The sequence below is a fragment of the Curtobacterium sp. 320 genome (assembly GCF_031455235.1).
Lineage (GTDB): Bacteria > Actinomycetota > Actinomycetes > Actinomycetales > Microbacteriaceae > Curtobacterium.
Map to the genome: position 1 here is coordinate 225477 of NZ_JAVDSI010000003.1, position 55536 is coordinate 281012.

Annotated in this window: 56 protein-coding genes, 3 tRNA genes and 1 pseudogene (2 of these 60 running past the window's edge); 31 read left to right on the forward strand and 29 right to left on the reverse strand. The window is 72.0% G+C overall.

Features of this window, described 5'->3' with window-relative positions; all coding sequences use genetic code 11:
- The 9 genes and pseudogenes from J2X60_RS06490 to J2X60_RS06525 all read left to right on the forward strand — a co-directional run.
- On the forward strand, positions 1–1485 hold the 3' portion of the coding sequence (locus tag J2X60_RS06490; RefSeq protein WP_309886852.1) for an ABC transporter substrate-binding protein. The gene continues 132 nt to the left of window position 1, outside the view; only the last 1485 of its 1617 coding nucleotides appear in the window; its start codon lies off the left edge, out of view; the stop codon is at positions 1483–1485.
- 243 nt (positions 1486–1728) lie between these two features.
- Positions 1729–1827 (forward strand): annotated as a pseudogene (locus J2X60_RS19035) (hypothetical protein); the annotation flags it as partial.
- 183 nt (positions 1828–2010) lie between these two features.
- Positions 2011–2676, forward strand: a complete 666-nt coding sequence (locus J2X60_RS19040) for an ABC transporter permease (RefSeq protein WP_374115159.1) — start codon at positions 2011–2013, stop codon at positions 2674–2676.
- Positions 2677–2678: 2 nt separating this feature from the next.
- Positions 2679–3674: an ABC transporter permease gene (locus J2X60_RS06500; RefSeq protein ID WP_070418711.1), complete on the forward strand. Its 996-nt coding sequence runs from the start codon at positions 2679–2681 to the stop codon at positions 3672–3674.
- Positions 3671–5389 carry an ABC transporter ATP-binding protein gene (locus tag J2X60_RS06505; RefSeq protein ID WP_229085309.1) on the forward strand — a complete coding sequence of 573 codons (1719 nt, stop codon included), beginning with the start codon at positions 3671–3673 and terminating at the stop codon, positions 5387–5389. The genes J2X60_RS06500 and J2X60_RS06505 overlap by 4 nt, the downstream gene beginning before the upstream one ends.
- Positions 5390–5537: 148 nt before the next feature.
- A complete protein-coding gene (locus tag J2X60_RS06510; protein WP_070418712.1) occupies positions 5538–6470 on the forward strand; it encodes an ATP-binding cassette domain-containing protein in 933 nt (310 codons plus the stop codon).
- Positions 6467–7486 (forward strand): D-isomer specific 2-hydroxyacid dehydrogenase family protein, encoded by a 1020-nt coding sequence (locus J2X60_RS06515; RefSeq protein WP_309886853.1) that lies wholly within the window; start codon positions 6467–6469, stop codon positions 7484–7486. The genes J2X60_RS06510 and J2X60_RS06515 overlap by 4 nt, the downstream gene beginning before the upstream one ends.
- A 100-nt stretch (positions 7487–7586) precedes the next feature.
- A tRNA-Asn gene (locus J2X60_RS06520) sits at positions 7587–7659 on the forward strand.
- Between the two features lie 89 nt (positions 7660–7748).
- Entirely contained in the window at positions 7749–8237 is a 489-nt protein-coding gene (locus tag J2X60_RS06525) for a hypothetical protein (RefSeq protein ID WP_309886854.1), read from the forward strand.
- Between the two features lie 124 nt (positions 8238–8361).
- On the opposite strand, the gene def is transcribed toward J2X60_RS06525, so the two are convergent.
- Positions 8362–8937, reverse strand: coding sequence for a peptide deformylase (def, locus tag J2X60_RS06530; protein ID WP_071294837.1), 576 nt, complete (start codon positions 8935–8937; stop codon positions 8362–8364).
- 39 nt (positions 8938–8976) lie between these two features.
- On the opposite strand from def, the gene J2X60_RS06535 reads away from it, so the two are divergent.
- The 6 genes from J2X60_RS06535 to J2X60_RS06560 all read left to right on the forward strand — a co-directional run bounded on the left by J2X60_RS06535 (position 8977) and on the right by J2X60_RS06560 (position 13938).
- On the forward strand, positions 8977–9888 hold the full coding sequence (locus tag J2X60_RS06535; protein ID WP_175473624.1) for a DMT family transporter: 912 nt from the start codon (positions 8977–8979) through the stop codon (positions 9886–9888).
- A 113-nt stretch (positions 9889–10001) separates the two neighbouring features.
- Positions 10002–11213 carry a glycosyltransferase gene (locus tag J2X60_RS06540; RefSeq protein WP_071294838.1) on the forward strand — a complete coding sequence of 404 codons (1212 nt, stop codon included), beginning with the start codon at positions 10002–10004 and terminating at the stop codon, positions 11211–11213.
- Between the two features lie 13 nt (positions 11214–11226).
- Positions 11227–11301: transfer RNA gene (locus J2X60_RS06545), tRNA-Ile, on the forward strand.
- Positions 11302–11356: 55 nt separating this feature from the next.
- Complete coding sequence (locus tag J2X60_RS06550) at positions 11357–12493, forward strand: AI-2E family transporter (protein ID WP_229085312.1); 1137 nt, start codon at positions 11357–11359, stop codon at positions 12491–12493.
- Positions 12490–13290: a DUF1684 domain-containing protein gene (locus J2X60_RS06555; RefSeq protein WP_309886855.1), complete on the forward strand. Its 801-nt coding sequence runs from the start codon at positions 12490–12492 to the stop codon at positions 13288–13290. The genes J2X60_RS06550 and J2X60_RS06555 overlap by 4 nt, the downstream gene beginning before the upstream one ends.
- Positions 13291–13437: 147 nt before the next feature.
- Positions 13438–13938, forward strand: coding sequence for a DUF3145 domain-containing protein (locus tag J2X60_RS06560; protein ID WP_071294840.1), 501 nt, complete (start codon positions 13438–13440; stop codon positions 13936–13938).
- Positions 13939–14219: 281 nt separating this feature from the next.
- Here J2X60_RS06560 and J2X60_RS06565 read toward each other — a convergent pair whose 3' ends face one another.
- The 6 genes from J2X60_RS06565 to aceE form a co-directional block, all read right to left on the reverse strand.
- On the reverse strand, positions 14220–15464 hold the full coding sequence (locus J2X60_RS06565) for a beta-ketoacyl synthase (protein WP_070418717.1): 1245 nt from the start codon (positions 15462–15464) through the stop codon (positions 14220–14222).
- Positions 15465–15691: 227 nt separating this feature from the next.
- Positions 15692–15940: an acyl carrier protein gene (locus J2X60_RS06570; RefSeq protein ID WP_022903951.1), complete on the reverse strand. Its 249-nt coding sequence runs from the start codon at positions 15938–15940 to the stop codon at positions 15692–15694.
- 114 nt (positions 15941–16054) lie between these two features.
- On the reverse strand, positions 16055–17110 hold the full coding sequence (locus tag J2X60_RS06575; RefSeq protein ID WP_309886856.1) for a beta-ketoacyl-ACP synthase III: 1056 nt from the start codon (positions 17108–17110) through the stop codon (positions 16055–16057).
- Positions 17107–18048, reverse strand: coding sequence for an ACP S-malonyltransferase (locus tag J2X60_RS06580; RefSeq protein ID WP_309886857.1), 942 nt, complete (start codon positions 18046–18048; stop codon positions 17107–17109). The genes J2X60_RS06575 and J2X60_RS06580 overlap by 4 nt, the downstream gene beginning before the upstream one ends.
- A gap of 106 nt (positions 18049–18154) precedes the next feature.
- A complete protein-coding gene (locus tag J2X60_RS06585) occupies positions 18155–19381 on the reverse strand; it encodes a CdaR family transcriptional regulator (protein ID WP_070418720.1) in 1227 nt (408 codons plus the stop codon).
- A 7-nt stretch (positions 19382–19388) separates the two neighbouring features.
- Complete coding sequence (gene aceE, locus J2X60_RS06590) at positions 19389–22133, reverse strand: pyruvate dehydrogenase (acetyl-transferring), homodimeric type (RefSeq protein WP_309886858.1); 2745 nt, start codon at positions 22131–22133, stop codon at positions 19389–19391.
- Positions 22134–22377: 244 nt separating this feature from the next.
- On the opposite strand from aceE, the gene J2X60_RS06595 reads away from it, so the two are divergent.
- Genes J2X60_RS06595 through pip form a run of 3 tightly spaced genes read left to right on the forward strand, consistent with a single transcriptional unit; the run spans position 22378 to position 24845 of the window.
- On the forward strand, positions 22378–22866 hold the full coding sequence (locus tag J2X60_RS06595) for a peroxiredoxin (RefSeq protein WP_070418722.1): 489 nt from the start codon (positions 22378–22380) through the stop codon (positions 22864–22866).
- A gap of 53 nt (positions 22867–22919) precedes the next feature.
- Positions 22920–23864, forward strand: a complete 945-nt coding sequence (locus J2X60_RS06600) for an alpha/beta hydrolase (protein ID WP_309886859.1) — start codon at positions 22920–22922, stop codon at positions 23862–23864.
- Between the two features lie 9 nt (positions 23865–23873).
- The gene (gene pip / locus J2X60_RS06605; protein ID WP_309886860.1) at positions 23874–24845 is read left to right on the forward strand and encodes a prolyl aminopeptidase; all 972 of its coding nucleotides are present in this window, start codon (positions 23874–23876) and stop codon (positions 24843–24845) included.
- Here pip and J2X60_RS06610 read toward each other — a convergent pair.
- The 5 genes from J2X60_RS06610 to J2X60_RS06630 form a co-directional block, all read right to left on the reverse strand.
- Positions 24810–26396, reverse strand: a complete 1587-nt coding sequence (locus tag J2X60_RS06610) for an alpha/beta fold hydrolase (protein ID WP_309886861.1) — start codon at positions 26394–26396, stop codon at positions 24810–24812. The two genes, pip and J2X60_RS06610, sit on opposite strands and share 36 nt — an antisense overlap.
- Positions 26393–27352 (reverse strand): amino acid--[acyl-carrier-protein] ligase, encoded by a 960-nt coding sequence (locus J2X60_RS06615; RefSeq protein WP_309886862.1) that lies wholly within the window; start codon positions 27350–27352, stop codon positions 26393–26395. The genes J2X60_RS06610 and J2X60_RS06615 overlap by 4 nt, the downstream gene beginning before the upstream one ends.
- Complete coding sequence (locus J2X60_RS06620; protein ID WP_309886863.1) at positions 27349–28542, reverse strand: acyl-CoA dehydrogenase family protein; 1194 nt, start codon at positions 28540–28542, stop codon at positions 27349–27351. The genes J2X60_RS06615 and J2X60_RS06620 overlap by 4 nt, the downstream gene beginning before the upstream one ends.
- A complete protein-coding gene (locus tag J2X60_RS06625; RefSeq protein WP_071294843.1) occupies positions 28539–28826 on the reverse strand; it encodes an acyl carrier protein in 288 nt (95 codons plus the stop codon). Before J2X60_RS06625 ends, J2X60_RS06620 begins: the two co-directional genes overlap by 4 nt.
- 113 nt (positions 28827–28939) lie before the next feature.
- Positions 28940–29317 carry a holo-ACP synthase gene (locus J2X60_RS06630; RefSeq protein WP_309886864.1) on the reverse strand — a complete coding sequence of 126 codons (378 nt, stop codon included), beginning with the start codon at positions 29315–29317 and terminating at the stop codon, positions 28940–28942.
- A gap of 103 nt (positions 29318–29420) precedes the next feature.
- Here J2X60_RS06630 and J2X60_RS06635 point away from each other — a divergent pair, with 103 nt between their 5' ends.
- Genes J2X60_RS06635 through J2X60_RS06645 form a run of 3 tightly spaced genes read left to right on the forward strand, consistent with a single transcriptional unit; the run spans position 29421 to position 32699 of the window.
- Positions 29421–30473, forward strand: a complete 1053-nt coding sequence (locus J2X60_RS06635) for a hypothetical protein (RefSeq protein WP_309886865.1) — start codon at positions 29421–29423, stop codon at positions 30471–30473.
- Positions 30470–32044 carry a CoF synthetase gene (locus J2X60_RS06640; protein WP_309886866.1) on the forward strand — a complete coding sequence of 525 codons (1575 nt, stop codon included), beginning with the start codon at positions 30470–30472 and terminating at the stop codon, positions 32042–32044. Before J2X60_RS06635 ends, J2X60_RS06640 begins: the two co-directional genes overlap by 4 nt.
- Before the next feature lies 1 nt (position 32045).
- The gene (locus tag J2X60_RS06645) at positions 32046–32699 is read left to right on the forward strand and encodes a hypothetical protein (protein WP_309886867.1); all 654 of its coding nucleotides are present in this window, start codon (positions 32046–32048) and stop codon (positions 32697–32699) included.
- 49 nt (positions 32700–32748) lie between these two features.
- Here J2X60_RS06645 and J2X60_RS06650 read toward each other — a convergent pair whose 3' ends face one another.
- The 5 genes from J2X60_RS06650 to J2X60_RS06670 all read right to left on the reverse strand — a co-directional run bounded on the left by J2X60_RS06650 (position 32749) and on the right by J2X60_RS06670 (position 36529).
- The gene (locus J2X60_RS06650) at positions 32749–33309 is read right to left on the reverse strand and encodes a hypothetical protein (protein WP_309886868.1); all 561 of its coding nucleotides are present in this window, start codon (positions 33307–33309) and stop codon (positions 32749–32751) included.
- The gene (locus J2X60_RS06655) at positions 33306–34286 is read right to left on the reverse strand and encodes an aldo/keto reductase (RefSeq protein ID WP_309886869.1); all 981 of its coding nucleotides are present in this window, start codon (positions 34284–34286) and stop codon (positions 33306–33308) included. Before J2X60_RS06655 ends, J2X60_RS06650 begins: the two co-directional genes overlap by 4 nt.
- 35 nt (positions 34287–34321) lie before the next feature.
- Positions 34322–34849 (reverse strand): hypothetical protein, encoded by a 528-nt coding sequence (locus J2X60_RS06660; protein ID WP_309886870.1) that lies wholly within the window; start codon positions 34847–34849, stop codon positions 34322–34324.
- A gap of 178 nt (positions 34850–35027) precedes the next feature.
- The gene (locus tag J2X60_RS06665) at positions 35028–35885 is read right to left on the reverse strand and encodes a hypothetical protein (protein WP_309886871.1); all 858 of its coding nucleotides are present in this window, start codon (positions 35883–35885) and stop codon (positions 35028–35030) included.
- A complete protein-coding gene (locus J2X60_RS06670) occupies positions 35885–36529 on the reverse strand; it encodes a SatD family protein (protein WP_309886872.1) in 645 nt (214 codons plus the stop codon). The genes J2X60_RS06665 and J2X60_RS06670 overlap by 1 nt, the downstream gene beginning before the upstream one ends.
- 86 nt (positions 36530–36615) lie before the next feature.
- Between J2X60_RS06670 and J2X60_RS06675 the strand changes: the two genes are divergently transcribed.
- Positions 36616–36688, forward strand: a tRNA-Val gene (locus tag J2X60_RS06675).
- Between the two features lie 90 nt (positions 36689–36778).
- On the opposite strand, the gene mgrA is transcribed toward J2X60_RS06675, so the two are convergent.
- Positions 36779–37822 carry an L-glyceraldehyde 3-phosphate reductase gene (gene mgrA / locus J2X60_RS06680; protein WP_071301990.1) on the reverse strand — a complete coding sequence of 348 codons (1044 nt, stop codon included), beginning with the start codon at positions 37820–37822 and terminating at the stop codon, positions 36779–36781.
- A 35-nt stretch (positions 37823–37857) separates the two neighbouring features.
- A complete protein-coding gene (locus J2X60_RS06685) occupies positions 37858–39165 on the reverse strand; it encodes a glutathionylspermidine synthase family protein (RefSeq protein ID WP_309886899.1) in 1308 nt (435 codons plus the stop codon).
- Between the two features lie 484 nt (positions 39166–39649).
- On the opposite strand from J2X60_RS06685, the gene J2X60_RS06690 reads away from it, so the two are divergent.
- Positions 39650–40066 carry a YkvA family protein gene (locus tag J2X60_RS06690; protein ID WP_396127782.1) on the forward strand — a complete coding sequence of 139 codons (417 nt, stop codon included), beginning with the start codon at positions 39650–39652 and terminating at the stop codon, positions 40064–40066.
- 136 nt (positions 40067–40202) lie between these two features.
- On the opposite strand, the gene J2X60_RS06695 is transcribed toward J2X60_RS06690, so the two are convergent.
- The gene (locus J2X60_RS06695) at positions 40203–40880 is read right to left on the reverse strand and encodes a TetR/AcrR family transcriptional regulator (RefSeq protein ID WP_309886873.1); all 678 of its coding nucleotides are present in this window, start codon (positions 40878–40880) and stop codon (positions 40203–40205) included.
- A gap of 104 nt (positions 40881–40984) precedes the next feature.
- Between J2X60_RS06695 and J2X60_RS06700 the strand changes: the two genes are divergently transcribed.
- Complete coding sequence (locus J2X60_RS06700; protein ID WP_309886874.1) at positions 40985–42133, forward strand: epoxide hydrolase; 1149 nt, start codon at positions 40985–40987, stop codon at positions 42131–42133.
- Between the two features lie 255 nt (positions 42134–42388).
- Here the strand turns inward: J2X60_RS06700 and J2X60_RS06705 are convergent, their stop codons facing one another.
- A complete protein-coding gene (locus tag J2X60_RS06705) occupies positions 42389–44785 on the reverse strand; it encodes an excinuclease ABC subunit UvrA (RefSeq protein WP_309886875.1) in 2397 nt (798 codons plus the stop codon).
- Between the two features lie 129 nt (positions 44786–44914).
- On the reverse strand, positions 44915–45592 hold the full coding sequence (locus J2X60_RS06710; protein ID WP_309886876.1) for a hypothetical protein: 678 nt from the start codon (positions 45590–45592) through the stop codon (positions 44915–44917).
- Between the two features lie 109 nt (positions 45593–45701).
- Between J2X60_RS06710 and J2X60_RS06715 the strand changes: the two genes are divergently transcribed.
- Positions 45702–46121 (forward strand): VOC family protein, encoded by a 420-nt coding sequence (locus tag J2X60_RS06715; RefSeq protein WP_092387519.1) that lies wholly within the window; start codon positions 45702–45704, stop codon positions 46119–46121.
- Here the strand turns inward: J2X60_RS06715 and J2X60_RS06720 are convergent.
- On the reverse strand, positions 46102–47049 hold the full coding sequence (locus J2X60_RS06720; protein ID WP_309886877.1) for a methyltransferase: 948 nt from the start codon (positions 47047–47049) through the stop codon (positions 46102–46104). The genes J2X60_RS06715 and J2X60_RS06720 overlap by 20 nt on opposite strands.
- Before the next feature lie 152 nt (positions 47050–47201).
- On the opposite strand from J2X60_RS06720, the gene J2X60_RS06725 reads away from it, so the two are divergent.
- Positions 47202–47837: a DapH/DapD/GlmU-related protein gene (locus tag J2X60_RS06725; protein ID WP_309886878.1), complete on the forward strand. Its 636-nt coding sequence runs from the start codon at positions 47202–47204 to the stop codon at positions 47835–47837.
- Here J2X60_RS06725 and J2X60_RS06730 read toward each other — a convergent pair.
- A complete protein-coding gene (locus tag J2X60_RS06730; RefSeq protein ID WP_156794898.1) occupies positions 47821–47958 on the reverse strand; it encodes a hypothetical protein in 138 nt (45 codons plus the stop codon). The two genes, J2X60_RS06725 and J2X60_RS06730, sit on opposite strands and share 17 nt — an antisense overlap.
- Before the next feature lie 88 nt (positions 47959–48046).
- The gene (locus J2X60_RS06735) at positions 48047–48946 is read right to left on the reverse strand and encodes an SDR family oxidoreductase (RefSeq protein ID WP_309886879.1); all 900 of its coding nucleotides are present in this window, start codon (positions 48944–48946) and stop codon (positions 48047–48049) included.
- An 85-nt stretch (positions 48947–49031) separates the two neighbouring features.
- Between J2X60_RS06735 and J2X60_RS06740 the strand changes: the two genes are divergently transcribed.
- Genes J2X60_RS06740 through J2X60_RS06750 form a run of 3 tightly spaced genes read left to right on the forward strand, consistent with a single transcriptional unit; the run spans position 49032 to position 49887 of the window.
- Positions 49032–49367 carry a DUF3140 domain-containing protein gene (locus J2X60_RS06740; RefSeq protein WP_309779375.1) on the forward strand — a complete coding sequence of 112 codons (336 nt, stop codon included), beginning with the start codon at positions 49032–49034 and terminating at the stop codon, positions 49365–49367.
- Positions 49368–49391: 24 nt separating this feature from the next.
- The gene (locus tag J2X60_RS06745; protein ID WP_071294860.1) at positions 49392–49646 is read left to right on the forward strand and encodes a Rho termination factor N-terminal domain-containing protein; all 255 of its coding nucleotides are present in this window, start codon (positions 49392–49394) and stop codon (positions 49644–49646) included.
- Between the two features lie 22 nt (positions 49647–49668).
- Positions 49669–49887, forward strand: a complete 219-nt coding sequence (locus J2X60_RS06750; protein WP_071294861.1) for a hypothetical protein — start codon at positions 49669–49671, stop codon at positions 49885–49887.
- A 3-nt stretch (positions 49888–49890) separates the two neighbouring features.
- On the opposite strand, the gene J2X60_RS06755 is transcribed toward J2X60_RS06750, so the two are convergent.
- From J2X60_RS06755 to J2X60_RS06770, 4 genes are read right to left on the reverse strand one after another with little or no spacing between them, the layout of a single operon-like run.
- Positions 49891–50724 carry a family 16 glycosylhydrolase gene (locus J2X60_RS06755; protein ID WP_217637343.1) on the reverse strand — a complete coding sequence of 278 codons (834 nt, stop codon included), beginning with the start codon at positions 50722–50724 and terminating at the stop codon, positions 49891–49893.
- Positions 50725–50750: 26 nt separating this feature from the next.
- On the reverse strand, positions 50751–52061 hold the full coding sequence (locus tag J2X60_RS06760) for a PP2C family protein-serine/threonine phosphatase (RefSeq protein ID WP_309886880.1): 1311 nt from the start codon (positions 52059–52061) through the stop codon (positions 50751–50753).
- Positions 52062–52110: 49 nt separating this feature from the next.
- Positions 52111–52371, reverse strand: a complete 261-nt coding sequence (locus J2X60_RS06765; protein WP_071301920.1) for a hypothetical protein — start codon at positions 52369–52371, stop codon at positions 52111–52113.
- A 26-nt stretch (positions 52372–52397) separates the two neighbouring features.
- Complete coding sequence (locus J2X60_RS06770; RefSeq protein WP_309779381.1) at positions 52398–53378, reverse strand: HD domain-containing protein; 981 nt, start codon at positions 53376–53378, stop codon at positions 52398–52400.
- Between the two features lie 96 nt (positions 53379–53474).
- Here J2X60_RS06770 and J2X60_RS06775 point away from each other — a divergent pair, with 96 nt between their 5' ends.
- Positions 53475–54437 (forward strand): SDR family NAD(P)-dependent oxidoreductase, encoded by a 963-nt coding sequence (locus tag J2X60_RS06775; protein ID WP_309886881.1) that lies wholly within the window; start codon positions 53475–53477, stop codon positions 54435–54437.
- 72 nt (positions 54438–54509) lie between these two features.
- Positions 54510–55536: the 5' portion of a hypothetical protein gene (locus J2X60_RS06780; protein ID WP_309886882.1), read on the forward strand. Its footprint extends 221 nt past the window's final position; the window shows 1027 of its 1248 coding nt (coding positions 1–1027); the start codon lies at positions 54510–54512; its stop codon lies off the right edge, out of view.

A 55536-nucleotide genomic window follows, 5' to 3' on the forward strand; every position in this document is an offset into this window, starting at 1 on the left:
ACGACCGACAAGATCACGTCGCTCGACCCGGCGGGCTCGTACGACAACGGCTCGTTCGCCGTGCAGAACCAGGTCTTCCCGTTCCTGATGAACACGCCGGTGGGCAGCCCCGACGTCAAGCCCGACATCGCGACCAAGGGCGAGTTCACGAACGACACCACGTACACGGTGACGCTCAAGAAGGGCCTGAAGTTCGCGAACGGGAACGACCTCACGTCGAGCGACGTGAAGTTCTCGTTCGAGCGCGAGCTGAAGATCAACAACGAGAACGGGCCGCAGTCCCTGCTCGCCAACCTCAAGAGCATCGACACGCCGGACGACACGACGGTCGTGTTCCACCTCGACCACGCCGACCAGACCTGGCCGCAGGTGCTCTCCAGCCCAGCCGGCCCGATCGTCGACGAGCAGGTCTTCTCGGCCGACAAGCTCACGCCGGCTGCGGACATCGTCAAGGGCAAGGCGTTCGCCGGGCAGTACTCGATCAGCTCCTACAAGGAGAACGACACGATCCAGTACAAGGCGAACAAGAACTACGACGGCCTCCTGGGCAAGCCGAAGACCGACGAGGTCACGGCGAGCTACTACACCAAGGAGACCGACCTCAAGCTCGCCGTGCAGCAGGGCGACGTCGACGTCGCCTACCGCTCGCTGACGCCGACCGACATCGCCGACCTCCGCAAGGACGACAAGGTGAAGGTCACCGACGGCCCCGGCGGTGAGATCCGCTACCTGGTCTTCAACTTCAACACGCAGCCGTTCGGCGCGAAGCAGTCGGACGCCGACGAGACGAAGGCCCTGGCCGTGCGCCAGGCCGTGGCGGACGTCGTCGACCGCGAGAAGCTCGCCAAGGACGTCTACAACGACACCTACTCGCCGCTCTACTCGATGGTGCCGGACGGCCTCACGGGTGCCGCGAAGCCCTTCGAGGAGCTCTACGGCGACGGCGACGGCGGCGCGGACGTCGACAAGGCGAAGGAGACCCTGTCGAAGGCGGGCGTCACCGGCAAGGTGCAGCTCGACATCCAGTACGCACCGGACCACTACGGTTCGACGTCGGACGACGAGTACGCCGAGCTCAAGACCCAGCTCGAGAACTCCGGTCTGTTCACCGTGAACATCCAGTCGACGGTCTACACGACCTACGCCCAGGAGCGCACGAAGGACGCCTACCCGGTGTACCAGCTCGGCTGGTTCCCGGACTTCTCGGACGCCGACAACTACCTGTCGCCGTTCTTCACGAAGGACAACTTCGTGCAGAACCACTACGACGACCAGACGATCCAGCAGCTCATCTCCGAGGAGCAGCAGGAGTCCGACAAGGACAAGCGCGCCGACCTCATCGAGCAGGCGCAGGAGCGTGAGGCGACGCAGATCTCGACGCTGCCGCTGCTGCAGGGCAAGTCGGTCGCCGTCGCGGCCAAGGACGTCAAGGGCCTGACCCTCGACTCCTCGTACAAGTTCCGGTACGCGACCCTCTCCAAGTAAGCCCGGTTCCGGTCCACGGGGGCGTTCCCAGGAGGAGCGCCCCCGTGACCGCGTCCCCAACGGCACCGAAAGGCACCCGTCCCCGTGACCCTCAGCACCCCAGAGGCGAGCTCGGAACTGGCCACCGACCCCACCAAGCCCGAGGCACAGCGCAGTGCCAAGAGCAGCGGCGGCGGACTCGGCCGGTACGTCCTCGTCCGGTTCCTCCTCATCTTCCCGACCGTCTTCATCCTGGTGACGCTCGTGTTCTTCCTGATGCGCGTCATCGGGAACCCGATCACCGCATCGGTCGGCGGCCGACTCACGCCGTCCCAGCTGCAGGAACGCCTGCACGCCGCGGGCTACGACCGCCCGGTCTTCGTCCAGTACATCGAGTACCTCGGCAACATCGTCCGCGGCGACTTCGGCACGACGGCCACCGACAACCGGCCGATCACCGAGATCATCGTCACGTACGGCGGCGCGACCGCCGAGCTCGTCTTCTACGCGCTCATCGTCGCGCTGCTGCTCGGCATCCCGCTCGGCATGCTCGCCGCGTACATGCGCGACAAGTGGCCGGACGTCCTGTTCCGCGCGCTCGCGATCCTCACCTACGCGACGCCGGTGTTCTTCGGCGGCCTGCTGCTCAAGCTCGTCTTCTCGGTGTGGCTCGGCTGGCTCCCGCTCGGCGACCGCGCGTCCACGCGGGTGTCGCTCGTCCTCGACAACATCCAGGGCGCGACGGGCATCTACCTCATCGACGCCCTGCGCACCGGCAACGCCCAGATCATCGGGGACGTGCTGGCGCACGCCGTCCTCCCGGCACTGACCCTGGGGCTCCTCACCGCCGGCATCTTCCTGCGCCTGGTGCGCGCGAACATGATCGGGACGCTCGGTTCCGAGTACGTCGACGCGGCCCGCTCGCGCGGCGTTCGGGAGGCGCGGCTCGTCCGAACGCACGCGTTCCGTCCCGCCCTCGTGCCGATCATCACGGTGATGGGACTCCAGATCGCCATGCTCCTGGGCGGTTCCGTCCTCACCGAGACCACCTTCGGGTGGCGCGGGCTCGGCTTCGAGCTCAACCAGTACCTGTCGGCCCGCGACTTCGTCGCGGTCCAGGGCATCGTCGCGATGCTCGCGGTGATCGTCGCGGTGACGAACTTCATCGTGGACGTCGTCGCGGCCCTCATCGACCCGAGAGTGAGGTTCTAGAGATGGCTGACACCTCCCTCGTCGACCGCCACGAGCCGCTCTGGAAGCGGCTGCCCGTCGTGCTCCAGCTCCGTCGGAGCACGGGCTGGCAGCGCGCCATGCTCATCACCGGCGTGGTCATCTGCGCGCTGTACCTCCTCGTCGCGATCGCCGCGCCGCTCATCGCCCCGTACGGCTTCGGCCAGCTGCAGGGCGCCGACGGGCAGAGCTTCCCGCGCACCGGTGCGCCGAGCGCCACGCACATCTGGGGCACGACCGTCGGCGGCTTCGACGTCTTCAGCCGCGTCGTCTACGGCGCCCGGACCGCGGTGCTCGTGGTCATCGTGGCCGTCGTCGTGTCGATCATCATCGGCGTCCTGCTCGGCATGGTCTCCGGCTACATCGGCGGCTGGCTCGACCGGATCCTCGTCGTCGTGGCGGACGCGATCTACGCGTTCCCCTCGCTGCTCCTCGCCATCGTGGTGTCGATCGTCATCTCCGGCGGCAACTCGAGCTACTCGGGCGGCATCATCGCCGCGGCGATCTCGATCACGGTCGTGTACGTCCCGCAGTACTTCCGGGTCGTCCGCGCCGAGGCTGTGCGGCTCAAGAACGAGGCGTTCGTCGAGTCCGCGCGGGTGATGGGCACGAACCCGTGGCGCATCATGACCCGGCACGTCCTCCGGAACTCGACGCGATCCCTCCCGCTGATCCTCACGCTGAACGCGAGCGACGCGATCCTGACACTCGCGGGCCTCGGCTTCCTGGGCTTCGGCATCGGCCCGACCAGCGGCGCGGAGTGGGGCTACGACCTCAGCCGCGCGCTGTCCGACGTCGCGAGCGGCGTCTGGTGGACCGGCGTCTTCCCGGGTGTCGCGATCGTGGTGCTCGTCCTCGGCGTGACGTTCATCGGCGAGAGCCTCAACGACATCTCCGACCCGCGTCTGCGTGCGCGACGCCGGCTCAAGCAGCTGGTGTCCCGCAAGCAGACGGCCAGCACGGAAGGGGCGACCGCATGACGGACGCGACCAACCAGTCCCGCGCCTCCACGCGCCTCCAGGCCGGCGACACCACGACGGAACCGGTCGTCGTCGTCGATGACCTGACCGTCACCTTCGCGACCGACGGCGGTGCCGTCGACGCGGTCAAGGGCGTCAGCATCGACGTCCGCCCCGGCGAGGTCCTCGCCCTCGTCGGCGAGTCCGGCTCGGGCAAGTCCGTCACGGCGCGGAGCATCCTGCGCCTCATGCCGGAGACGGCGACGCTCGGCGGTGCGGTGTTCCTCGACGGCACGGACGTCGTGACGGTCGGTGCGCAGAAGCTCCGGAGCCTGCGCGGCACCGCCGGCGCGATGGTGTTCCAGGAGCCCTCCACGGCGCTGAACCCGGTCTTCACGGTCGGGTGGCAGATCGCCGAGGGGCTCCGGGCCCACGGCGGCGTCTCCGCGAAGGAGGCCCGCGCGAAGGCGATCGACTACCTCCGGCGCGTCGGCATCCCCGATCCCGAGACCCGGGTCGACCACTACCCGCACCAGTTCTCCGGCGGTCAGAAGCAGCGCGTCGTGATCGCGAGCGCGCTCGCCCTCGAACCGTCGGTGATCATCGCCGACGAGCCGACCACCGCCCTCGACGTGACGGTCCAGGCCGAGATCCTCGACCTGCTCCGCCGGTGCCGCGACGAGTTCGGCGCGGCGATCGTCATCATCACGCACAACATGGGTGTCGTCGCCGACCTGGCCGACCGCGTCGCCGTGATGTACCAGGGCGAGGTCGTCGAAGAGGCCCCGGTCGCCGAGCTGTTCGCGGCACCGCAGGCCGACTACACGAAGCGCCTGCTCGCCGCCGTGCCCCGGCTCGAGGCCTCCACCGGCGTTGCCCGCCGTGCGGCGATCAGTGACGACGTCGAGCCGCTCGTCCGCGCACGCGGGCTCGAGATCGAGTACCCGGGCCGGCTCGGGTCGCACGCGTTCAAGGCGGTCAAGGGCGTCGACCTCGACATCCGTCCCGGCGAGGTCCTCGGCCTCGTGGGGGAGTCCGGCTCCGGCAAGACGACCATCGGCCGCGCGATCGCCGGCCTGACGAAGATCACCGGCGGCTCGCTCGAGGTGCTCGGCACCGAGATGCTCGGGTACCGCGAACGCGACTTCAAGCGGCACCGCAAGGACATCGGGTTCGTCTTCCAGGACCCGGCGACCTCGTTCAACCCGCTGCTCACGATCTCGGAGTGCGTCGCCGAGCCGCTCGTCGTGCACGGCGAGGTGTCGAGCCCGCGTGCCGCCCGGAAGCGTGTCGGCGAGCTGCTCGAGGCCGTGCAGCTCCCGGCGGCCTACGGCGACCGGTACCCGCACGAGCTGTCCGGCGGCCAGCGGCAGCGCGCGTCGCTCGCACGGTCGCTCGCACTCCGGCCGAAGCTCCTCATCGCCGACGAGCCGACGAGTGCGCTCGACGTGTCCGTCCAGGCGCGCGTGCTCGAGCTGTTCCTCGAGCTGCAGCAGGACCTCGGGTTCGCATCGCTGTTCATCAGCCACGACCTCGCCGTGGTCGGCGCGCTCTCCGACCGGATCGCCGTGCTCTACCGCGGCGACCTGGTCGAGACGGGCACCACGGCCGAGGTCCTCGGCTCGCCGCAGCACCCGTACACGCAGCGTCTCCTGGCGTCACTCCCGGTGCCGGATCCGGCGGAACAGGCGGAGCGACGGCGTACGCTTGTGGAACTGGAGAACGCCGGGTCCTGACCCGACGCGACCATCCCCGGAGGCGCGGCTGACGTCGACGACGCACGCCGCGCCTCCGGGGCGGTCACCTCCACCGCAACACGCACGACGGTCGGTGCAGCCCGGTCCGTCGCGAACCGCCGCCAGGGGGCGGCGTGGAAGGGGACCCATGATCGCGGTCAACGGACCGGCGGTCGTCGCGGACGACGTGTCGATCGAGTACCGGAGCGGACGGGGGACGGATGCGATCCGGGCCGTCGACGGCGTGAGCCTCACGGTCCGTCAGGGGGAGATCCTGGCCGTGCTCGGCGAGTCCGGGTCCGGCAAGTCGACGTTCGCCGCGGCGATCGCCGGCCAGCTCGGCACCACCGGCGAGGGCGACGGCGCCCACCGTCGGCACATCGTCGGGGGCGAACTCACGGTGCTCGGGCAGAAGACGCGCGGGCTCCGACCGACGTCCCGCAAGCTCGAGCGGCTCAGCGGCCGCATCGGCTACCTGCCGCAGGACGGCGCGGACCGGCTCAGCCCGGACCTCACCGTCGGCGAGGCCATCGCGGAACCGATCTACGCCCGTGACCGCCGGTTCGACCGCAAGGAGGCCGGCCTCATCGTCGCCCGCCTGGTCGACGCCGTGCACCTGCCGCTCGGGGTGATGCGGCTCAACACGTGGGAGCTCTCGAGCGGGCAGCGGCAGCGCGTCGCGCTCGCGAAGGCGCTCGTGCTCGAGCCCCAGCTGCTCGTCGCCGACGAACCCGCCCGCGGCGTCGACGTGCTCGTGCGGCAGTCGGTGCTCGAGGCGCTGGCGACCCTGCAGCGGAACCGGCAGTTCTCGGCGGTCGTGGTGTCGAGCGACCTGCGCGAGGCCCGAGCACTGGCCGACCGGGTGGCGATCATGGCCGAGAGCCGGCTCGTCGGCCTCGGCACCTTCGACGAGGTCCTCGACAACCCCGTCGACCCCTACGTCAAGACGCTCGCGTCGACGGCGGCCCGTCCGGTGAAGCGTCGGCAGCCGGCGTCGGCCGCACCCCGTCGGTCCTCGGCGCCGCGTCGGCCGGTCGCCGCCGGCACCGGCCCGCGCGCGGAGCGGCAGGAGAACGCATGAGCGCGGATGCGTCGTCGGGGGTGCGCGGGCACCGGGCCGTGGTGACCGACGCGGGTGCCGAGCTGCCGGTCGCCCCGCCGACCGCCGGCCCGATCGCGATCCTGCCCGCCGGGGACGGCACCGCTCTCCACGAGGACGCCGTCGCCGCAGCCGGTGGGACCGTCGCTCCGCTCGGGGCGGACACCGCCGGACTCGTGTGGCTCGACCCTCGCGATCCCGCGGGACTCGCCGACGCGCTCGACGGCGCACCGTCCATCGGCTGGGTCCAGTTGCCGTTCGCCGGCGTCGACGCATTCGCCTCGTTGATCGCGTCGCACGGCGACCGCGTGCTGTTCACCTCGGCCAAGGGCGCGTACGCCGAGCCCGTCGCGGAGCACGCCCTCGCGCTGACGCTCGGGACGCTGCGGGTGCTGCAGAAGCGTGCTCGTGCGCGGTCCTGGGCGACCGAGCCCGAGGGTGTCTCGCTCTACGGCCGGAACGTGGTCGTCATCGGCGCCGGTGGCATCGCGCTGGAGTACATCCGCCTGCTCGCGCCGTTCGAGGTCTCGGTCACCGTGGTGCGCCGGTCGTCCTCGCCGGTCCCCGGGGCGGACCGGACCGTCACGACCGACCAGCTCGACGACGTCCTGCCCGATGCCGACGTGGTCATGATCGCCGCGGCGATGACCTCGGGGACCGCGAAGCTGTTCGGTCCCGCGCAGTTCGCGATCATGAAGCCGTCGGCACGGCTCGTGAACATCGCCCGCGGGGGACTGGTCGACACCTCCGCGCTCGTGGACGCCCTGCGCAGCGGTGCGATCGCGGCGGCCGGACTCGACGTCACCGACCCGGAGCCGTTGCCGGACGGACACCCGCTCTGGGACGAGCCGGGCGCGATCATCACGCCGCACCAGGCCGACACGCCGGAGATGGTGGCGCCGCTGCTGGCCGAGCGCGTGCGGGTGAACACCGTGGCGTTCCTCGGCGGGGCAGGCGAGGGCTTCGTCGGCGTGGTGGATCCGGTCGCGGGGTACTGAGCGCGGCACGCCCGGGATGCGTGGCGGATGCGCGGGGTCGCTCCCGGGTGCTGCTATGCTGTTACCCGTTGTTCGCACGACGTTCGCCAGCGGACAGTGATCCTCGATAGCTCAATTGGCAGAGCAGCCGGCTGTTAACCGGCAGGTTGTTGGTTCGAGTCCAACTCGGGGAGCAGCACGGCCCTCACCTTCGGGTGGGGGCCTTTTGCGTGGCGTCGGAGCTCGCAGCGGACGCATGGCCGGAAGCTGTTAGCGTTCACAGGTGATCACCGTGCGCCGAGCCCTCGCCGCGGGCGTCGTCGCGGCCGCGGCGATCGGCCTCGTGGGGTGCACGACCGGCGCGGAGTCCGACCCGGGCGACTCGCTCGACACCACCGCCACCTCGGGCGTCCCGGTGTCCGGCACGGCGCCGATCGTCTTCGCGTTCGTCTGCGACGTGGGGACATCGGACCGCTCCGAGACGTACACGACCTACTCCGCCGTGTGGGACGACGAGCGCACCGACTGCCGGGCGCAGCGGATCACCGGCACCGAGATGTCGACGCAGCAGCGCTCCGCGGTCGACGCCGCCGAGGGGGACGCCACGCTCGAGGAACTCGCGACCACCTGCGCGGTGCGGGGGACCGGGCCGTGGGCGGCCTCCGTCGACTCGTCGGCCGAGGCGCACGTCGCGGCCGGTCTGCTCGAGTACTGCCCGGGGCATCCGGAGACCGAGCACCTGCGGGACGCGATCGCTGCCTGGCGGGGGTGAGCCGCGCCTCCTGGGCCCTCGCCGTGCGTCCCCGCTGACCGGGCCCTCGCCTCCCGTCCCCGCTGACCGGGCCCTCGCCATGCGTCCCCGCTCACCGGGCCCGAGCCGACGCGGTCCGCCGCCGTCAGCCCTCGGGGTGGTCGCGCCCGGGCAGCCAGGACTTGCCCGGCCCGCCCCAGCTGTTCTTCCTGATGGCCTTCGCGACCTGCTTGCCGTACGGGTGCACGAGCCGGTCCGCGTAGAGGTACCCGTCGAGGTGGTCGTACTCGTGCTGGAAGATGCGGGCGAGCCAGCCGTGGGCCTCGACCTCGAACGGCGTGCCGTGCTCGTCGACGGCACGGAGCAGCGCGCCCTCGGAGCGGCGGAGCGGGAACCGTTCGCCCGGGACCGAGAGGCAGCCCTCGGACTCCTCGTCCTCGTCGAGTTCCTCCACAGCCTCGGGAACGGCGGGGGTCGTCCACAGGACGGGGTTCACCGCGACGCCGCGGTGCAGGACCTCGTCATCATCGGTCCATGAGTACACGAAGAGCCGCTTGCCGACGCCGACCTGCGGGCCGGCAAGTCCGACCCCGGGTGCGAGGTCCATCGTCTCGAACATGTCGGCGACCAGCGATCGCAGGTCGTCGTCGAAGTCGGTGACCTCGGCTGCACGCTCGTGCAGGACGGGTTCGCCGGTGATGCGGATCGGGAGAACGGCCATTCACCCAGGTTATCCGGCGGGGAACGGTAGCCTCGACGCGTGACGACGGACCTCCAGCTGCCCGACGCGGTGAACCTCACGCCGTTCCAGGCGCTCATGATCCCCGTCGCGCTCATCGGGGCGGTCTTCCTCTCACTGGGCGCGCAGTTCCAGAGCCGCGGGGTGCAGCGGGTGGAAGCGCGGCTCGGCCGGCAGTCGAAGGGCCTCAGCGTCCGGCACGTCGTCGGGCTGGTCTCGAGCGGCTACTGGGTGCTCGGCACGCTCATGCTCGGCATCGCCGTGGTCCTGCAGCTGGTGAGCATCACGTACGCGCCGCTCATCGTCGTGCAGCCGCTCGGCGCCGTGGCCCTCGTGATCACGACCTGGTTCTCGTCGCGGTCCTCCGGGGTGCCGCTCGGCCGTCGGGCACGGCGAGCCGTCTGGACGTGCATCGTCGGCGTCGGCATCTTCGTCGGCATCGCGGCCTTCGTCGGGCACGAGAGCGCGATCACGAGCCGACAGCTCGTCACCGTGCTCGTGATCCTGGCCGTGGTGCTGGTGCTCGTGCTGGTGTCGTTCCGCCTCGTCGCGAAGCACAAGAACGCGCTGTACTACATCGTCGGCGCCGGCGTCCTCTACGGGTTCGTCGCGACGCTGGCCAAGGTCGTGCTCAACCGGTTCGTGAACGGCACGTTCGACTGGCTGACCGTGCTCGCGATCGTCGGGGTGGTCGTCGCCGCCTCGCTGGGCGGGTACTTCGTGCAGAACGCGTACTCGAGCGGGTCGGCCGACCTCGTGATCGCCGGGCTGACGGTCATCGACCCGATCGTCGCCGTCGGCATCGGGGTGATCGTCCTCGGCGAGGCCGCCGGCGCCCCGGTCTTCGCCGTCTTCGGCTTCGTCGTCGCCGCCGCGATCGCGATCACCGGGGTGTTCCTCCTCGCCAAGCACCACCCGCAGACCCGCTCCTGAGCCGTCGTCCCGCGGGGTGACGGAGTCCACCGCGAGGCGGACGCGCTGCCCGAGCGGCGTGCGGTAGCGTCGTCGAACGACCAGCAATCGCCCACGAGAGGACGACGCCAGCCGTGTCAGACGACGCCACCACCGCCACCGCCGGACCGACGGGTGCGACGGGCGGTCGACGACCGCTGCGCGTCCTCATCGCAGCGGACACCTTCGCACCCGACGTCAACGGAGCCGCGACCTTCGCCGAGCAGCTCGCCGTCGGCCTCGCCGAACGCGGGCACGAGGTCCAGATCGTCGCCCCGGCGGCGAGCCGCCACTACGGCACCTTCGACGAGGAGCTCCACGGCGTGACCCTCGTCGTGCACCGCCTGAAGTCCTACAAGTGGCCGCTGCACGCGTGGCTGCGCTTCGTGTGGCCGTGGAGCGTGAAGAAGTGGACCGCCCCGATCCTCGACGCGTTCCAGCCCGACGTCCTGCACATCCAGTCGCACGTCGTCGTCGGCCGGGGCATGGTGCCCGAGGCGCACGCGCGCGGCATCCGGGTGATCGCCACGAACCACTTCATGCCCGAGAACCTCCTCGAGTACACGCCGTTCGGCAAGCGCACCGTGCCGATCGCGGTGAAGATCGCCTGGAACGACGCCGCCAAGACCTACCGGCTCGCCGACGCGATCACGACCCCGACGAACCTCGCCGCCGACTACCTGCGCCGGGCCATCGCCGGGCAGCGGGTCCTGGCGATCTCGTGCGGGATCGACGCCACCCGGTACGTCGCACGCGAGGGGCGGCCTGCGGGCAACGACATCGTATTCGTCGGTCGGGTCGCACCCGAGAAGAACCTCGACGTCCTCGTGAAGGCCCTCGCGCTGCTGCCGTCCGAGCTCGGAGCCACGCTGACGATCGTCGGCGACGGCGAGATGATCCCCAAGCTCCGGCAGCAGGCGAAGGAGCTCGGGCTCGAGGACCGCGTCCGGTTCCTCGGCTTCGTCTCGGACGAGGTCAAGCAGCAGGCGCTCACCAACTCGACCGTGTTCGCGATGCCCTCCACCGCCGAGCTGCAGAGCATCGCCTCGCTCGAGGGCATGGCCTCCGGCCTCCCCGTCGTCGCGGCGGACTCGATGGCGCTCCCGCACCTCATCGACGGCAACGGCTACCTCTTCACCCCCGGTGACGAGCACGACCTCGCGGCGAAGCTCACGGCGGTGCTGACCGCGTCGGACGAGGACTACGTCACGATGCGCGACCGCAGCCTGGCGATGATCGAGGCACACGACATCAACCGCACGCTCTCGACGTTCGAGTCGCTGTATCGTGGGGAACCGGTGGCCTGACGGTCCCCGGCACGGGGCGGTAGCCAAGCTGGTCAAGGCAGTCGGCTCATAACCGAACGATTCGCGGGTTCAAGTCCCGCCCGCCCTACATGTCAAAAGCCGACGCGGGTTCGAGCAACAGCAAGCGACCGCACCCGCCCCGCGTGCACCTCCCGAGGAAGCGCGACACGCAGCAGCAACAGGACGACCACAGCCCGACGCCCAACGTGACGTTCGAGGTGACCCGTGGTGGCACCGGCGTGCGCGTGAACGCCTTCCGGATCGGCTTCATGGGTGCGCTCGGCGTGCTCGTCGCCGTCGTCGCGGGGGCGATCGTCAACGAGCTCTCCACCGTGCTCGTCTACGTCGGCGTCGCGCTGTTCCTGGCGCTCGGCATCGACCCGCTGGTGTCCTTCCTCGAACGGTTCGTTCCGCGCTGGGTGGCCATCACCGTCGTGGTCGTCGGGGTCCTCGCCGCGTTCGCCGGGGTGGTGTTCGCGGTCGTGCCGATCCTCGTGCAGCAGGCGACGAACCTCATCCAGAACTTCCCCGACATCGTGCAGGACATCTCGAGGCAGGAGTGGGTGCAGAATCTCTCCGACCAGCTGTCCGGGTCGTTCGACATCGACCACGCGCTGCAGTCCGTGCAGTCCTTCGTCGAGAACCCCGGCAACCTGCTGAGCCTCGGCGGCGGGATCCTCGCGGTCGGCAGCGGAATCCTCACCGGTCTCACGGGCGCCGTCATCGTCATCATCCTGATGCTCTACTTCCTCGCGTCGATGCGCGGCATGAAGTCGATGACCTACCGCTTCGTCCCGGCGTCGCGTCGCGAGAACTTCATCGACGTCAGCGAGCAGATCACCCAGGCGGTCGGTCGCTACGTCGTCGGGCAGATCTCCCAGGCGCTCATCAACGGCATCCTCAGCCTGGTGTTCCTGCTCATCATCGGTGCTCCGCTGCCCGTGCTGCTGGCCTCGTTCGCGTTCCTCGGGTCGCTCATCCCGCTCGTGGGCACGCTCGCGTCGGCCATCGTCATCTCGCTGCTGTGCCTGTTCGCATCGCCCGCGACGGCCCTCGCCGCCGCGATCTACTACCTCGTGTACATGCAGGTCGAGGCGTACGTGATCTCGCCGCGGATCATGTCGCGTGCCGTGCAGGTCCCCGGCGCCCTCGTCGTCATCGCAGCGGTCGCGGGTGGGACCATCGGAGGGGTGCTCGGCGCACTCGTGGCCCTGCCAGTCGCCGCGTCGGTGATCATCATCGTCCAGAAGGTCATCTACCCCCGCCAAGAGCAGTCGTGACCGCCTTCGACGAGCAGGTCGCCGACCGCGACCGCTGGGCGACCAGCCCTCGGGGTCCGCTCGCGCTGGTGAACGCCCAGCGTGTCGACCACGCCCAGCCCGTGTGGCCGGTCCCGGGGCAGTGGGCACCGGCACCCGGCGGCCTGACGGTCACCGCCGACGCGGCTGACGGGGTGGTCGTCGACGGCGACCCGGTGGACGGCACCGTGCTCGTCGCCGGCGACGAGGCGGTCGTCCCGTCGGTCGTCGCCTTCCCGGACGGCCTCGCCGGCACCGTCTCCCGCGGCACGCTGCGCGTGTGGGACCCGGCGTCCGACGCGATCGCCCGCTTCGCACGCATCGCCCGGTTCGGCCACTCCGCCGCGTGGGTCACGTCCGGCAGGTACACGCCGGGTGTCCCGGGAGGCGCGGCGAGCGTCGTCGACGCAGCCGGCGATCCGCTCGAGGTCGCCGGACACGTCGAGACCACCCTGGGCGGATCGGTCGTCCGGTTGGTGGCGGTCCGCTCCGCGGCCTTCCGAGGCGCCGCACGGCTGCAGCTCATCGTGCAGGACGCCACGAGCGCCCTGCCCGAGGACGATCCCGGCAGCACCTACTCGATGGGCCGGTTCCTGTACCTCGACGACCCCGGTGTCGCTGCCGACGTCGAGCTGGACTGGAACCTCCTCGTCCTGCCGCCGTGCGCGTTCTCGTACCAGTTCGCCTGCCCGATCCCGCCCGCCGAGAACCGGATCCCGGTGCCGGTCACCGCGGGGGAGCGGCACCCGCTCGACGCGTCGGGGCACGTCTTCCACTGACTCTGTCGCGGTGCCTGGTGTTCCCAGCGCGCAGCCTGCATAATGGGCGTGTCCGCAAGGACATCACAATCGGATATCGATGGTTCCGAAACGAGAACCTCCAGTTCAGGTCGATGGGGAAGTCGCACCTGACGAATCGGAGGAATCGTGAACGGAACGACCACCGGGGTGCTCTACGTGCACTCCTCACCACGCGCGCTCTGCCCGCACGTCGAATGGGCGGCAGGTCGCGCCATGAGTCGCGCCGTGAACTTCTCGTGGCTCGACCAGCCCGCACAGGACGGCGCCCGTCGGACCGAGTTCACCTGGACCGGTTCCGTCGGTACGGGTGCGGCGATCGCCTCGGCCCTGCGCGGCTGGGAGCACCTCCGGTACGAGGTCACCGAGGAACCCACCTCCGAGTCGGACGGCGGCCGCTGGATGCACACGCCCGACCTCGGGGTGTTCTACGCGCAGACCGACGTCACCGGCAACATGGTCGTCCCCGAGGACCGCGTCCGCTACGCGATGGAGGTGGCGGGGAGCAACGCCCTCGAACTCCACCGCGAGCTCCGACTCGCCCTGGGTCAGGCGTGGGACGACGAACTCGAACCGTTCCGCCACGCCGCCGAGGGCAACCCGGTCGTCTGGCTGCACCGCGTCGGCTGACCTGCCGAGCCGTTCCCTCCGTCACGGACGCCGCCCCTCGGGGCGGCGTTCGTGCGTCCGCGGCCGCCCGCCCGCGCCGAGTCTCGCCTCGGCGGACAGTTTCGCGCTTCCGGAGCCGCGAAACCGTCCGCGGGGTCGAGTCTCGGCGAACGGACGCGGCCACACGCCACGGGCCGCAGCCACGTGGAGCGCGCCGCGCCCAGACCGACCAGGGACGGACGGAGGCCCGTCCCGACGACGCGGGACGGGCCTCCAGGGCCGACGGGCCCGACGGACCGGACTCAGACGCTACGGAACGCGACCACGGCGTTGTGCCCACCGAACCCGAACGAGTTGCTCACCGCGAGCAGGTCGCCCTGCGGGAGCTCGCGCGGCGCCGTGGCGACGTCCATCACGATCTCCGGGTCCTGCTGGGTGAGGTTGATCGTCGGCGGCGCGACGCGGTTGTGCAGCGCGAGGGCCGTGAACGCGGCCTCGATCGCACCGGCACCACCGAGGAGGTGCCCCGTCGACGCCTTCGTGGCGGACACCACGACGTTGTCGAGGTGGTCGCCGAACACGCGGCGCATTGCGTGGTACTCGGCGACGTCGCCCACCGGGGTCGAGGTGGCGTGCGCGTTGACGTGCACGACGTCCTCGCGCGCGGCACCGGCGTGCTCGAGCGCCTGCAGGACTGCCCGGGCAGCGGCACTGCCCTCGGGGTCCGGCGCGGTGATGTGGAACGCGTCCGAGGTGATGCCGGCGCCGGCGACCTCGGCGTAGATCGTCGCACCGCGGGCCTCGGCGTGCTCCTTGGTCTCGAGGATGAGCGCCGCGGCGCCGTCCGCGAGCACGAAGCCGTCGCGCGTGACGTCGTACGGACGCGATGCGGTCTGGGGGGAGTCGTTGCGGCGGGAGAGTGCCTGCATCGACGCGAACGCCGCGAGGGGCAGCGGGTGCAGGGCGGCCTCGGCGCCGCCGGTGATGACGATGTCGGCCTCGCCGGTGGCGACGTGGCGGTAGGCCTCGGCGAGGGACTCGGTCGAGGACGCGCACGCCGAGAGGTAGGTGCGGGCGCCGCCGCGGGCGCCGAACTCCATCTCGATGGCGGCGGCCGGGCCGTTCGCCATGAGCATCGGGACCGTCATCGGCAGGACGCGACGGGGGCCCTTCTCGCGCAGGGTGTCCCACGCGTCGAGCAGGGTGTTGACGCCGCCGATGCCGGTGGCCCAGTCGACGATGAGGCGCTCGGGGACGACGGTCTCGGCGTCGATGCCGGCGTCGGCCCAGGCCTCGCGCGCGGCGACGAGCGACAGCTGCGACGAGGGGTCGAGGCGCTTCGACTCGGGGCGGGTCAGCTGGTCGGTGAGGAACCGGCGCGCCTGGCCGGCGAACTCGACGGGGAGCTCGAGCTCGGCGTAGCGCGGGTCCTCGATGCGGGTGATGCCGGACGTGCCGGCGAGCAGCGCGTCCCACGTGTCCGGGGCGGTCGCGGCGAGGGGCGTGATCGCACCGATCCCGGTGACGACGACGGTCTTGTTGGTCATGGAACGACGTGTTCTTTCGTGAGGACGTCCGACCGCTCGTGGCGGTGCCGGACGGAGCCGGGGCGGCCCGACGAACGCCGGACCGGGGCGGCCCGACGAACGCCGGGACCGGGGCGGCCCGACGAACGCCGGACCTGTGTGGACCGACGAGTGTCGGTCCGGTGGACGAGATGAGCGCCGCGGCCCGCGGTCGGTCCGCCGGGGCCGCGGCGCTCAGGAAGCTCGCGTCAGGCCTGGGCCTTGACGATGTAGTCGACGGCGTCGCCGACGGTCTTGAGGTTCTTGACCTCTTCGTCGGGGATCTTGACGTCGAACTTCTCTTCGGCGTTGACGACGATGGTCATCATCGAGATCGAGTCGATGTCGAGGTCGTCGGTGAACGACTTGTCGGCCGCGACGGTGTCGGTCGCGATGCCGGTCTCGTCGTTGATCAGCTCGGCCAGGCCGGCGAGGACTTCTTCGTTGGACAGGGCCATGGGGATTCTCCTTGAGGGGGTGTCGTTTGACCGTGGACCAGCCTAGGGCACGCAGCGGTCGCGCGCCCGGAGGCTCGTCGGAAGGTGGCCGCGCGGGTGCGTGGCCGGGATGGGCTAGGGGAGGACGACGACCTGGGCGCCGAAGACGAGGCCGGCACCGAAGCCGATCTGCAGGGCGAGGCCGCCGGAGAGCTCGGGGTTCTCCTCGAGCAGGCGGTGCGTGGCGAGCGGGATGCTCGCCGCGGAGGTGTTGCCGGTGGTGGTGATGTCGCGCGCGATCACGACGGAGTCGGGCAGGCCGAGCTGCTTCGCGAACTCGTCGATGATGCGGATGTTCGCCTGGTGCGGCACGAACGCGGCGAGGTCGGACGGCTGGATGCCGGCGGACTCGAGCGCCTCACGGGCGACCTTGACCATCTCCCAGACGGCCCAGCGGAACACGGTCTGACCGGCCTGCCGTATCGTCGGCCGCGCGGCCCCCGCTTCCCACTCGTTGTAGGTCGAGGTCATGCCGATCGCGTCCCACTTCGACCCGTCGGAGCCCCAGATCGTCGGGGCGATCCCGGGGAAGTCGCTCGGGCCGACGATCGCCGCTCCGGCACCGTCGCCGAGCAGGAACGAGATCGAGCGGTCGGTCGGGTCGACGATGTCGCTGAGCTTCTCGGCACCGACGACCAGCACGTGGTCGGCGATGCCGGACTTCACGAACGAGTCAGCCTGGGCGATGCCGTACGCGTACCCGGCGCACGCGGCGCTGATGTCGTAGGCCGCGGCGGGGGCGGCACCGATGCGCTCGGCGAGCAGCGACGCCATCGACGGCGTGGCGACGGTGTGGGTCACGGTGCTCACGAGCACGACGCCGATCTGGTCCGGCGTCAGGCCGGCCTTGGCGATCGCGTCGAGCGCGGCGGCCTCGGCGAGGTCGACCGCCTCGACGTCCTTGCCGGCGCGCATGCGGGTGATGATCCCGGTGCGCTGGCGGATCCACTCGTCGGAGGAGTCGATCGGCCCGACGAGGTCGTCGTTCGGCACGGCGTTCTCACCGCGGGCGGCGCCGAAGGCCAGGATGCGGGTGAACTCGTGGCCGCGACGCTGCTGCAGCAGCGGACGGGAGGCGCGGGTCGGCTCCGTCCCCTCGGTCGCGGTGGTCGGGATGGGGGCGTCGGTCATGCGGTTGCGTCTGCTTCCTGGCCCGCGCTCTGCAGCAGGTCGATCGCTGCGGGCAGGTCGTCGGGGGTCTTGATCGCGACGGTCGGCGTCCCGCGCAGACCGCGCTTCGCCAGGCCGACGAGGGCACCGGCGGGTGCGAGTTCGATGATGCCCGTGACACCGGCGGCCGCGAAGGACTCCATCACGGCGTCCCAGTGCACGGGGCTCTGGATCTGCTGGACCATGAGGTCGACGAAGCGACGACCGTCGTCGACACGGGAACCGTCGGCGTTCGTCCAGATCGGCAGCGACGGGTCCTGCACGGTCGCGGCGGCGGCGACCGGGGCGACACGCTCGACGGCGGACGCCATGTACCGGGTGTGGAACGCACCGGCCACGGCGAGGGGGATCACGCGGGCCTTCGCGGGCGGGTCGGCGGCGAGGGCGGCGATCGCGTCAGCAGGTCCGGCGACGACGGTCTGACCGCCGCCGTTGTGGTTCGCGGGGACGAGGCCGTTCGCCTCGAGCGCGGCGGCGACGGCGTCGGCGTCCCCACCGAGGACGGCGGCCATCGACGTGGGCTCGAGCGCGGCGGCGTCCGCCATCGCCCGGCCGCGTTCGGCGACGAGGGCGACGGCGTCGGTCGGCTCGAGGATCCCGGCGACCCCGGCGGCGGTGAACTCGCCGACCGAGTGGCCGGCGACCCCGCCCACGAGGGCACGGCGGCCGTCGGCGAGCAGGGCGTCGGCCGTGACGAGACCGGCGGCGACGATGAGCGGCTGCGCGAGCGCCGTGTCCTTGATGGTCTCGGCGTCGGACTCGGTGCCGTGGGCGGCGAGGTCGACGCCGATGGCCTCGGACCACGCCCCCACGCGGTCACGGAAGGTGGCGTCCTCGAGCCAGGGGGCGAGGAAGCCGGGGGTCTGGGAGCCCTGTCCGGGCGCGACGACGACGATCACCGGACAATCCTGCCCGTCGGCCCGCGCCGCACCCGTGTGGGCTTCCCACAGCGATGACCGCTCGACATTGTGCATTTCCTAGCGACGATGCGGCACACGACGTCGTTCACCGGCGGTGCGGGATGCGACGTCGCCCGGCGGTCGACTCGGACATGGCGCCGAGGATGAGCGCCGACTGCACGATGAGGGCGTCCCGCGCGTGCGTGGCGTCCCAGCCGATGATGTCCGCCACGCGGCGGAGCCGGTAGCGCACCGTGTTCGGGTGCACGAACAGCTCGCGCGCCGTGGCTTCGAGCGACCGGCCGGTGTCGAGGTAGCACCAGAGTGTCTGCAGGAGCTCCGTCGACTGGTCCTTGAGCGGCACGTAGATGCGCTGCACGAGGGCGGACCGGGCGAGCGGGTCGCCGGCGAGGGCGCGTTCCGGGAGCAGGTCGTCGGCCAGGGCCGGACGAGGAGCACCGCGCCAGGCCCGCGCGACCGCGAAGCCGGCGAGGGCGCCCTTCGCGCTGGTGGACGCGTCGACGACGCCGGGCACCTCGTTGCCGAGGACGAGGTGTCCCTCGCCGAACGAGGGTTCGAGCGCCTGGGCGATGGCGGTGAAGGACACCGGCTCCTCGCCCTCGGGGACGTCGTCGCGCGGCGTGGCACGGCCGATCACCACGACGAGGCGGGAGCCCTGCACGCCGATGAGCACGTCGGCGTCCATGTGCCGCGCGGTTCGACGGATCTGGTCGACCTCGAGCTGCTTCGGCGCGTTGCCGACCAGGACCGCGACCTCGCCGTGACCGTGCCAGCCGAGGGCCGCGATGCGCGACGGGAGTTCGTCGTCGTACTCGCCCGACAGGATGGAGTCGACCACGAGGGCCTCGAGCCGGGCGTCCCACAGCCCACGGGCCTCGGCCGCGCGGGCGTAGACGTCGGCGGCCGCGAAGGCGATGTCCCGCGAGTACTTGAGGATCGCCTCCTGCAGCATCTCGTCGTCCTTGGCGCGTTCCTCGACCACGGTGACGACCACGCGGATGAGCTGGAGCGTCTGCTGCAGGCTCACCGAGCGCAGGAGTTCCCGCGGCGCGGAGCCGAAGACGTCCGCCGCGGCGATCCACGGGGTCGACGCGGTGCCCTCGAGCCAGCTGATGAACGAGGTGATGCCCGCCTGGGCCACGAGCCCCACGGCGGAGCGTCGGCCCGGAGGCATCTCGCTGTACCAGGGGAGGGTGTCCTCGAGCCGCTTGATGGTGGCGGTGGAGAGTTCCCCGGACACCTGACGGAGCCAGGAGAGCGCCCGCTCGCGCGCGCTCTCCTGGCTCTCGGAGTCCGGTCGGACCGACGTCACTCGCTGATCAGCTCTCGCCGCCCGCGCTGCCCGCGGTGCCGGCGGTCACGTCGTGGAGGCGGTACTTGTCGATCGCCTGCTGGACGAGCGCGCCGTCGACCTTGCCCTGCTTCGCGAGCTGCTGCAGCGTCCGCACGACGACCGAGGGGCCGTCGATGTGGAAGAAGCGGCGCGCTGCCGGACGGGTGTCCGAGAAGCCGAAGCCGTCGGCGCCGAGGGTGGCGTAGTCGGTCGGGACGAACGGGCGGATCTGCTCCTGCACGGCGTGCATGAAGTCGCTCACCGCGACGACCGGGCCCTCGGTGCCGAGCAGTCGCTCGGTCACGTACGGGGTCCGCGGCGCCTCGTTCGGGTTGAGGAAGGCGTGCTGCTCCGCGTCGAGACCGTCGCGGTACAGCTCGCCCCAGCTCGTGACGCTCCAGACGTCGGCCGACACGCCCCAGTCCTCGGCGAGGAGTTGCTGCGCCTCGAGGATCCACGGGACGGCGACACCCGATGCGAGCAGCTGGGCCTTCGGGCCGTCGTGCTCGCTGCGGTTGAGCAGGTACATGCCCTTGACGATGCCGTCGACGTCGATGCCCTCGGGTTCGGCCGGCTGGACGATCGGCTCGTTGTAGACCGTCAGGTAGTACATGACGTTCGGGTCGGCGTGCTTGGCGCTGCCGTCCTCGTTCGTGCCGTACATCCGGTCGAGGCCGGCCTGGACGATGTGCCCGATCTCGTACCCGTACGCGGGGTCGTAGGACACCACGGCCGGGTTCGTCGTCGCGAGGAGCAGGGAGTGGCCGTCGGCGTGCTGCAGGCCCTCGCCCGTGAGCGTCGTGCGACCGGCGGTGGCGCCGATCATGAAGCCACGGGTCATCTGGTCGCCGGCGGCCCAGATGGCGTCGCCGGTGCGCTGGAACCCGAACATCGAGTAGAAGACGTAGACCGGGATGAGCGGCTCGCCCTGCGTCGAGTACGAGGTGCCGACCGCGGTGAACGCCGCGAGGGCGCCCGCCTCGTTGATGCCGACGTGGATGATCTGTCCCTGCGGGCTCTCCTTGTAGGCGAGGAGGAGCTCACGGTCGACCGACGTGTAGTGCTGGCCGTTCGGGTTGTAGATCTTCGCCGTCGGGAAGTACGCGTCCATGCCGAACGTGCGTGCCTCGTCGGGGATGATCGGCACCACGCGGTCGCCGAAGTCGGGGGAGCGGAGCAGGTCCTTCAGCAGTCGGGCGAACGCCATGGTGGTGGCGATCTCCTGCTTGCCGGAGCCCTTCTTGACGACCTGGTACTTCGAGTCCTCGGGGAGGGTGATCGACGTGTACTTGGTGCGACGCTCCGGCACGTACCCGCCGAGCTCACGCCGGCGCTCGTGCATGTACTGGATCGCCTCGTCGTCGTTCCCGGGGTGGTAGTACGGCGGCGTGTAGGGGTTCTCCTCGAGCTGTGCGTCCGTGATCGGGATGCGCATCTCGTCGCGGAACTGCTTGAGGTTGTCGAGCGTGAGCTTCTTCATCTGGTGCGTCGCGTTGCGCCCCTCGAAGCTCGGGCCGAGGCCGTAGCCCTTGACCGTCTTCGCGAGGATGACGGTCGGCTGGCCCTTGTGCTCGGTCGCGGCCTTGAACGCGGCGTAGACCTTGCGGTAGTCGTGCCCACCGCGCTTGAGGTTCCAGATCTGGTCGTCCGTGTAGTCCTTGACCAGCTCGAGCGCCTTCGGGTCGCGCCCGAAGAAGTTCTCGCGGACGTACGCGCCGTTCTCGGCCTTGTACGTCTGGTAGTCGCCGTCCGGCGTCTGGTTCATCAGGTTGAGGAGCGCGCCCTCGGTGTCGCGGGCGAGCAGGTCGTCCCACTCGCGGCCCCAGACGACCTTGATGACGTTCCAGCCCGCACCGCGGAAGAACGCCTCGAGCTCCTGGATGATCTTGCCGTTGCCGCGGACCGGACCGTCGAGACGCTGCAGGTTGCAGTTGATCACGAAGTTCAGGTTGTCGAGGCCGTCGTTCGCGGCGACCTGGAGCTGTCCGCGCGACTCGACCTCGTCCATCTCGCCGTCGCCGAGGAACGCCCAGACCTGCTGGTCGGAGGCGTCCTTGATGCCGCGGTTGGAGAGGTACTTCGCCTGCTGCGCCTGGTAGATCGCGTTGATCGGGCCGATGCCCATCGACACGGTCGGGAACTGCCAGAAGTGCGGCATGAGGCGCGGGTGCGGGTAGGACGAGAGTCCGCCGCCGGCGTGGGACTTCTCCTGCCGGAAGCCGTCGAGCTGGTCCTCGCCGAGGCGCCCTTCCATGTAGGCGCGGGCGTACATGCCGGGGGACGCGTGCCCCTGGAAGAACACCTGGTCGCCGCCGGACGGGTGGTCCTGCGCGCGGAAGAAGTGGTTGTAGCCGACCTCGTACATGGCGGCGCTCGACGCGTAGGTCGAGATGTGGCCGCCGACCGCGATCCCGGGGCGCTGCGCGCGGTGCACGGTGATCGCGGCGTTCCACCGGATCCACCGGCGGTAGCGGCGCTCGAGCTCCTCGTCGCCCGGGAACTCGGGCTCGTTCTCCGGCGCGATGGTGTTCACGTAGTCCGTGGTCGGGACCATCGGCACACCGAGGTGCAGTTCCTTGGACCGCTTGAGCAGGCTCAGCATGATCTCGCGGCCACGCTGGTGGCCGTGGGTCTGCACCAGCCCGTCGAGGGACTCACGCCATTCGGCGGTCTCCTCCGGGTCCTGGTCGCTGCTGCCGTGGCTGTACGGGTCCTGGTCGTTCACCGTCACCCTTGACCTCGTTCGTTCTCGTGGTGGTGGACATGGCGGGCCACCGGTTGGTCGGGTCACGACCGGATGGGGCCCCGACCACTCTAGGCCCCCGCACCGACCCAGAGGCTGATGGTGACGTGTGGGTGGACAGGTGCTTGCATTCGGGTGACGTCGGCGTACGATTGCCGATCGTGCACACGCGACCCGTGCGTGCGCGAGGACACCGGGCACACCCCACGCCCGAGGAAGAAGCAACGCACTGATGGCACTGGAGATCGGCTCGCTCGCGCCGGACTTCGAACTCCCGAACCAGTTCGGGGAGCACGTCCGCCTCAGCGACTTCCGTGGCGTCCGCCCGGTCGCGCTGGTCTTCTTCCCGCTCGCGTTCTCGTCGACCTGCACCAACGAGCTCTGCGCCCTCCAGGACAACATCGCGATGTTCCAGGACCAGCGCGTCGAACTCGTCGGCATCTCGGTCGACTCGAAGGCGACGCTCCGGTCGTTCGCCGAGTCGAACGGCTACGACTTCGAGCTCCTCGCGGACTTCTGGCCGCACGGCGCCGTCTCGAAGGAGTACGGCGTCTTCCTCGAGCACAAGGGCTTCGCCACCCGCGCGACCTTCGTCATCGACGTGCAGGGTCGCATCAAGGCCTCGATCATCTCCGAGCCGGGCGTCGCCCGTGACGTGACGGAGTACAAGGCCGCCCTCGACCGTCTGGCGGCCTGCGCCGCACCAGTCCCCGTCGGCTAGCGTTCCGAACACCTCCTGAGGCGACGCGCGACGCGTCGCGGACTGGAGGCACGGTGCACGCCGTCGACGACCGCCCACCCCCGCGGGTGGTCACCGCCGAGCCCCACGCGCCGTTCCCGGTCACCGCCGACGCCGACCGCTGGGGCCTGCAGCGCACCGTCGTCCCGACCGACGTCGGCCCGGTCGTCGTGCACCACCGACCCGGCCCCGCCGCGCTGCTCCTGCTGCACGGGGTCGCCGGGTCGTGGACCACGTGGACCCCGCTCCTGTCGGCGGCGGACGGCATCGACGACCGCGGCCTCGTGCTCGTCGACCTGCCGGGCTGGGGCGCGTCACCCGCACCGGTCGAGCCGCTCGGGGTCGACCGGGCGGCGTCGGTGCTGACCACGGTGCTCGACGCCCTCGCGGTCCCGGACGTCGACGTCGTCGGCCACTCGATGGGTGCCTTCGTCGGCATGCACCTGGCCGTCGTGGCACCCGGACGCGTGCGCTCCGTCGCGCTCGTCTCCGGCACGACCGTGGCGACCGCCGGAGCGTCCCGGCACCCCGTGCGCGGGCTCCTGACGCTCCCCGCGTTCACGCTGCTGCGGGCAGGCCTCGCGATCACCGGGGAGACGGCACGGCCGCTCCTGCGCGGACTCCGGGCGATCGGCCTCCTGCCCGTCCTCGCCGCTCCCGTCTTCTCGCACGTGCGCCGGCTCGACCCGAGCGTGCTCGAGGCGTTCGTCGACGAGCTCCGTCCGGCCGGCTTCACCGGAGCTGCTCGTGCCGCGGCCGCCTACGACCTGGACCGCTGGCGCGGCGTGACGTGCCCGGTCACGGCGATCGCCGGGCGGGACGACGTGTTCGCCCGGGTGTCCGACCTCGCGGCGCTCCGAGGCCTCCTGCCCGACGTCCGGACGGTGCTGCTCGACGACTGCGGGCACTTCGCCCACGTCGAGCACCCGACCGCGGTGGCGCGCACGCTCGACCTCGTCCGGTCCGCACGTCCGTCGTAGGCTCCGGGGGTGCACCCGCCCATCGACCCCCACGACCACGGCTGGCTCGACCGCCCCGACGGCGCCCGGATCCACTGGGAGGAGTCCGGCAACCCGACCGGCCGCCCGGCGCTGTACCTGCACGGCGGCCCGGGATCCGGTCTCGGCGCCGGGGGCTACCGGCAGCGGTTCGACCCCGAGGTGTACCGGATCATCGGGCTCGACCAGCGCGGGTGCGGGCGGAGCACCCCGTGGGCGATCGACGACCTCGGGTCGCTCGACCGCAACACGACGGCGGCCCTGATCGAGGACGTCGAGGCGCTGCGGCGACACCTCGGCGTCGAGCGCTGGCTGCTGCACGGTGTCTCGTGGGGCAGCACCCTCGCGCTCGCCTACGCCCTCGAGCACCCCGAGCGCGTCACCGAGGTCGTGCTCGTCGCGGTGACCACCGGTTCCCGTCGCGAGGTCGACTGGATCACCGAGGGGGTCGGGGCGGTGTTCCCGGAGGCCTGGTCACGGTTCACCGCCGACGTCCCGGCGGGCGTGCGGCCGGTCGAGCACCACGCCCGCCTGCTCCGGTCGCGAGACCCCGCCGTCCGGGACGCCGCAGCCGACAGCTGGGACACGTGGGAGTCGACCCACGTCTCGCTCGACCCGGCGTGGCGTCCGGGGCAGCTGCACGCCGATCCCCGGGACCGGCGCAACTTCGCCACCCTGGTCACCCACTACTGGGCGAACGACTGCTTCCTCGGTCCGGACGAGGTCCTCCGTCGCACCGGCGAGCTCGCCGGGATCCCCGGCGTGCTCGTGCACGGGCGACGGGACGTCAGCGGGCCGGTCATCACGCCGTGGATGCTGCACCGGGCGTGGCCGGGCAGCCGCCTCGAGGTCGTCGAGGACGAGGGACACGGCGGGCCCACCGAGGTCGCGATCGCGCAGCGCGCCATCGACGGGTTCGCTCGCCGGTCAGGCGTGCACGGGGAACGTCGCCGCGACGCGTGACCGCACCTCGGTGAGCACGGCCTGCCGCATCACCGGGGAGAACAGCGAGTGGTCGCCGTCCGGCACCCGCACGAGTTCCACCTTGCCGGTCCGGCCCCGGGTGCCCCACCGCCGGAGGGCACGCGGACCACCGAGCCGCTCGAACAGCTCGACGTCCACGGGCGACGCGATGAGCACGACGTCGGTGCCGTGCTCGACGAGCGGACGGACGTGTCCGACGACCCCGCCGACCCGGTCGCGACGGGCGACCCGGTCGCGTACCCACTCGGGTACGACGGCGTTCCACCAACGACGGAGCACGAGACGCAGCGGCGACGGTTCGTCGATCGCGCGGAGGGCATCGGCGTACGCGCCCACCGCGGCCGGCTGGCGGCGGTAGTCGTTCGGGCTGATCTCGAGGACCATGCGCGGTGCGGCGTCCGCAGAGCGCCCCGCGAGCCACGCGCCGGCGCACATGCCCACGAGCACGAGCCGTCGGGAGTCCACAGCGAGGGAATCGACCACCGCCTGCTGGTCGTCGATCCACTCCTGCGCGAACATCGCGGACCGCTCGTCCTCGTGGACCGCGGAGCTCTCACCGGTGCCGCTGCGGTCGACCCGGACCACCCGGGCACCGTCGCGGGCGAGGGTCCGTGCGAGGGCGACCTGGTAGTCGGACGCGCCGACGTGGTGCTCGGCGGCGCCGTTGTGCAGCACGACGACCGGGGCGTCCTCGTGCTGGCCGGAGGTGACGGTCTCGATGGCGAAGAGCCGTTCCGGGCCCATCCGGACGATGCGCTCCGACGTGCGGGCGTCCACGTCGAGGACCTCGTCGAGTGCCGGCGGCAGGACCGGCAGGGCCACCGTCGGTGCCCACGCGTCCGTCCACGCCACGACGGTGTCGACGGCGGAGCCCGGGATCCGGGCGACCATGCTCGTTCCGTCGAGGAGCTCGGCGCTCCCGGTGACCTCGGTCGTCGTCACGTCGCCGAGCGCTGCGGGGGCGCTGCTGCCCGGGCGCACGAGGGCGATGGTCGGGCCGGTGCGCGCCCGGTAGGTGAGCGCACCGAGTGCTGCAGCTTCGGTGGGGTCGACGTCGATGCCGACGAGGCTCTCGACGCCGTCGACCACGCGGTCGGCGCCGATCGTGATCGTCGCCAGTGCTCGCTGCTTCCGGAGCCAGGCGCGGCCGGAGGCGGGCGCGTCCCAGAGGACCAGGCCGTCCGTGTCGGACGCGGCGGCGGCGGCGATCGGCGCGGCGGAGGCCAGACCGACGTACGTGACCCGCTCGACCCCGGCACCACGCAGCACCGCTGCGGCGCGACGGGCCGACCGGACCTGCGCGTCGGGATCGCCGTCGGGTGCGGAGTCACCACGTCCGGACGGGTCGTAGCGCACCGAGGCCACGCCACGCGCCTCCAGTCGGTCCGCCAGCAGGCGGAGGGTCCGGTACGCGATGACGCCCTCCTGCCCGAGCGGCGGACAGATCACGACGCCGGCGCGCGCCGCGACGGGGAGCTGCACGGCGACGCGGAGGGCCGGGCGACCCGTCCAGCCGTGGTGGGTGCTCACAGGGCCAGGGCCGCGCGGACCGGAGCCGGCCACGCGTCGGGGTCGGTGCCGTGTGCGGCGAAGAGGGCGATCGTGATGCGCTCCAGGCCGAAGGCGACGCAGGCACTGTGCGCGACCTCGCCGTCGGCGGTGCGGATGCCGAACGAGGTGCCGAAGTGGTCCTCGTGCAGGTTCGCCGAGCCGATCGCGGTCGCCGGGTGCTCCGGGCCGTAGACGGGCGTGACGAACTCGAACTTGAGCGCCTGCTCGACCTGGTTCCGGGCGAGCATCTGCCCGACCCGTCCGAAGAACGGGTCGTTCGCGGGGACGACGTCGATCTCGAGGCCGAACGACTCGAGCAGCGCGCGCATGACCGGGATGCGGTCGTCGCGGTGGTGCTGGGCCGAGCCGGGCGTGCCGATGTGCACGAACTCGTGCATGTGGAACGCCTGCAGCCGCATCGGGTCGAGCGAGGGCTCGCGCCGGAACGAGTCGCCGACGATGTCGAAGGTGCGGCCGTCCTGCGGGACGCGGTCCCCGACGAGCCCGTAGACCGGGTGGCAGACCGCCGGGGTCAGCATCAGGTCGGCCGGCTCGAGGAAGCCCTCCCACCGCTCCCCGCGCTCGCGGGCGGCGAGCAGGGCACGGTGCGTGCGGTCGTCACCGGTGAAGCCGGAGATCGACGCGGCGAGGTCCGGGAAGGACGCGATGTAGTCGGTGCGCTCGAACGCCGCGAGCGGCTCCACGGGCGGGAAGCGCAGGACCTCGGCGTCGAGGTCCCGCTGGCTGGCCACGGCCGCGGTGTCGACCGCCGTGTACACGCGCTCGAACACTCCGGTGCGGCCGTAGAGCCCCGGCGACCCGAGGTCGATGAGCACGCCGTCGGCGAGCAGCCGTGCACGCAGCGCGGCGCGGGCGGCGTCGAGGTCGGACGCGGGCGCGGACTGCGTCGTGGTCGTCGGTTCGGTGATGGTCACAGGATGGCTCCGGTCATGAGTGCCAGTGCGGCGTCGTTCTGCAGGAGGCGGTCGTTGCTCACCATCACGGCGGCACCGTGCGCGTCTCGGAGGTGCCGGGCGATGCTGAGGTCCCCGGTGGCGGCGAACCCGGCGATGCCGACGATCCGCAGCGCCTGGGTGACGAGGTCGGTGACCCGCTCGGAGGAGCCGATCTTCAGCGCGTTCGCAGCCAGCGCGTACGCCGTCGACTCGAGCACCTCGGGGTCGTCGGCCACCTGGTCGAACCGGGCCGCGGCGTGCCGGACGGCGTCGGCCATGGTCTGCAGGTCGACCAGGAGCTCGGCGAGCCGGAGGGCTCCAGGAGGGGTCTGGCCGACGGCGGCACGCGCCTGCTTGCGGACGGCTCGACGGGCACGGTCCGCAGCGTCCGCCGCGATGCCGAGCCACACCGACGCCCAGAGCACGTGCGACACGGGGAGGACGGTGCGGGCGGAGATCGTCGCGTAGTCGTCGCGGAGGACGCGGTCCTCGTGGGTCTCGGTGTCGAGCAGCCAGCCGTTGCTGCACGTGCCGCGGAGCCCGAGCGTGTCCCAGGTCGAGGTCTGCGTGAGCGTGGTCTCCGCCGGCAGCGCGATGACGAGCCGTTGGTCGGACGCCGGCGCGTCGAGGTCGCGCCGGGCGGTGACGAGGATCGCGTCGGCCTCGGTCGCGTACGAGATGACCGGGGCGTCCTTGCGGAGCCGGATGCGTCCGGCCTGGTCGGGCTCGATCGCGCAGGTGCTCCGACGGGCGTCGCCGCCGATGCCGCGCTCGGTGGTGGACGACGCGACGAGGGCGCCGTCCCGCACGGCCTCGATCATCGCGGTGACGCCGAGGGCCACGCCGCCGTGCCGCCAGAGCGCCATGGCCTGGCCGTGGTGCATCGCGAACACCATGGCCGTCGCGGCGCACGCACGTCCGAGTTCGGTCGCGATGACGGAGAGCTCGGCGAGGGTCGCCCCCTCACCGCCGTGCTCCACCGGGACCGCCGCGGCGAGCAGACCGTGCTCCTTCATCGCGGCGATCGCCTCGCGCGGGGGACGGGCGTCACGGTCGACCTCGTCGGCGTACCGGGCGGCGATGTCGACCACGAGGGCGGTGCGCTCGGCGAACCGGTCGACGGCGGAGACGGTCGTCCCGGCGCTCGCCGGACGCTCCTCGGTGATCACGCCGCCGTCTCCGCTGCCGTGGCGATGGACTCGATGGTGGCGAAGGTCGACCGGTGCAGCGCGGCGTCGGGGAACTCCACGTCGAGTTCGTTCTCGACCGCGAGCATCACGTTCACGGTGGCGTGCGAGGTCAGCCCGAGGGCGTAGAGGTCGGCGATCGACGCCACGTCCATGGCGTCGACGACGAGCCGCCCGTGGTCGGCGAGGGCTCGCCGGACGGCCAGTTCGGTCGTCGGGGCGACGAGTGCGACGGCGGTCGCTGCGGAGGTCGGGTCCTGGTGCATGCTGGCAACGATATGGAGGACGGCGGCCCGGAAAGCCGCCGTGCGGGTGCGTGAAACCGCACGCGCCGCGCCGGACCTGAGTGCCCTGACAGGGAGCGACTCAGGGGGCTGCGTCAGCGCTCGGAGAGGGCGACGGCGGTGGCGATCGCCAGTCCCCGTTCGTGGGACAACGAGACCGCGATCGACGTGCAGCCGATCGCCTCAGCGAGCTCCGCCGCACGACCGGTCAGCTCGACGACGGGGGCGCCGACGGCGTCGAGCACGACGGCGACGTCGGTCAGCGGGACGGCGTCCGAACGCTCCGGCCGGAGCAGTTTCAGCACGGCCTCCTTGCCGGCGAAGCGGGCGGCGAGGCGCTCCGGGTCGTCCCCGGCGTCGGCGCGCTCCTGCGGGGTGAAGACCCGGGCGAGGTAGCGCTCGCCGTGCGCGGTGATCCCGGCGATCACGTCCTCGACCGCGGCGAGGTCGGTGCCGGTCCGGATCGTGGCCATGGGCCGAGCGTACGCGGGCTCGGGGAGCACTGCATTCCCCGGACGGCATGGGCGTCACCGGGCGTTCGTATGATCGACCGCAGAGACCACCGAGGGGGAACCGATGGCATCACCGTGGACGGGCATCATCGAGGACGCGCGGCACTACACGTCGCCGCACAACTCGCAACCGATCGTCGTGCGCGTCGAGGACGACCGCACCGCGACCGTGTTCTACGACCTGCGCAGGGGGTTGCCGGCCGAGTCCTTCGGCATCCCGTTCGGCCACGTCTGCGCCGGGGTGTTCCTGGCCGGGCTCGACGTGGTCGCCCGGGCGCACGGGTTCACCGTGCAGGAACGGCTGGACCACGCCGAGATGGACTTCGGGCGGCTGGACGCCGGCGCCGGTTCCGGCGCGGCCGACGACCACCTGCACCGACTGGGCACGGTCGCGTTGCGCCCGCGTGCCGCGACGGCGGACGACCGGGAGGCGCTGGCCCGCTTCCTCGCACGGCGCACCTCGCGCAGGCCCTACGACGCGACCCTGGTGGACGAGTCCGCGATCGAGGCCGCGTCCGCCATCGCGTCGGCGGCCGGCCACCGCTTCCGCACCACCTCGGACCGTGCCGTCGTCGACGAGATCGTCCGGGTCAACCAGGAGACCCTGTTCGACGACCTGCAGCACGACGCCGTGCACGACGAGATCCTGCACTGGCTGCGGTTCTCGAAGCGGCAGGCGGCGGAGTCCGGTGACGGGCTGTCGGCGGAGACGATGCTCATGCCCGGACCGGTGCTGCGGTTCGCGATGGAGCACCGCGGGCTCTGGGAGGCACCCGTCCTCGGCGGGGTCTTCAAGCGCGTGTACCTGTCGACGATGCGCGGCGTCCGGCAGCTCGGGTGGCTCGAGGGACCGTTCTCGTCGCCGGCGGACTACGTCGAGGCCGGTCGCACCTTCATGCGGATCTGGCTCGAGCTCACGGCACGGGGCGTCGCCCTGCACCCGTTCGGCACCGTGATCACGAACCCGCGGTCGCACGTCGCGTTCGTCGAGCGCGCCGGCGTCGACGAGTCCGACGGTCGGATGGCGTGGATGCTCTTCCGCTTCGGCCACAGCGCACCGCCACCGCTGGCGCACCGCCGACCCGCGGCGGCGATGACGATCGTGGGTGCCCGGTGAAGCGCGCGGCGGTGTTCTCGGTGGTCTGGGTCGTCGAGACGGTCGTGGCGCTGTTCATGCCGCGTGTCGGCACCCACAAGCTCCTGCTCACGCCGGGCATCGAGCCGCTCCGCTGGACCCTCGGACGCTGGCGTGCGTGGCGGACGGCCGAGCGGGCTGCGAAGCGGGTGCCCGCCTACGGGGCGTTCCTGGCGGAGGCGGGGCGTGCCTCCCGTCTGGACACACGCGGCGGCATCGCCGCAGCGATCTCGGGGCTACCCGAGATGGACAAGGAGTCGTACGTCAAGCGGTGGAGCATCCCCGAGCGCTGCATCGACGGTCGGCTGCCCCGGCGCGGGGTCGTCGTCGACGAGTCGAGCGGGTCCAGCGGCACACCGACCAGCTGGGTGCGCGGCCCCGACGAACGGCAGGCCACCCGGCAGCTGCTGCAGCTCGGGTTCTCGCGGACCGCGAAGGACCTGCCGAAGCAGCCGTTCGTGCTCAACGCGTTCTCCCTCGGCGCCTGGGCCACCGGCATGAACGTGACGGCGTCGCTCACCGAGTCGTCGATGATCAAGTCGATCGGGCCGGACCGCGACAAGATCGTGCAGACGATGCGCGAGTTCGGCACCGGCTTCACCTACATCATCTGCAGCTACCCGCCGTTCCTGAAGGCACTGTTCGAGGACGACCGGCTCGACTGGAGCGAGTACACGATCGTCGCGGCGTTCGGCGGCGAGGGCATCAGCGAGAACATGCGCGCCCACATCGAGCAGTACGCGCAGGCCGTGCTCGGGTCGTACGGGGCGAGCGACCTCGAGATCAACCTCGGCATCGAGACGCCGTTCAGCGTGCAGCTGCGTCGGGCGATCGCGGCGTCGCCGGAGCTCTCCGCCGCGCTGACGAAACAGGCCGAGTACGGCGTGCTGCCGATGGTGTTCCAGTTCAACCCGTTCGGGTACCTCATCGAGACGAACGAGCTCGGGGAGCTGGTCGTGACGATCGCCCGGTCCGAGAACATCAGCCCCCGCATCCGGTACAACATCCACGACCGCGGGCACGTGGTGCGGATGCGTTCGCTGCGTCGGACCCTGCGCGAGCACGGGTTCGACGAGCTCGCCGACGCCGCCGAGCTCGACCTGCCGCTGCTGTTCCACTACGGGCGGTCCGACCTGTCCGTCGACTACAACGGGGCGGTCGTCGCGCCGGACGTCGTACGCGACGTGGTCTACGGCGACCCGGCGCTGCTCGAGGCCGTCGAGAACCACCGGCTGATCAGCTACGAGGACGACCGGGGCGACCGGCAGCTGCACATCGCGTTCCAGCTCGCGTCCGGCGCATCGGGGTTCGACGCCGACGGTGCTCGAGGCGCGGTGGTCGCCGAACTGCGGCGGTTGAACAAGGACTTCTCGAACGCGATCCGGACGGCACCACCGGGCACGCTGCCGACCGTGGCGTTCTACCCGTACCGCACCGGACCCTTCCGCGAGGACGGCCGCAAGCTCAAGAACGAGTACGTGTGGCAGCTGCCGGCCGGTTCGGTGGACGAGTGGGACCTCGACCTGGCGTGGACCGCCCCGAAGGAGGCCTGACGTGCCGCGGAACCCTCGTGCGTGGCTGGAGCGGCTGCGGGACGGTCGGTTCGTCGACCCGGTGCCGCTCCGTGTGGCGAGCCTCGTCGCGGTGGCGGTCGGGACCGCAGCGTGCGTCGCGTTCCACACCGAACCGACGATCAGCGCGATCGCGGCCTCCGTCATCATCACGGGCGTGGTGGTGGTCGTGCCGAACCTGTGGTTCCCGTATGCCGACCGCGCGACGGCGCAACGGGTGCACGAGGTCGGTGGGCTGCCGATCCGGCTCTGGCTGCCGGTGCGGCGTTGGGCATCCGGACAGCGCGCCGTCGGGGTGCCGACGTCGCTGCCGGTGGTGTGGACGGTCGACGACGCGGGCCTGCACGGGTGGGCGCCCGAGGAACCGGAACCCGTGTCGACCGTGCGGTGGGTGGACGTGATGTCGATCGACGTGGGCGAGTACCGGCCGCCGTGGTACCCGACGTTCACGATGTCGTGCATCCGCCTCGAGACCGTCCACGGGCCGGTCCGACTGCGTGCGCGGTACGGCCTCGGGAGCGTCGGCGGCGGCTCCGACCGGCACGACCGCGAGCTGGTTCGCGCGCTCCGGGCTGTGCACCCTCCGGAGCCGCGACCGGTCCCGCGGGGGAGCGCGCTCGGGCTACCGGGCGACTGAGGGCGCGGCGCGGCGTCGCCTGACGCGGCGTCGCCGGGCGCGGCGCGGGTCAGCGGTACTGCGGCGGCCAGTCGAAGGGCGGCGGCAGGTGCGGGACCTCGCCGATCGTCGTGACGTCGAGCACGACCTCGCGGCGGTTCGTCAGCGCGATGGAGCGCGGGTCGCCGATGAACCTGCGGCCGTCGACCCACACCGTCAGCTCCCCTCGGAGGCCGCCGACGTGCGCGGGGCCGAGCGAGACGCCCCACTCGTCGAAGAACTGCCCGAGCGTGAAGGTTCGCCGGGTGGGGGACTCGACGTGCAGGATGCCCGAGGTGTCGTGCGTGTGCAGCTGCGCGGCGAACCGTCGAGTGTCCGAGTGCCCGACGTTCGCCGGCACCGTCACGGGGACGTCGCCGTCGAGGATCGTCAGGTGGGTGTGCACGTGCTCGGCGAGCCGCTCGCCCCAGACGTTGCGCAGTCCGGCATCGTCGGCACGCTCGGCGAGGGCCGTCGGCGCGGGCCACGGGGGAGCGGACCGTGAGGTGCCGTCCGCAGGTGCCGTCCCGCCCGCGACGAGCGCCAGGACCGTGAGGGCCGCGAGCGCTGCGCCGACGGCCGCCGGCTTCACCACCGGTCGTGCACGGCGGCGCGGAACCACTCGTCGTACAGCTCGCGGACCGTCTCGTCGAGGCCCGGCACCTCGGGGAGCGAGCCCGCTCCGGCGTTCGACCGAGCCTGCTCCGGGTTGCGGGCGCCGGGGATCGCCGCGGTCACGCCGTCCTGGGCGACGACCCACGCGATCGCCGCCTGCGGGACGGACACGGCATCGGGCAACGACGCGGCGAAGACCTGTGCGGCACGGACGCCGTCCTCGAAGTCGACGCCGCTGAACGTCTCGCCCTGGTCGAACGCCTCGCCGTTGCGGTTGTAGTTGCGGTGGTCGCCCTCGGCGAAGGAGGTGTCGGCGGTGTACTTGCCGGACAGCAACCCCGATGCCAACGGGACGCGCGCGAGGATGCCGACCCCGGCCTCCCGGGCCGCCGGCAGCACGCGGTCGAGCGGCTTGAGGCGGAACGCGTTGAGGATGATCTGGACGGTGGCGACGCCGGGGCGGGCGATCGCGGCGAGCGCCTGGTCGGCGGTCTCGACGCTGACGCCGTAGGCGGCTACGGAACCGTCGGCGACGAGGCCGTCGAGGGCGTCGTACACGGCGTCGTCGGAGAAGACCTCGGTCGGCGGGCAGTGCAGTTGGACGAGGTCGAGGGTGTCCTGCCGCAGGTTCCGACGCGAGCGGTCCACCCACTCGCGGAAGTTCGCGCCGATGTAGTTCGACGGGACCTGGTCGGCGCGCCGGCCCATCTTCGTCGCGATCGTCAGGGGGACGTCGGGGTTGGCCGCCCGCCACGCGCCGATCAGCTGTTCGCTCCGACCGTCGCCGTAGACGTCGGCGGTGTCGAACAGCGTGACGCCGGACTCGACGGACGCGTCCATGACGGCGTTCGCGTCGGCCTCGGACACCGGGCCCCAGTCACCACCGAACTGCCAGGTCCCGAGGCCGACGACGGACACGGAGCGGCCGGTACGGCCGAGGGTGCGACTCTGCATGCTGCCGAGCGTACCCAGCGCCGTGCCGGTCGGGATCAGGTGGGGGTGGCGACGCCGCGACCGAGCAGACGCTTGGCGGCCCGCGCGCGGGGGATCACCCAGAGTGCGCTCCACAGGCCGAGGCCGATCCAGAGCAGGATCAGCATCGTCGTGATGACCGGTCCGTGCTGGTCCCGCATCGACCACGTCATCAGGATCCAGATCGTCGAGAGCACGATCTTGCCCCAGCCGGCGACCTCGCGCTCGGCCTGGGCCTGCACGAGGGGGATCCACTCGGCGGCCGGCACGGTGGGGGGCACCTCGCCGTCGAGCACCCAGTTGCGGACGACGACGCTCCGGTCGTACCCGCCCTCGGCGCGCCAGGAGCGGAGCTGCAGGACGACGGCGATCGCGATGCCCACCGCTGCGGAGGGGACGCCGAGGCCGACGAGGAGCGCCGGGGTCGGTTCCGTCCACGACGACGCCACGAGGACGACGAGCACGACGGCGAAGGCGGCACCGGTCGCACCGGCACCGAGCAGCCGCAGGCGGCCGGCCTCGTCGAGGACTCCGACTCCGTTCACGCAGACGACGCTACCCGGCGACGACCGGGTTCTCCCGGGGCGGTCGCTGTGGATCGACCCGTGGCGTCCCGTGGCCGGACAGCGGTGCGCCGGCGGCGTCGAACCACGGATCCGACATCGAACCGGGACCCGGCGGTTGTTCGATGTCGGATTCGTGGTTCGACACGCGGCGCGAGCCTCAGCCCTGTGCGAGCAACCAGCACATGCCGGCCGCGGCGAACGCCATCGCCCAGCTCACCAGGCTGCCGATGAGGAAGTACTCGGCCTGGTACCCGGTCGTCTCGCGGCGGATCTCCGGGAAGCGGACGATGCCCTTGGCCGCGATCAGTGCCGCGACCACGGGGAAGGCCCCGACCAGCGAGAACCCGGCGAGCAGTAGGCGCTCGATCGGGCCGATCATGCGGCCGCCCTGCAGCAGGACCGTGCCCTCGCTGCCGTCGCCGTCCGCAGCGGTACGGGCGTCGCCACGGGGTCGTCGGGCGAACAGCCGCCGCGCCGGCCCGCCCTCGACCGACTGGCTGACGGTGTCGGGGGAGAGTCCCGGCGGGAGGGCCTGGGCGACGACGACGTTGGCCGAGTCGACCAGGAACAGCGCCGCTCCGACGCCGCCGACGATCGCGGCGAGCGGGACGGCGGCGACGAACGCCGGCGCGGAACCACGCTGCCACTCGACGACGAACCCCGAGGGATCGACGGACGGGACCGTCAGCAGCAGCACGGCGAGCGCGACCGCCAGCAGGACCGACGGCCACGAGCCCGAGCGGCGCCACCAGACCCGTCGCGGCGTGGTCGACGGCCGGGCGTCGGTCGGACGCACCGGCGTCGTCGTGCCGATCCACAGGGCGGCGAGCACGATCGCGGTGGCCACCGCCGCGACGGGGAGGCCGAGGCCCGGCACGGCGACGACGGCCACCCCGATCCACAGCAGCAGGACCACGATCACGGTCAGGACGCGGCGTGGTGCGGCGTCGGTGCCGGTCCGGGTGCGCACGACGTCGGCCGTCCCGATCAGGGCGAGGAGGACCCCGGCGAGCATCAGCGGCCCCCGTCCCCGAGGACCCGCAGGCCCTCGACCAGTGCGGCGACGCCCGACTTCTGCACGGACTGGGAGACCGCCGACGGGGTGATGCCCTCCTCAGCAGCGATCTGCGCCTGGGTCCGGCCCTGGACCAGCCCGAGGGCGATCCGCCGTGCACGCGGGGTCAGGCGCGAGACGACGTGGTCGCGGCTCAGGAAGTAGGCGTTCACGAGTCGCTCCGTCGGTCCGTGGCGGTCCTCGGCGTCGTGGTACCAGGCCCGGAGGAACGCGGTCCGGCCGTCCTCGCGCCGGTGGGTCTCGTTGATGGCGTCGCGGGCGGACCACCACCCGGGGCCGTCCTGCAGGGGACCGACCGCACCCGTGCCGATCGTCCGCACCGTGCCGCGCCCGATCCCGAACCGGATCTGCACGGTCGGCGGGAGGGCGAGGATCGCGGCCGTGGTCGCGACGAGTGCGTCGGTCAGCGTGGCGTAGATCACCTGGAACTCGTCGCCGACGGTGGCGCGCAGCGGATCGACCGCCTCGACAGCTGGGGTACCGTCGAAGGCGCGCTCGACGTCACGTTGGGCCGCTGCGCGGTCGTCGAGGGTGCGGGAGTCGACGAGGTCGACGATCACCGCGATCACGGGGTCGGAGTGCACGTGTTAAGGATACGACTTCACATCGCCGAAAGTAAGCCTGTGGCTGAACATCGGGCGGGGTGTCCGACGCCGTAGACTCGACGCGAGGGCCTTTAGCTCAGCTGGTAGAGCGCCACGTTTACACCGTGGATGTCGTCGGTTCGATCCCGGCAGGGCCCACCGAGCTGCAGACGCGACCGCCTGCGGGACGGGAGGCGCGGCGCGGCCCCGCACCGCGCCTCCCGTCCGCCACCTGGTGACGGTTCCCGCTCAGGAGACCTGACCGGCGCGCGCACCGGCCCACAGGTCGACGTCCGCGATCCCGACGGAGTGCTCGTCGATGGTGCGGAGCTCCTCGTCGGTGAAGGACGTGTTCGCCAGGGCGGCGACGTTGTCCTCGACCTGGGACACGCGCGAGGCGCCGATGACGAGCGACGTGACCCGCTCGTCGCGGAGCGCCCAGGCCAGCGCGAGCTGCGCGAGGGACTGGCCACGTGCGGCGGCGACGTCGTTCAGGGCACGGAGGTGGGCGACCACCTCCGGTGTGATGCTCGACGCGTCGAGGGACTTGCCGGCGGCGGCGCGGGAGTCCTCCGGGACGCCGTCGAGGTACTTGCCGGTCAGGAGCCCCTGCGCGAGGGCGGTGAAGCCGATGACGCCGAAGCCGAGTTCGCTCGCGGCGTCGAGCAGCCCCTCGGTCTCGATCCAGCGGTTCAGCATCGAGTAGGAGGGCTGGTGGATGAGCAGGGGCGTGCCGAGGTCGCGCAGGATCGCGGCGGCCTGGCGGCTGCGCTCCGCGTCGTACGACGAGATGCCGACGTAGAGCGCCTTGCCCTGCTGGACCGCGGTGTGCAGGGCGCCCATCGTCTCCTCGAGCGGGGTGGACGCGTCGAGGCGGTGCGAGTAGAAGACGTCCACGTAGTCGAGGCCCGTGCGCTGCAGCGACTGGTCGAGGGAGGCGAGGACGTACTTGCGGGAGCCGCCGCCCTGGCCGTAGGGGCCGGGCCACATGTCCCAGCCGGCCTTCGTCGACACGATCATCTCGTCGCGGTACGGCCGGAAGTCCTCACGCATGAGGCGCCCGAAGTTGACCTCGGCGGCACCGTAGGGAGGCCCGTAGTTGTTCGCGAGGTCGTGGTGGGTGATGCCGAGGTCGAAGGCGCGGCGGCTCACGGCACGCTGCGTCTCGAAGGCGACGTCGTCGCCGAAGTTGTGCCAGTAGCCGAGCGAGAGCAGCGGCAGGTCGAGGCCGGAGTTCCCGGTACGGCGGTAGGGCATCGTGTCGTAGCGGTCGCTGCTGGCGGTGTAGGTCATGCCGTCCATCGTGGCAGGACGCGCGGCCCCGTCGTTCAGGACGCGGTGATCACGTTCGGCGCGAAGCGGCACCAGTAGTCGGTGATGGGGCCGTCGGACTCGCGGATGCCGACGCCGAACGACTCGCCGTCCACCACCCACGAGCCGAGCACCGGGTGGTTGTGGCCGCGTGACCCGGGGAAGTCCGGCAGCTCGTGGTACTGCTGCCAGACCCGTTCGCCGCCGGTGCCGGCGCGGCGGTACTCCGAGCCGTTCGTCGTCACCGAGCCGTCCGCGCGGTGCACGGCGATGCCGTCGCCCTCGCGCCCGAACACCGGCTTCACGACGAAGTCCGTCATGCCGTTCGGGCCGTCGGCGAACGCCGGCAGCAGGTTCTCGTGGCCCGGGAACAGCCGCCAGAGCGCGACCAGCAGCAGCTTGTTCGACAGGAACATCTTCCACGCGGGCTCGTACCAGCGGCCGAGGCGCCCACGGTCGCTGACGAGGAACGCGCCGAACTCCTGGTCACCGCGGGCGCGGTCGTCCCCGGAGACGAGGTCCTCCCACGGGTAGAGCTTGAACAGGTTCCGGATGACCGGGTACTGCGTGCCGTCCTCGTCGCCGGGCAGCGTGAAGACGCTCCGGGACGAGCCGGCGGGCTCGGCGTTGCCCACGAACTGCCGGACGACCGCGTGCCAACCGATGTCCTTCATCTCGATGCCGGTGTGCTCCCACCCGGCCTCGCCGGCGAGGTCCCGCATGTACGCGACGGTGTTCCAGTCCTCGCCGGCGGTGTCGAGGTCGGAGTGGGCGACGAAGAGCCGCCCGCCCTCCTCGGCGCGGAGCGATGCGTGGAGCAGGGTGCGCCAGCGGGCGACCATCGCCTCGTGGATGCCGTTCCACTGGTCGGTGTCGGCGGGCAGCGTCCCGTCCGCGATGCGGTCCTGCAGCCAGTGCCACTGCGTCACCGAGGCCTCGATGAGCCCGGTGGGGGTGTCGCCGTTGTACTCGAGCATCTTCGCGGGGGAGCCGTCGCCCGCGTACGCGAGGTCGAAGCGGGCGTACACGTCCGGTTCGTCCTGCTCGAGCGACCACGCGGCGAGGTCGAAGCCCTCGCGGGTGAGCCCGAGGGTGCCGAGTTCGCCGGAGGCGAGGTACCGGGCGGCCTCGAGGCACATCCGGTGCAGCTCCTCGGTCTGCCGTTCGAGCGCCTCGACCTCGGGCAGCGTGAACACGTACGCCGCGCCGTCGTTCCAGTACTCGACCGCGGTGCCGTCCTCGCGCACCGACCGTGAGTAGATGAGGCCGGTCTGCTGGATCCGTCGCTGCCAGTCCGGGCGCTCGGTGAACTCGACGCGCTCCATCAGCCGCCGAACCCCCCCGTGCTCGCCGGACCCGCCGAAGCCGCCCTTCGTCACCGAGCTGCCGCGGGACGAGATGCCCGACTCCGCGGTCTTGCCCGACGGGAGGCTGGCGGTGCCGCCCGACACGGCGTCGCCGACGGCGTGGACCTTCGTCGCGCGGCTGCCGCTGAGCGGGAGGTAGTACCAGCCGGCGTGCCCGCCGTGGTTGTTGCAGTCGTCGTCCGGCAGGCGCTTCTGCGTCGAGTTGTCGCGGCAGATCTTCGCGTAGTCGCTGTCTACCCCGGACCCCTCCCCGCAGCCGGTCAACGACGCGGCGAGGGCTGCGACGACCCCGATCGAGACGACACGGGACGCGCGACGACGAACACTCACGAACGGGAACAGTACCGGGGCTTGCGGCACCGTTCCGGCTCGACACCGGCTTCGCAGCGCGACCTGTCCGTTCGCTCAGCTCCCGCGACGCCGTGTCCGCCATGCTCGGGGCATGGAGTGGTGGTCGGTCGTCGTCGCGGTCGTGGGCGGGTTCGTCATCGTGTGGGGCGTCGTGGTGATCGCCCTGGTGGTCGCCGCACGTCGATCTGGTGACGGCCTCCGGCTGGTCGAGACGCTCCGGCTCGTCCCCGACGTCGTGCGGCTGGTCCGGCGGCTCGTCGCTGACCCGACGGTGCCGCGGGGTGTGCGCATCGCCCTCGTCGCGCTCCTCGGGTACCTGCTGCTGCCGATCGACCTCGTGCCGGACTTCGTGCCGGTCATCGGGTACCTCGACGACGCGATCGTCGTCGCGCTCGTGCTCCGGTTCGTCACGCGGCGGGCCGGTGCGGTGGCGTTGGATCGGCACTGGCCGGGTACGCCGGAGGGGCTGCGTGCCGTGCGCGCCGCGGTGGGGCTGTCGAGGTCCTGACCAGGCCGAGACCCGGCCGGGAACGGGCCCCGGACGTGCACGTGGGAACGCGCGCCGGCGTGGACGTGGGGGCGTGGGCGCGGCGGAGTCGCTGGGGGTGGTGCAGCGCGCGCGACGGTGGTCCCGATCGACCCCGTCAGTCCGACGCGGGAGCGAGTTCCTGCGCCCGTGCTGCCGGGACGCCGAGGACGAGGAGGCTGGTGGTGACCGCGGCCCGCAGATCGAGTGCATCGGCGGAACCCGCTGCATCGGCGGCACCCGCTGCATCGCCGTCGTCCGCTCCGTCGCCGGCATCCGGCGCGTCCGGTGCCGTCGGGCGGCTGTCGTCGGCGATGGCGAAGACGGTCGCGGAGGCGATCTGCCCGAGGGCGATCGCCGGGAGGTGCAGCCCGAAGGCCCCGTCGTCCTGACCCCGCTGGACGAGCACGGCGAGACGCCGGTCCACCGCACCGAGCAGGGCGTGGATCTCGTCGCCCTGCTGCCCGCGACGGAGCGCCAACAGCACCCGGTACCGGTGAGCGAGCGGCCAGAGGTCGGTGACGAACTGCGCCCACGCGGCGTCGGCGGGCGATCCGTCGACGTCGGCGCGCTCGAGGATGGCACCGATCTCCGCTCCCGCTCGCTCGGCCAGCGTGCGGACGAGGTCGGTACGGGCCGGGAAGTGTCCGTAGACGGTGCGGCGGACCACTCCGGCGGCCTGTGCGATCTCGCCCATGCCGGCATCCGGTCGCCGGCCGAGGAGTTCGCGGGCGACGTCGAGGATCCGGTTCCGTGTCTCGTCCATCGCGAGGTCGCGTGCGGATCCGGAAGCCATGCACCGATCATTGCACACTGCTGTGCAATGGGTTACGGTTCCGGTGTTCGTTGCACAACCGTGTGCAACGATCTGCCGCACACCCATCGTGAGGACCGCAGACCATGACCGCATCCACCGCCGTCCGCCCGTTCCGCGTCGACGTCCCGCAGGCGGATGTCGACGACCTCCGCGCCCGTCTGGCCAGGACCCGGTGGCCCGACCCGGAGACCGTGCCGGACTGGTCGCAGGGCGTCCGGTCGGAGAACCTGCGGGCCCTCGTGCACCACTGGCTGCACGACCACGACCCCGTGCGGTTCCAGGAACGGCTGAACCGCACCCCGCAGTTCCGTACCGAGATCGACGGAATCGACATCCACTTCCTGCACGTCCGGTCCGCCGAACCCGGAGCGATGCCGCTCCTCCTCAGCCACGGCTGGCCGGGGTCGGTCCTGGACTTCGTCGACGTCATCGGTCCGCTGACCGACCCGGCCGCACACGGTGGTGACCCTGCGGACGCCTTCGACGTGGTCGTGCCGTCGCTGCCCGGGTTCGGGTTCTCCGGCAAGCCGACGACCACGGGGTGGGACGCCGATCGCACGGCCACGGCGTGGGCCGAGCTGATGCGGCGACTCGGGTACACCCTGTGGGTGGCACACGGCGGGGACTGGGGATCCGTGGTGACGACCGCACTCGCGGCGGCGCGCCCGGAGGGGCTGGCGGGCATCCACCTGAACACCCCGTACGCCGTCCCCGAGACGATCCCGGACGAGCGGACGCCCGAGGAGCAGCACGCGGTCGACACCCTCGCGCGCTATGCGGGACCGCTCGGCGGGTCGAACCACCTGCAGGGCACGAAGCCGCAGACGCCGGGGTTCGCCCTCGCGGACTCACCGGTGGGGCAAGCAGCGTGGATCTACGAGAAGTTCCAGTCGAAGACGGACAACCAGGGCCTCGCCGAGCAGGCCATCGACGTCGACGACATCCTCGACACGATCTCGCTGTACTGGTTCACGAACTCCGCCGCGTCGTCCGCCCGGATCTACTGGGAGAACCGCAGCGTCACGATGGCGGGACCGGTGCTGCACCTCCCCGTCGCCGTGACCGTGTTCCCGCGGGACATCCCGCTCCTGCCGCGCACGTGGATCGAGGCCGCCTACCCGGACCTCGTCCACTACGGCGAGGCGCCGCGCGGTGGGCACTTCGCGGCACTCGAGCAGCCCGAGCTCCTCGTCGACGAGCTCCGCAGCGGGCTGCGCGGGCTGCGTCGCTGAGGACGGATCGGCCCCGACCGGGTCGGATCAGACGGTCCGGCGCGTCGCGACCGCGGCCCCCACGACCGCGGTCGCGGACGACCGGACTCCCCACACACCGCTCAGCATGCTCCGGTCGCCCCGCGGGTGCATCCTCCTGAGGGATGAAAAGCTGATGGCCACTCAGCGAGCGCTGCAGCCCTCGACCCGCACCGGGTCGGACTGGAGGCGCGGTTCCGGCCCGCACCGCGCCTCCAGGCCGTCACCCGGTCGCGTTCACCGCCCCAGCTGCGCGCGCAGGTAGGGCGCGGTCCGACTCGTGGCGGACGCCGCGACCGCGGCCGGTGTGCCGGCGGCGACCACCTGCCCGCCCGCGTCCCCGCCGGCGGGACCCATGTCGATGACGTGGTCGGCCGCCGCGACGACGTCCATGCTGTGTTCGACGACCACGACCGTGTTGCCGGCGTCCGTGAGCCGCGACAGCTGCTCGGACAGCAGCTCGACGTCGGCGGGGTGGAGGCCGGTGGTCGGCTCGTCGAGCAGGTAGAGCGTGTGGCCGGACCGGGCGCGCTGCAGTTCGGTGGCGAGCTTGATCCGCTGCGCTTCGCCGCCGGACAGCTCCGGGGCGGGCTGGCCGAGTCGGAGGTAGCCGAGACCGACCTGGCGCAGCGTCTCGAGCCCGCGCGCCGCGGCCGGGAGGCCGGCGAGGAACGGTGCCGCCTCGTCGACGGTCATGCCGAGCACGTCGGCGATGCTCGCGCCGTCCCACCGGACCTCGAGCGTCTCGGCGTTGTACCGGGCACCGTGGCACTCCGGGCACGGCGCCCAGCTGCCGGGCAGGAACAGCAGCTCGACGGAGACGGACCCCTCGCCCTGGCACACCTCGCACCGGCCGCCCGCGACGTTGAACGAGAACCGTCCGGCGCCCCAGCCGCGCTCCCGTGCCGCGTCGGTGGCGGCGAAGGCGTGGCGGACGGCGTCGAACAGGCCCGTGTAGGTGGCGAGGTTCGATCGGGGCGTGCGGCCGATCGGCTTCTGGTCGACCTGGACGACCCGGGTCACGAGCGGGTGCGAGGCGCCCTCGGTGGCCAGGACGCCACCGACGAGCGAGGACTTCCCCGAGCCGCTCACCCCCGTGACCGCGGTGAGGACCCCGAGCGGGACGTCGACGTCGAGACCGTGCAGGTTGTGCAGCGTCACGTCGCGGAGCGCCAGGGTGGCGACCGGGTCCCGCGGCGTGCGGGCGGCAGGTGGGCCGGCCGGGTGGAGGAACCGCCGCGTCACCGACCCCTCGACGTGCTGGAGGCCGTCGACGGGACCGCTGTACAGGACGGTGCCGCCACCGGAGCCCGCGCCCGGCCCGACGTCGACGATCCAGTCGGCCCGTCGGACGATGCTCATGTCGTGCTCGACCACGAAGACGCTGTTGCCGCCGGCGCGCAGGTCGTCGAGCACCTGCACGAGGGACTCGGCATCGGCGGGGTGCAGTCCGGCGCTCGGCTCGTCGAGGACGTACACGACACCGAACAACCCGGAGCGGAGCTGCGTCGCGATCCGGAGCCGCTGCGTCTCACCGGGGGAGAGCGTCGGCGTCGACCGGTCGAGCGCGAGGTACCCGAGCCCGAGGCCGAGGAGGACGTCGAGGCGCGTGACGAGGTCACCCGCGATCGCGACGGCCACCTCGGTGTGCTCGCCCGAGGACGCACGGGACGTCGCCGCCGAGGCGTCCGTGATCGCAGCGATCGGCCGGAGCACGTCGGCGAGCGCCGTGATCGGCAGCGCGTTGAGGTCGGCGATGCTGTGCCCGCCGACCGTCACGGCGAGGGCCGCCCGGGTGAGCCCGGTGCCGCCGCACAGGCCGCACGGTCCGGACTCGACGTACTGCAGGGCCTTGGTGCGCTGGGTCTCGCTCTGGGAGTCCGCGAGGGTGTGCAGCACGAACTGTCGGGCGCTCCAGAACCGACCGCGGTAGGGCTTGGCGACCCGGTCGCGCTTCGGGTGCACCTCGACCACCGGCTGCTCCTCGGTGAAGAGCAGCCAGTCGCGGTCGGCGCGGGGGAGGTCCCGCCACGGCCGGTCGATGTCGTAGCCGAGCACCGCCGTCACGTCGCGGAGGTTCTTGCCCTGCCAGGCACCGGGCCACGCGGTGATCGCGCCGTCGCGGATGCTGAGCGAGTCGTCGTGGACCGCGGACGCCTCGGTGACCTCGTGCGCGGTGCCGAGTCCGTGGCAGCGGGGGCAGGCCCCGGCGGCGGTGTTCGGCGAGAACGAGTCGGACTCGAGCCGGTCGGTTCCCGGCGGGTAGGTGCCGGCGCGGGAGAACAGCATGCGCATCGAGTTCGACAGGGTCGTCAGCGTGCCCACGGTGGAGCGGGCACTCGGGGCACCGCGGCGCTGCTGCAGGGCGACGGCCGGGGGGAGTCCCGTGATCGACTCCACGTGCGGGGTGGACCCCTGCGCGATGAGCCGCCGGGCGTACGGGGCGACGGACTCGAGGAACCGGCGCTGCGCCTCGGCGAACACGGTGCCGAACGCCAGGCTCGACTTGCCGGAGCCGGAGACGCCGGTGAAGGCGACGATGCGGTCGCGGGGGATGTCGACGTCCACGTCCTGCAGGTTGTGCTCGCGGGCGCCGCGGACGCGGATGAACTCGTCGGGGCGGGGGTCGGGCATCCTCACGATGCTAGGCCGAGGCGGCTGGGTGCTCGGGTGCTCGGGGGCTGGTGGTGGGCGGGGACCGTCCGGTGCTGGTGGTGGGCGGGGACCGTCCGGTGCTGGTGGTGGGCGGGGACCGTCCGGACGTCATCCCGACCGGCGTCGGTCAGCCGCCGCCAGCGCCCGGCGCATCCGCTCCGCGTCGCCGACCGCCCACCCGCCGGAACTCGCCAGCGGCAACTCCGTCATGTGCCGACGCAGGTGCTCCGGGTAGTCCCGCACGACCCGGTCGGGGTCGTCCCGCACCGTGGCGTACAGCGCGGGGCCGTCGGCGTAGAACAGGTCGGCGACGACCAGCCGGCCGTCCGAGCCGCGCATCACGTTCGCCGGGTTGTCGTCGAGCGGACCCCACCACGGCTGCTCCCGGGCACCACGCGCGTACACGGCGTCGATGTGCTCGGCGAGCGCCGCCACGTCCGGCTCGCGGGCACGGATCGACCGGTGGAAGGCCGCCCCCTCGGCCGCGGACACCGGCGCGAGGTACTCCATCACCGTGAGGTCGGACCCACCCTCGAGCACGCGGTGGTCGACCAGTACGGGGACCTGACGGGTGTGCGCCGCCACCCGGTAGAGCATCGCCGAGTACGGCCCGGCGGGGTCGAACGGGCTGACCCGCGCCGCGAGCCGACCGGAGGGAGAACGGAACGCGCACGCCCAGTCCCCGGTGCCGCACGGCGTCCACCCGAGGCCCTCGAGTGTCCGGACCACCTCGGTCCACGGCATCTCGGCGCTGAGGTGCTCGTCGTACGCGTCGTCGCTGTCCACCGCCCCATCCTGCACGACCCGCCCACGGGCTTCCGCGCGCGCCGACGGTCTGGGACGATCGACGCGACACGGACGACGGCGCCCGTGCACCATCCGCGAGGAGTCCACCATGACCGTCCGACTCAACCCGTACATCGGCCTCCGCGACCAGGCCCGTGACGCGCTCGACTTCTACCACGGCGTCTTCGGCGGCGAACTCACCGTCAACACCTTCGGCGAGGCCGGGATGGCACAGGACCCCGCCGACGCCGACAAGGTCATGCACGGCCAGCTCGAGGGCGAGAACGGTCTGCTGCTCATGGCCTCCGACGCACCGACCGGCATGGAGGGCCCCGACGTCAGCAACATCTCGGTGTCCCTCAGCGGTGACGACGAAGAAGCCCTCACGCGCTACTGGAACGGGCTCGCCGACGGGGCGAAGACGATCATCGAACCCCTCACGAAAGCCCCGTGGGGCGACACGTTCGGCATGGTCACCGACCGCTTCGGCGTGACCTGGCTCGTCAACATCAGCGGCGCGGCGGGCTGATCGCGTCCGCCGGTGCGCTCGCCGGGACCGGCCACCGGGGGACCCAGCACCGGACGCGTGCGGCGTAGCGCCGGAAGTCGTCTCCGAACCGGTGGTCGAGGTCGGCCTCCTCGAGCGGGCGGACGACGCAGTTCCAGACGATCGACCCGGCGAGCGCGTACACGACGACCATCCACGAGGTGAGCAGGAGTCCGACGGCGACGCCCTGGGCGATGCCGGCGAGCGCCATCGGGTTGCGCACCGAGCGGTACGGACCGGCGATCACGAGCCGGTTCGGCATCGCGGACGGCAGCGGGGTCCCAGCGCCCTGCGTCGACATCGCCGCTGCGGAGGCGATGCCGAGCGCACTCGCGGCGACGAGTGCAACGGCTCCGGTGACGACGGCGGTGGTCACGACGCCGTCGGGCAGCGTCGGGTGGAGCTGCCAGCGGTGCTCGGCGGCGGCGATGACGAGCGGCAGCACCACGAGGAAGAGCCCCCAGAAGACGGTGATCTGCAGGACGGTGCCGAGGACGTGGCGGCGGCGACCCGCGTCGGGGTCGGCGGTCCGGAACCGCAGCGGGCCGGTCGTCAGCCACTCGGTCGGGACCCGGCCGAGCACGACGAGCGCCAGGGCGAGGGTGGACCCGACGGTCGCGCCGATCATCACGAGCACACCGGCACCGGCCTCGGTCGTCGCGGTGGCCCAGACGGCCAGGGCGGCCAGGACCAGCGCGGTCCACCCGGTCGTGACCGCCGCGGCGGCGCGACTGCCGGCCGCCCCGAGCGCCGATGCCACGACGAAGAGCGGGACGTCGAACACCGCGACGACGACGGGGTCGAGCGAGCCGAGGGTCGCCGATCGGACCCCGGGGAGGGTGCACACCGCGATCCACCAGAGGGCCCCCGCGACCGACTGGACCGCGAAGTACCGTCGGCCCCAGGACATGCGAGCACGGTAGCAGTGCGGATCCCGGCAGCGGACACCGCAAGAATCGCGCAACGCCCCGGTCCGCGCGTTGTCGACCGTGGCCGGGGCGACCTAGCGTTCCGGACGTGTGCGAGGTCGCACACGTCCACTCCCCGAGACCAGGAGGCGGCATGGCCGCACGCACCGCATCTCCGTCGACGTTCGGCTCCCGACTGCGCGACGACGCGATCCACGCCCGTGAGTACACGCTGTTCACGCTGCTGCTCGGGTCGCCGTTCCTGCCGCGTGCGGTGCGCCGGTTGATCGCGTCCGCCGCGGGCGCCGAGCTCGCGTCGAGCCCCGGTCCGCTGTTCTCACTGACGGGGGACCCGAAGAACCTCGTGGTCGGCCGGGGCGTGTACTTCAACCGGAACGTCACGGTCGAGGCCGTCGCACCGGTCCGGATCGGCGACCGTACCGCGATCGGGATGCAGGTGCTCGTGATGACGAGCCACCACGAGATCGGCGACGACGGAGCGTGGAGCGAGACCGCCTCGGGCCGATCGGTCGACATCGGCGAGCGGGTCTGGATCGGTGGGCGTGCCGTCGTGCTGCCCGGGACGGTCATCGAGGACGACGTGGTGGTCGCGGCCGGGGCGGTCGTCCGGGGGCGGCTCACGTCCCACGGGGTCTACGCCGGGGTGCCGGCGCGGCGGATCCGTGAACTCGGCGTCCCGGGCGCCGCCCCCGCGCCTGCGGCCGCCGCGGCGGCGACGCCCGCGGCCCCGACCGCGAGCATCGCTCCGGCGGTCAGTCCTGCCGGTTGATCTGCCCCAGCCAGCGCCCGAACGACGGCTTGCGCTCGTCGTGCAGGACGGAAACCGTCGTCGCCGGCGTGCAGCTCCGCTGGACGTCGACGGCCGTGCTCTCGTGGAGGTCGTGGCTCATGGTGTGCTCCTTCGCGTTCGGTGGTGGATGAGACACCCGGGACGCCCGTTCCATTCCCGGGTGCGTGCAGCCCGTGGGCCGTGCCCGGTCACGGCGTCACCATGCCGCCGTTCACGTTGAGGGTCTCCCCGGCGACGTAGCTCGACTCGTGCGAGGCGAGGAACACGTAGGCGGGCGCGAGTTCGGCCGGCTGCGCGGCGCGGCCCATCGGCGACTCGCTCGACCCGAACTCGGGGAGCGACTCCGGGTCGACGCCGCCGCTCGGCTGCAGGACGGTCCAGGTGGGTCCGGGAGCCACGATGTTCACCCGGATCCCACGCTCGACGAGTGCCTGCGACAGCCCCTTCGAGAGGTTGTTGATCGCGCCCTTCGACGCCGCGTAGTCGAGCCGGTCCGGAGCGGGCTCGTACGCCTCCATCGACGCCGTCGTGGTGATCGTCGACCCCGGCTGGAGGTGAGGGAGCGCAGCGCGGACCAGGCGGAACAGCCCGAACACGTTGACGTCGAACGTCGCCTCGAACTGCTCGTCGGTGAGGTCCTCGACCTCGGGCTGCCAACGCTGCTTGCCGGCCACGCTCACGAGCGCGTCGAGGCCGCCGAGCCCCGCGACGGCCTGCTCCACCAGCGTGGTCGCGTAGGACCGGTCCCGCAGGTCACCTGGCACCGCGACGGCCGTCCGGCCCGCGGCGCGGATCTGCTCGATGACGTGGTCCGCGTCGGACTGCTCCTCCGGGAGGTACGCGAGCGCGACGTCCGCACCCTCGCGTGCGAACGCGATGGCGACGGCGCCACCGATACCGGAGTCCGCGCCGGTGATCAGCGCCTTCCGACCGGCGAGCCGGCCGGTTCCCCGGTAGGTCTCCTCACCGAGGTCCGGTACCGGCCGCATGCGGCTCTGGAGGCCCGGCTCGGCTTGCGTCTGCGGCTCCGGCTGGACGTCGGGGTAGCGGGTACGCGGGTCGGCTGGCTCGTACTGGTCGCGGGGCATGGTGCGGGTCCTCTCATCGGTTCCCCTCCACGAAACCGGACCCGCTCTGGACCGGTTCCCAGAAGTGCGGTGTTCGGTCGAGGCCATGAGCGACGACGAGCAGCAGACCCGGAAGGACTTCGACGAGGCGGTCAACATGACCGCGTCGGAACTCAGGAAGTGGCTCGACACCGACGAGTCGAAGCAGGTCGGACAGAAGCCCGCCGGCGGCGGCGAATCGACCGGGCACGAGAGCGGGCGGCACATCGTCCGGATTCTCGAGAAGAAGCAAGGCGACTACACGGACGCCGACTACGCCCACATGCGCAAGGTGGTCGGCTACGTCGCGCGACATGCCGAGCAACGTCCGAGCGGCGACGTGCACGGCACCCCGTGGCGGTACTCGCTGATGAACTGGGGCAATGACCCCGAGAAGGGCTGACTGTCTCGGCGTACGGTGTGCGCCATGCCGAACCAACTCAAGAAGCCGGACATGTACGAGGAGCTCCGCAAGGAGGGCAACTCGAAGGAGAAGGCCGCCCGCATCAGCAACGCCGCGGCGGCGCGGGGCGAGCACGCCGTGGCGAAGAAGGGCGGCGAGTCCGGGTCGTACGACGACTGGACCGTGGCGGACCTCAAGCGACGCGCGAAGGAGCTCGGCATCACCGGGTACTCGTCGAAGCGGAAGGCCGAGCTCGTCGAGGCGCTCCGGGAGCACTGACGGCATCTGGCACCATGGAGTCGTGAACGAGACGGGCATGCCGCGCTTCCGACGGATCTGGTCGACGGTGCAGGTGGGCGTGCTCGCCGTGGCCGTCGTGTTCTGCGTCGTGATGCTCGTGATCGGACAGGGCAAGCTCGACCGCGTGTACGCCGTGGCCGCGGTGTTCTTCGGCCTCGCCCTCATCGGGCACAGCACGTACCTGTGGCTGGTCGCGCGGAACGGCCGCGGCCGCCCCTGAGCCTCAGGCGTTCGCGAAGACGCGCACCCAGTCCACCGTCATCTGCTGCGGGAAGCGCGTCGACGCGTCGGGTGACCCGGGCCACGAGCCGCCGACGGCCACGTTGAGGACGACGAAGAACGGCTTGTCGAACACCCACGGATTCGCCCCGACGTCGGCGCGGGTCAGCGTCCGGTACGCCGTGCCGTCGACCGACCACGTGATCGAGTCCGGACGCCAGTCGACGCCGAACACGTGGAAGTCGTCGGCGAACGGAGCCCCCGTGGGGTTCGTGGACGCCGCCGAGATGCCCTGCGCGCCGGAGTACCCCGGGCCGTGCACCGTGCCGTGGACCACGGTCGGTTCGTACCCGACGTTCTCCATCACGTCGATCTCGCCGCAGGCCGGCCACCCGACCGACCCGATGTCCGCGCCGAGCATCCAGAACGCGGGCCAGATCCCCTGCCCCCGGGGGATCCGGATGCGCGCCTCGATCCGGCCGTACTGCGCCGTCGACGTGCCCTCGGTCTTCAGTCGTGCCGAGGTGAACGAACCGTCGGCCTCACGCCGGGCGGTGATCACGAGGTTGCCGGCACCGTCGAGCGCCGCGTTCCGCCGGGAGTCCGTGTAGGTCTGCAGTTCCCCGTTGCCCCACCCGCCCGCGCCGAGGTCGTACCGCCAGACCGCGCTGTTCGGTGCACTGCCTGCTGGCCCGTCGAACTCGTCCGCGGCGAGCAGGGTGCCCGCTGCCGCCACGGCCGGCGTGGAGCGGCTCGCGATGCTCGTGCCGACGATCGCGGCGGTGGTCCCGGCGATGCCGGCGGTCATGAACCGGCGACGGTCGATGCGGTCGTCCATGCGGTGCTCCTCGTGTATCGGTGTGGTCAGGGACGGTAGGCGATGCAGAGCACCGTGACGTCGTCGGGGTGCTCGCCGCGGTGGGCGAGTTCGGTGATCCCGTCGACGAGCTGCTGGGGGTGCGAGCGTTCGGCGACCCAGGCCTCGAAGCGGTCGAGCGCATCGAGGTCCCCGCCGAACAGGTCGAGCACACCGTCGCTGACGCTCACGACGACGTCGCCGGGCTCGAGGTCGGTCGTCTCGCTCGACCACGAGGTCCCGACGCCGATCGGCAGGTGCCCGGACCGCAGCGATCGGACGGCGCCGTCGGCACGCCGGAGCAGGCTCAACCCGTGGCCGGCGTCGACCCAGCGGGCATGGCCGTCGCGGTCGATCCGCACGTGGAAGCACGTCGTGAACTGTGCGCTCTCGACGTCGGACGTCCCGGTCGCCAGGCCGGCGGCCGCTCGACGGACCGCCGTGGCCGCGTCCGGTTCGTCGACGGTGCTGCGCACGAGGGACCGGACCGCGGCGGCGATCATGCCCGCGCCGACACCCTTGCCCATCACGTCGCCGAGCGTGAAGGCCGCGCCGTCCGGTGTCGGGAACCAGTCGTAGAAGTCACCGCCGACGGTCCGCGCCGGGATGCACACCCCGAGTGCGTGGAGTTCCGGCGGGAGTCCCTCCGTGGACGCGGGCAGCAGGGACTGCTGGACGAGGGCGGCCCGGTCGATCTCACCCTCGGCCAAGCGACGACGACGTTGCGCGGTGCTCAGCCGGACGTCCGCCTGCCGGGCGAGCTCGTTGGTCACCGCCGCCGTCGCGCCGTACACGACGACCGCGAAGGCGAGCCGGACGAGTTCGCTCGGACGCGGTTCGGTGGGCTCCAGCACGTACGGCAACAGCAGCGTGGCGCAGGTCCCGAGCAGCGGGTACAGCACGTGACGCCGACCCGGGCTCGCCGCCATCCAGATCACCGGCAGGACGACGACGGCGAGGAACACCGAACGGGTGTCGCCCGTCCCGTACCGGAGCAGCCCGATCGCGATGAAGTCGATCGCCGGGACGACCAGCTCGGCGCGGGCGGCGCCCGGCCAGCGCGCCATCACAGCTGCCACCAGCAGCCCGCCGAGGGCCAGTGCCACGCCGGTCCACATCCGCGGCGCGTCGGTGACCGGGAGCCAGGGGGTGAGCGTGCTGGTCACCGCGGCGGCGACCACGAGGGCGGCGACGACGGACTGCTTCGCCAGGGGCGCCCACGAGGCGCGGATCCCGACGAGCACGATGGGCCCGGTGTCCTCCCGTGCGGTCACGGTCCAGGTCCTGGGGGTCGCGGTCGAGCCGGCCGTGCTGGTCATCGGGTCGAGTCAAGCCGTTCCGGCCCGACAGGGCAAGCCCGTGCGCGGGTCACCCGAAGCGGACCGCGAGCGGCACGAGCAGCCCCGCGACCCAGACGAGCACCATCACGAGGGCGCCGATCGCGATGAACCGTCGGCGGCGTCGGAGCCTCGGGCTCGGTTCGTCGCCCCACATCTGTGCGCGGACGAGGACCCGGTTCGCCTGCTCGACGACCTTGCGCACCTCGGGGTCGTCGAGTTCCAACACGCCGTCGCGGGCGTGCTGGGCGATGACGGTCGCCTCGTCGACGGTGAGGTCGTCCTTGCGCATGGGCCCATCGTGGCAGGCGGCCCGCGTCAGCGCACCCCGTCGCGCGTCACGGCCACCCGGAGCGGCAGGCCCGCGGCGAGCGCCTCGACACGCGGATCGCGCAGGGCACGCCCTCCGACCGTCGGCAGGTCGAGGTAGCCACGGCTGACCGTGTGCCGGAGCGCACCGGTCGGCACGGGTCCGTCGCCGGTGCGCATACGCCACGCCTGCGGTCGGCGGCGCAGGAGGTCGGCGTCGGAGGAGGTTTCAGGGTCGGCGACGAGGCGCGCCCAGACCTCGTCCTCGGTGCTCCGGGCGAGGTCGGTCGGCGACAGCGCACCGCGGTCCAGCAGCCGCCCGACGAGGTCGCGGAGCACGGTCACCGGCACGAGGTTCGCCGCGGAGCGCTGCGCGAGTGCCTCGCGGACGGCCAGGTCGGCCAGCTCGAGGGCGTCGTCCGGATCCGCGTCGACCGTCCCGCCGACGAGCCGCAGGCGACCGAGCAGCACGTGCGGCGGCGTCTGCGTCCGTCCGTGCGCCTGGCCGCTCCGGAGGAACGAGTCCAGGTGGTCGAGCTTCAGTCCGCCCGGGACCGACGTCAGCACCGACGGCACGCGGCCCTCGTCGACCGCGATGACCTGGTCGGCGTCGATGCCCGGGACCTCGTCCGCGAGGTGCCGGATCGCGGTTCGTCCGAGGGAGTGGTGCTCGAGGCCGCCCAGGCCCTCCAAGGTGTGGCTGAACGGCAGGTGCCCGACGTCGTGCAGGAGTGCGGTCGTGCGGGCGAGGTGGTCGTCCGGGGCGAAGGCGGTGACGAGCGCGAGCACCCCGAGGGAGTGTTCGAGCCGCGAGTACGACTGGGTCGTCGTGAGCGCGGCACCGCCGGCGTGGGCGACGAACGCGAGCCGCCGCACCGTCCACGTCTCGAGCAGTCGTCGTTCGAGCGGGGTGAGCCGCACCTCCACCCGCCAGAGCGGATCGAACCAGACCCCGTCGATCCCGAGCGTGTCCACCGCGTCCCCGTGCACCGTTCCCCCTCGTCGCCTGCCCCTCGACGCTACCGGACCCGCCGTGCAGCACGCGCCCTGTGCGGGGACGGAGCCGCCACCGCGTACCAAGGACCCATGGCACATCGGTTCCGCGGGAAGATCGTCGTCGTCACCGGAGCATCGAGCGGGATCGGCAGGGCCGCCGCGCACGAGTTCGCACGGCAGGGCGCGACGCTCGTGCTGGCCGCCCGCAGCCACGACTCGCTCGAGGCCGCCGCCGCCGAGTGCCGGGCGCTCGGGGCCGAGGCAGTCGCGATCCCCACGGACGTCGCCGACGAGCACGCCGTCCGCGACCTCGTCGCGACCACCACGACCCGCTTCGGACGGATCGACGTCTTCGTGGGGAACGCCGCCCTGTTCGTCTACGGCCTCTTCGAGCAGACCCCGACCGAGGCCTTCAAGCGCGTCGTCGACACGAACCTGTACGGCCACCTGCACGCGATCACCGCCCTGCTCCCGCACTGGAAGCAGCGGGGCGAGGGCACCTACGTCCTCGTCGGCTCGATCCAGTCGCTGCTGTCCGCGCCGTACCAGTCCGCCTACGTGACGAGCAAGCACGCGGCCCTCGGCCTGGTCGACGTCCTCGGCGACGAGTTCGCCGGCACGGGCATCCGCTTCGCCGCGCTCCTGCCGTCGACCATCGACACGCCGATCTACCAGAACGGCGCCAACTACACCGGCAAGACCTCGCACCCGCTGCCGCCGACGGTGTCCGTCGAGCGTGCCGGCCGCGCGGTCGTCCGGACGGCACTGCACCCCAAGCGCTACCGGTTCGTCGGCCGGATCCAGGCGTCGCTCGTGCCGCTGCAGTACGTCTTCCCCGGGCTGTTCCACAAGATCACCAAGCCGATGGTGCAGACGTTCGCGCTCCGCGGCAGGGGAGCGCCGACCGACGGCAACCTCTGGACCCCGGCCGACGCCGGCAACGCGACGAACGGCGGCTGGGTCGCGAAGCGCCGCCGCGTGACCCGGCCGCTGGCCTGGGCGGGCGCGGCTGCGGTCGTGGGCGCCGTGCTGCTCGGGCGCTCCCGCCGGTGACCGGAGCGGCCGTGTCCGACCGCTAGCCTGCTGCTCGCGAGCGCGTCGGGTGCTCGCGGATCGGGGGACCGCATGGCCGACGCAGGACCGGCGACACGGGTCGAGGTCGACACCGAGGACGCTGCCCGGGCACGTGCACGGTTGCACCGCGCGGGCTCGAAGGCGGGCAGCGGACCCTGGACCACCGTGCTCGTCACCGCGTGGATCGTGCTCGTCGTCGCCTTCGTCGCGATCTCGGTGTTCGAGAACGCCTTCCGGTACCGGGTGGTCGGCGCCTCGTTCCTCATCGCATCGGCGTGGACACTCCCGCCGCTGCTCGTCCTGCACGGCACCCACGCCGCTGTCGTCCGTCCCGGCGGTCCGCGCGCCCGCCGTCGTGACGCCCCCTTCGACCGCGCCGCGGCCCGTGTGGTCGCCGAATCGCGTGCGGCGGGGTTCCCGGACCTCGACGTCGCAGCCGTGGTGCGGATGCTCCGATCGGCGGACAACGGCCCCGACCCGGGCACCGGCGAGCGTGGGATGCCCGACTGGCCGCTCCTCCGCTGGGAACTGCCGCTCGCGCCGCGACAGCCCGGTCGGTTCGTCGTCGCCGAGCGCAGGAGCGGACCCGAGCGTGGGAGCGGACCCGAGCGCACCGTGCTGACGCTGGTCGAGCATCCGACCGAGCCCCCAGTTCCCCGGACGGCGCCGTCGGTGGCGGAGCACCTCGGCACGATCGTCCTCGGGGCGTACCGACCTGACGCGCCGGCCCGGTTCACCGCCTCGCGCATCGGCGGTGCCCCCGCGGTGCCCGAGGGATGGGAGTGGCCGCTGTGCGCCCACCACGACGAACCGATGCAGTTCACCGCCCAGATCGAACACCGGGAGACGCTCGTCAGCGTGTTCGTGTGTCAGTTCGACCCGGGGACGTGTCCCTCGTGGGAGCCCGACAGCGGCGCGAACGCGGCGTTCGTGTTCTCCCTCCGAGGGCTGCACCTCGCGGCCGGACCCGTCTCACCGCACGGCGATCCCGACGACCCGGAGCCGGCGTCCCCACCGCTCCTCGCCGACGCGATGCTCCTCCGGCACGTGCCGGTGCCGATGGTCCACGACGACGAGG

Bases quoted from the DNA above. Each gene is read 5' to 3' on its own strand.
- J2X60_RS06665 (WP_309886871.1), bottom strand. From the start codon at position 35,885: ATGCTCGCCGGGGTCCTCCTCGCCCTGATCGGGACGGCCGACGTCGTG.
- J2X60_RS06570 (WP_022903951.1), bottom strand. From the start codon at position 15,940: ATGGCCCTGTCCAACGAAGAAGTCCTCGCCGGCCTGGCCGAGCTGATC.
- J2X60_RS06700 (WP_309886874.1), top strand. From the start codon at position 40,985: ATGACCGCATCCACCGCCGTCCGCCCGTTCCGCGTCGACGTCCCGCAG.
- J2X60_RS06765 (WP_071301920.1), bottom strand. From the start codon at position 52,371: ATGCGCAAGGACGACCTCACCGTCGACGAGGCGACCGTCATCGCCCAG.
- mgrA (WP_071301990.1), bottom strand. From the start codon at position 37,822: ATGACCTACACCGCCAGCAGCGACCGCTACGACACGATGCCCTACCGC.
- J2X60_RS06630 (WP_309886864.1), bottom strand. From the start codon at position 29,317: ATGGCCACGATCCGGACCGGCACCGACCTCGCCGCGGTCGAGGACGTG.
- J2X60_RS06565 (WP_070418717.1), bottom strand. From the start codon at position 15,464: ATGACCAACAAGACCGTCGTCGTCACCGGGATCGGTGCGATCACGCCC.
- J2X60_RS06745 (WP_071294860.1), top strand. From the start codon at position 49,392: ATGCCGAACCAACTCAAGAAGCCGGACATGTACGAGGAGCTCCGCAAG.
- J2X60_RS06725 (WP_309886878.1), top strand. From the start codon at position 47,202: ATGGCCGCACGCACCGCATCTCCGTCGACGTTCGGCTCCCGACTGCGC.
- J2X60_RS06510 (WP_070418712.1), top strand. From the start codon at position 5,538: ATGATCGCGGTCAACGGACCGGCGGTCGTCGCGGACGACGTGTCGATC.
- J2X60_RS19040 (WP_374115159.1), top strand. From the start codon at position 2,011: ATGCTCGCCGCGTACATGCGCGACAAGTGGCCGGACGTCCTGTTCCGC.
- J2X60_RS06695 (WP_309886873.1), bottom strand. From the start codon at position 40,880: ATGGCTTCCGGATCCGCACGCGACCTCGCGATGGACGAGACACGGAAC.
- J2X60_RS06575 (WP_309886856.1), bottom strand. From the start codon at position 17,110: ATGACCGACGCCCCCATCCCGACCACCGCGACCGAGGGGACGGAGCCG.
- J2X60_RS06760 (WP_309886880.1), bottom strand. From the start codon at position 52,061: ATGACCAGCACGGCCGGCTCGACCGCGACCCCCAGGACCTGGACCGTG.
- J2X60_RS06735 (WP_309886879.1), bottom strand. From the start codon at position 48,946: ATGCCCCGCGACCAGTACGAGCCAGCCGACCCGCGTACCCGCTACCCC.
- J2X60_RS06635 (WP_309886865.1), top strand. From the start codon at position 29,421: ATGGCATCACCGTGGACGGGCATCATCGAGGACGCGCGGCACTACACG.
- J2X60_RS06515 (WP_309886853.1), top strand. From the start codon at position 6,467: ATGAGCGCGGATGCGTCGTCGGGGGTGCGCGGGCACCGGGCCGTGGTG.
- J2X60_RS06740 (WP_309779375.1), top strand. From the start codon at position 49,032: ATGAGCGACGACGAGCAGCAGACCCGGAAGGACTTCGACGAGGCGGTC.
- J2X60_RS06655 (WP_309886869.1), bottom strand. From the start codon at position 34,286: ATGCAGAGTCGCACCCTCGGCCGTACCGGCCGCTCCGTGTCCGTCGTC.
- J2X60_RS06625 (WP_071294843.1), bottom strand. From the start codon at position 28,826: ATGCACCAGGACCCGACCTCCGCAGCGACCGCCGTCGCACTCGTCGCC.
- J2X60_RS06500 (WP_070418711.1), top strand. From the start codon at position 2,679: ATGGCTGACACCTCCCTCGTCGACCGCCACGAGCCGCTCTGGAAGCGG.
- J2X60_RS06705 (WP_309886875.1), bottom strand. From the start codon at position 44,785: ATGCCCGACCCCCGCCCCGACGAGTTCATCCGCGTCCGCGGCGCCCGC.
- J2X60_RS06505 (WP_229085309.1), top strand. From the start codon at position 3,671: ATGACGGACGCGACCAACCAGTCCCGCGCCTCCACGCGCCTCCAGGCC.
- J2X60_RS06755 (WP_217637343.1), bottom strand. From the start codon at position 50,724: ATGGACGACCGCATCGACCGTCGCCGGTTCATGACCGCCGGCATCGCC.
- def (WP_071294837.1), bottom strand. From the start codon at position 8,937: ATGGCCGTTCTCCCGATCCGCATCACCGGCGAACCCGTCCTGCACGAG.
- J2X60_RS06715 (WP_092387519.1), top strand. From the start codon at position 45,702: ATGACCGTCCGACTCAACCCGTACATCGGCCTCCGCGACCAGGCCCGT.
- J2X60_RS06685 (WP_309886899.1), bottom strand. From the start codon at position 39,165: ATGGAGCGCGTCGAGTTCACCGAGCGCCCGGACTGGCAGCGACGGATC.
- J2X60_RS06775 (WP_309886881.1), top strand. From the start codon at position 53,475: ATGGCACATCGGTTCCGCGGGAAGATCGTCGTCGTCACCGGAGCATCG.
- J2X60_RS06690 (WP_396127782.1), top strand. From the start codon at position 39,650: ATGGAGTGGTGGTCGGTCGTCGTCGCGGTCGTGGGCGGGTTCGTCATC.
- J2X60_RS06730 (WP_156794898.1), bottom strand. From the start codon at position 47,958: ATGAGCCACGACCTCCACGAGAGCACGGCCGTCGACGTCCAGCGGAGC.
- J2X60_RS06595 (WP_070418722.1), top strand. From the start codon at position 22,378: ATGGCACTGGAGATCGGCTCGCTCGCGCCGGACTTCGAACTCCCGAAC.
- J2X60_RS06720 (WP_309886877.1), bottom strand. From the start codon at position 47,049: ATGTCCTGGGGCCGACGGTACTTCGCGGTCCAGTCGGTCGCGGGGGCC.